This is a genomic window from Streptomyces sp. NBC_00637 (genome assembly GCF_045161545.1).
In the GTDB taxonomy this organism is placed as follows: domain Bacteria; phylum Actinomycetota; class Actinomycetes; order Streptomycetales; family Streptomycetaceae; genus Streptomyces.
In genome coordinates this window covers 1,029,302-1,085,752 of record NZ_CP109046.1, presented here as the reverse complement: position 1 = coordinate 1,085,752, position 56,451 = coordinate 1,029,302, and the positions used below count along the sequence as shown (strand labels likewise).

Annotated in this window: 54 protein-coding genes and 1 pseudogene (2 of these 55 only partly in view); 32 read left to right on the top strand and 23 right to left on the bottom strand. The window is 72.5% G+C overall.

The window, feature by feature from the left end:
- The 5 genes from OG440_RS04700 to OG440_RS04680 all read left to right on the top strand — a co-directional run.
- Positions 1–40: the 3' portion of a (2Fe-2S)-binding protein gene (locus OG440_RS04700; protein ID WP_406005553.1), read on the top strand. It extends 743 nt beyond the left edge of the window; 40 of the gene's 783 nt are visible here — the last part of the coding sequence; the start codon falls outside the window, past its left edge; its stop codon occupies positions 38–40.
- A 39-nt stretch (positions 41–79) separates the two neighbouring features.
- Positions 80–1,231: a glycogen synthase gene (gene glgA / locus OG440_RS04695; protein WP_406005552.1), complete on the top strand. Its 1,152-nt coding sequence runs from the start codon at positions 80–82 to the stop codon at positions 1,229–1,231.
- A 50-nt stretch (positions 1,232–1,281) separates the two neighbouring features.
- Positions 1,282–2,502 (top strand): glucose-1-phosphate adenylyltransferase, encoded by a 1,221-nt coding sequence (gene glgC, locus OG440_RS04690; RefSeq protein WP_406005551.1) that lies wholly within the window; start codon positions 1,282–1,284, stop codon positions 2,500–2,502.
- A gap of 104 nt (positions 2,503–2,606) precedes the next feature.
- Positions 2,607–3,968 carry a wax ester/triacylglycerol synthase family O-acyltransferase gene (locus OG440_RS04685; protein WP_406005550.1) on the top strand — a complete coding sequence of 454 codons (1,362 nt, stop codon included), beginning with the start codon at positions 2,607–2,609 and terminating at the stop codon, positions 3,966–3,968.
- Positions 3,969–4,071: 103 nt separating this feature from the next.
- Positions 4,072–5,580, top strand: a complete 1,509-nt coding sequence (locus OG440_RS04680) for an SDR family NAD(P)-dependent oxidoreductase (RefSeq protein WP_406005549.1) — start codon at positions 4,072–4,074, stop codon at positions 5,578–5,580.
- Here the strand turns inward: OG440_RS04680 and OG440_RS04675 are convergent.
- The gene (locus tag OG440_RS04675) at positions 5,559–6,404 is read right to left on the bottom strand and encodes an SDR family oxidoreductase (RefSeq protein WP_406005548.1); all 846 of its coding nucleotides are present in this window, start codon (positions 6,402–6,404) and stop codon (positions 5,559–5,561) included. The two genes, OG440_RS04680 and OG440_RS04675, sit on opposite strands and share 22 nt — an antisense overlap.
- A gap of 25 nt (positions 6,405–6,429) precedes the next feature.
- Positions 6,430–6,879, bottom strand: a complete 450-nt coding sequence (locus OG440_RS04670; RefSeq protein ID WP_406005547.1) for an inositol oxygenase family protein — start codon at positions 6,877–6,879, stop codon at positions 6,430–6,432.
- Between the two features lie 484 nt (positions 6,880–7,363).
- On the opposite strand from OG440_RS04670, the gene OG440_RS04665 reads away from it, so the two are divergent.
- Positions 7,364–7,537, top strand: coding sequence for a hypothetical protein (locus tag OG440_RS04665; protein WP_107472678.1), 174 nt, complete (start codon positions 7,364–7,366; stop codon positions 7,535–7,537).
- 63 nt (positions 7,538–7,600) lie between these two features.
- Here OG440_RS04665 and OG440_RS04660 read toward each other — a convergent pair.
- A pseudogene (locus OG440_RS04660) lies at positions 7,601–8,943 on the bottom strand (amidase).
- Between the two features lie 112 nt (positions 8,944–9,055).
- On the bottom strand, positions 9,056–9,772 hold the full coding sequence (locus OG440_RS04655; protein WP_406005546.1) for a FadR/GntR family transcriptional regulator: 717 nt from the start codon (positions 9,770–9,772) through the stop codon (positions 9,056–9,058).
- A gap of 184 nt (positions 9,773–9,956) precedes the next feature.
- Between OG440_RS04655 and OG440_RS04650 the strand changes: the two genes are divergently transcribed.
- The 4 genes from OG440_RS04650 to OG440_RS04635 are packed head-to-tail and all read left to right on the top strand — an operon-like array spanning position 9,957 to position 12,809.
- Positions 9,957–10,712: an SDR family NAD(P)-dependent oxidoreductase gene (locus OG440_RS04650; protein ID WP_406005545.1), complete on the top strand. Its 756-nt coding sequence runs from the start codon at positions 9,957–9,959 to the stop codon at positions 10,710–10,712.
- Positions 10,709–11,677, top strand: coding sequence for an aldo/keto reductase (locus OG440_RS04645; protein ID WP_406005544.1), 969 nt, complete (start codon positions 10,709–10,711; stop codon positions 11,675–11,677). The genes OG440_RS04650 and OG440_RS04645 overlap by 4 nt, the downstream gene beginning before the upstream one ends.
- Positions 11,674–11,988 (top strand): L-rhamnose mutarotase, encoded by a 315-nt coding sequence (locus OG440_RS04640; protein WP_406005543.1) that lies wholly within the window; start codon positions 11,674–11,676, stop codon positions 11,986–11,988. Before OG440_RS04645 ends, OG440_RS04640 begins: the two co-directional genes overlap by 4 nt.
- On the top strand, positions 11,985–12,809 hold the full coding sequence (locus tag OG440_RS04635; protein ID WP_406005542.1) for an amidohydrolase family protein: 825 nt from the start codon (positions 11,985–11,987) through the stop codon (positions 12,807–12,809). Before OG440_RS04640 ends, OG440_RS04635 begins: the two co-directional genes overlap by 4 nt.
- Here OG440_RS04635 and OG440_RS04630 read toward each other — a convergent pair.
- Complete coding sequence (locus OG440_RS04630; protein WP_406005541.1) at positions 12,797–14,218, bottom strand: lipase maturation factor family protein; 1,422 nt, start codon at positions 14,216–14,218, stop codon at positions 12,797–12,799. The genes OG440_RS04635 and OG440_RS04630 overlap by 13 nt on opposite strands.
- Positions 14,219–14,373: 155 nt before the next feature.
- On the opposite strand from OG440_RS04630, the gene OG440_RS04625 reads away from it, so the two are divergent.
- From OG440_RS04625 to OG440_RS04615, 3 genes are all read left to right on the top strand, one after another.
- Positions 14,374–14,805, top strand: a complete 432-nt coding sequence (locus OG440_RS04625; protein WP_406005540.1) for a hypothetical protein — start codon at positions 14,374–14,376, stop codon at positions 14,803–14,805.
- Between the two features lie 62 nt (positions 14,806–14,867).
- Positions 14,868–16,964 (top strand): SpoIIE family protein phosphatase, encoded by a 2,097-nt coding sequence (locus tag OG440_RS04620; RefSeq protein WP_406005539.1) that lies wholly within the window; start codon positions 14,868–14,870, stop codon positions 16,962–16,964.
- Between the two features lie 40 nt (positions 16,965–17,004).
- Positions 17,005–17,868, top strand: a complete 864-nt coding sequence (locus OG440_RS04615; protein ID WP_406005538.1) for an Fpg/Nei family DNA glycosylase — start codon at positions 17,005–17,007, stop codon at positions 17,866–17,868.
- Positions 17,869–17,925: 57 nt separating this feature from the next.
- Here OG440_RS04615 and OG440_RS04610 read toward each other — a convergent pair whose 3' ends face one another.
- The 3 genes from OG440_RS04610 to OG440_RS04600 all read right to left on the bottom strand — a co-directional run bounded on the left by OG440_RS04610 (position 17,926) and on the right by OG440_RS04600 (position 19,947).
- Positions 17,926–18,585, bottom strand: a complete 660-nt coding sequence (locus tag OG440_RS04610; protein ID WP_406005537.1) for a zf-HC2 domain-containing protein — start codon at positions 18,583–18,585, stop codon at positions 17,926–17,928.
- Positions 18,586–18,726: 141 nt separating this feature from the next.
- Complete coding sequence (locus OG440_RS04605; protein WP_406005536.1) at positions 18,727–19,242, bottom strand: hypothetical protein; 516 nt, start codon at positions 19,240–19,242, stop codon at positions 18,727–18,729.
- 156 nt (positions 19,243–19,398) lie between these two features.
- Complete coding sequence (locus tag OG440_RS04600) at positions 19,399–19,947, bottom strand: sigma-70 family RNA polymerase sigma factor (protein WP_406005535.1); 549 nt, start codon at positions 19,945–19,947, stop codon at positions 19,399–19,401.
- 222 nt (positions 19,948–20,169) lie between these two features.
- On the opposite strand from OG440_RS04600, the gene OG440_RS04595 reads away from it, so the two are divergent.
- On the top strand, positions 20,170–21,321 hold the full coding sequence (locus OG440_RS04595; RefSeq protein WP_406011251.1) for a CapA family protein: 1,152 nt from the start codon (positions 20,170–20,172) through the stop codon (positions 21,319–21,321).
- 32 nt (positions 21,322–21,353) lie between these two features.
- Here the strand turns inward: OG440_RS04595 and OG440_RS04590 are convergent, their stop codons facing one another.
- Positions 21,354–21,827 (bottom strand): universal stress protein, encoded by a 474-nt coding sequence (locus OG440_RS04590; RefSeq protein ID WP_406005534.1) that lies wholly within the window; start codon positions 21,825–21,827, stop codon positions 21,354–21,356.
- An 88-nt stretch (positions 21,828–21,915) separates the two neighbouring features.
- On the opposite strand from OG440_RS04590, the gene lysX reads away from it, so the two are divergent.
- Positions 21,916–25,188 (top strand): bifunctional lysylphosphatidylglycerol synthetase/lysine--tRNA ligase LysX, encoded by a 3,273-nt coding sequence (lysX, locus tag OG440_RS04585; RefSeq protein ID WP_406005533.1) that lies wholly within the window; start codon positions 21,916–21,918, stop codon positions 25,186–25,188.
- Positions 25,189–25,303: 115 nt separating this feature from the next.
- Complete coding sequence (locus OG440_RS04580; RefSeq protein WP_406005532.1) at positions 25,304–26,140, top strand: polysaccharide deacetylase family protein; 837 nt, start codon at positions 25,304–25,306, stop codon at positions 26,138–26,140.
- A 32-nt stretch (positions 26,141–26,172) separates the two neighbouring features.
- On the opposite strand, the gene OG440_RS04575 is transcribed toward OG440_RS04580, so the two are convergent.
- The gene (locus OG440_RS04575; protein ID WP_406005531.1) at positions 26,173–26,841 is read right to left on the bottom strand and encodes a class F sortase; all 669 of its coding nucleotides are present in this window, start codon (positions 26,839–26,841) and stop codon (positions 26,173–26,175) included.
- Positions 26,842–27,174: 333 nt separating this feature from the next.
- Between OG440_RS04575 and OG440_RS04570 the strand changes: the two genes are divergently transcribed.
- Positions 27,175–27,681 carry a hypothetical protein gene (locus OG440_RS04570; RefSeq protein WP_406005530.1) on the top strand — a complete coding sequence of 169 codons (507 nt, stop codon included), beginning with the start codon at positions 27,175–27,177 and terminating at the stop codon, positions 27,679–27,681.
- Positions 27,682–27,792: 111 nt separating this feature from the next.
- Here OG440_RS04570 and OG440_RS04565 read toward each other — a convergent pair whose 3' ends face one another.
- From OG440_RS04565 to OG440_RS04555, 3 genes are all read right to left on the bottom strand, one after another.
- A complete protein-coding gene (locus OG440_RS04565) occupies positions 27,793–28,329 on the bottom strand; it encodes a hypothetical protein (protein ID WP_406005529.1) in 537 nt (178 codons plus the stop codon).
- Positions 28,330–28,553: 224 nt separating this feature from the next.
- Positions 28,554–29,318: a hypothetical protein gene (locus tag OG440_RS04560; RefSeq protein WP_406005528.1), complete on the bottom strand. Its 765-nt coding sequence runs from the start codon at positions 29,316–29,318 to the stop codon at positions 28,554–28,556.
- 21 nt (positions 29,319–29,339) lie between these two features.
- Positions 29,340–29,972 (bottom strand): hypothetical protein, encoded by a 633-nt coding sequence (locus OG440_RS04555; protein ID WP_406005527.1) that lies wholly within the window; start codon positions 29,970–29,972, stop codon positions 29,340–29,342.
- A gap of 285 nt (positions 29,973–30,257) precedes the next feature.
- On the opposite strand from OG440_RS04555, the gene OG440_RS04550 reads away from it, so the two are divergent.
- From OG440_RS04550 to OG440_RS04535, 4 genes are all read left to right on the top strand, one after another.
- Entirely contained in the window at positions 30,258–31,232 is a 975-nt protein-coding gene (locus OG440_RS04550) for an SCO0930 family lipoprotein (protein ID WP_406005526.1), read from the top strand.
- Positions 31,233–31,593: 361 nt separating this feature from the next.
- Positions 31,594–32,406, top strand: coding sequence for an SAM-dependent methyltransferase (locus OG440_RS04545; RefSeq protein ID WP_406005525.1), 813 nt, complete (start codon positions 31,594–31,596; stop codon positions 32,404–32,406).
- The gene (locus tag OG440_RS04540; RefSeq protein ID WP_406005524.1) at positions 32,403–34,538 is read left to right on the top strand and encodes a putative bifunctional diguanylate cyclase/phosphodiesterase; all 2,136 of its coding nucleotides are present in this window, start codon (positions 32,403–32,405) and stop codon (positions 34,536–34,538) included. Before OG440_RS04545 ends, OG440_RS04540 begins: the two co-directional genes overlap by 4 nt.
- A 200-nt stretch (positions 34,539–34,738) precedes the next feature.
- Complete coding sequence (locus OG440_RS04535; protein ID WP_406011250.1) at positions 34,739–35,071, top strand: DUF4440 domain-containing protein; 333 nt, start codon at positions 34,739–34,741, stop codon at positions 35,069–35,071.
- On the opposite strand, the gene OG440_RS04530 is transcribed toward OG440_RS04535, so the two are convergent.
- Complete coding sequence (locus tag OG440_RS04530) at positions 35,068–35,913, bottom strand: LysR family transcriptional regulator (protein WP_406005523.1); 846 nt, start codon at positions 35,911–35,913, stop codon at positions 35,068–35,070. The two genes, OG440_RS04535 and OG440_RS04530, sit on opposite strands and share 4 nt — an antisense overlap.
- Before the next feature lie 123 nt (positions 35,914–36,036).
- Here OG440_RS04530 and OG440_RS04525 point away from each other — a divergent pair, with 123 nt between their 5' ends.
- The gene (locus OG440_RS04525; RefSeq protein WP_406005522.1) at positions 36,037–36,927 is read left to right on the top strand and encodes an NAD(P)H-binding protein; all 891 of its coding nucleotides are present in this window, start codon (positions 36,037–36,039) and stop codon (positions 36,925–36,927) included.
- 176 nt (positions 36,928–37,103) lie between these two features.
- Here the strand turns inward: OG440_RS04525 and OG440_RS04520 are convergent, their stop codons facing one another.
- Entirely contained in the window at positions 37,104–37,979 is an 876-nt protein-coding gene (locus OG440_RS04520) for an alpha/beta fold hydrolase (RefSeq protein WP_406005521.1), read from the bottom strand.
- 358 nt (positions 37,980–38,337) lie between these two features.
- Here OG440_RS04520 and OG440_RS04515 point away from each other — a divergent pair, with 358 nt between their 5' ends.
- Together OG440_RS04515 and OG440_RS04510 are read left to right on the top strand one after the other, a co-directional pair.
- Positions 38,338–39,837, top strand: coding sequence for an MFS transporter (locus OG440_RS04515; RefSeq protein ID WP_406005520.1), 1,500 nt, complete (start codon positions 38,338–38,340; stop codon positions 39,835–39,837).
- A gap of 169 nt (positions 39,838–40,006) precedes the next feature.
- On the top strand, positions 40,007–40,576 hold the full coding sequence (locus OG440_RS04510) for a TetR/AcrR family transcriptional regulator (RefSeq protein WP_406005519.1): 570 nt from the start codon (positions 40,007–40,009) through the stop codon (positions 40,574–40,576).
- 194 nt (positions 40,577–40,770) lie between these two features.
- Here OG440_RS04510 and OG440_RS04505 read toward each other — a convergent pair whose 3' ends face one another.
- The gene (locus OG440_RS04505) at positions 40,771–41,655 is read right to left on the bottom strand and encodes a LysR family transcriptional regulator (protein ID WP_406005518.1); all 885 of its coding nucleotides are present in this window, start codon (positions 41,653–41,655) and stop codon (positions 40,771–40,773) included.
- A gap of 130 nt (positions 41,656–41,785) precedes the next feature.
- On the opposite strand from OG440_RS04505, the gene OG440_RS04500 reads away from it, so the two are divergent.
- From OG440_RS04500 to OG440_RS04475, 6 genes are all read left to right on the top strand, one after another.
- On the top strand, positions 41,786–42,457 hold the full coding sequence (locus OG440_RS04500; protein WP_406011249.1) for a succinate dehydrogenase: 672 nt from the start codon (positions 41,786–41,788) through the stop codon (positions 42,455–42,457).
- 2 nt (positions 42,458–42,459) lie between these two features.
- Positions 42,460–44,418: a fumarate reductase/succinate dehydrogenase flavoprotein subunit gene (locus OG440_RS04495; protein WP_406005517.1), complete on the top strand. Its 1,959-nt coding sequence runs from the start codon at positions 42,460–42,462 to the stop codon at positions 44,416–44,418.
- Complete coding sequence (locus OG440_RS04490; RefSeq protein ID WP_406005516.1) at positions 44,415–45,164, top strand: succinate dehydrogenase/fumarate reductase iron-sulfur subunit; 750 nt, start codon at positions 44,415–44,417, stop codon at positions 45,162–45,164. The genes OG440_RS04495 and OG440_RS04490 overlap by 4 nt, the downstream gene beginning before the upstream one ends.
- A gap of 328 nt (positions 45,165–45,492) precedes the next feature.
- Complete coding sequence (locus OG440_RS04485; protein ID WP_406005515.1) at positions 45,493–46,284, top strand: GNAT family N-acetyltransferase; 792 nt, start codon at positions 45,493–45,495, stop codon at positions 46,282–46,284.
- Entirely contained in the window at positions 46,284–47,255 is a 972-nt protein-coding gene (locus OG440_RS04480) for a lysophospholipid acyltransferase family protein (protein ID WP_406005514.1), read from the top strand. Before OG440_RS04485 ends, OG440_RS04480 begins: the two co-directional genes overlap by 1 nt.
- 41 nt (positions 47,256–47,296) lie before the next feature.
- Positions 47,297–48,352, top strand: a complete 1,056-nt coding sequence (locus OG440_RS04475) for an NAD-dependent epimerase/dehydratase family protein (protein ID WP_406005513.1) — start codon at positions 47,297–47,299, stop codon at positions 48,350–48,352.
- Here the strand turns inward: OG440_RS04475 and OG440_RS04470 are convergent.
- From OG440_RS04470 to rpmF, 3 genes are all read right to left on the bottom strand, one after another.
- The gene (locus tag OG440_RS04470; RefSeq protein WP_406005512.1) at positions 48,349–50,718 is read right to left on the bottom strand and encodes an ATP-binding cassette domain-containing protein; all 2,370 of its coding nucleotides are present in this window, start codon (positions 50,716–50,718) and stop codon (positions 48,349–48,351) included. The genes OG440_RS04475 and OG440_RS04470 overlap by 4 nt on opposite strands.
- Before the next feature lie 112 nt (positions 50,719–50,830).
- The gene (locus OG440_RS04465; RefSeq protein ID WP_406005511.1) at positions 50,831–51,844 is read right to left on the bottom strand and encodes an LLM class flavin-dependent oxidoreductase; all 1,014 of its coding nucleotides are present in this window, start codon (positions 51,842–51,844) and stop codon (positions 50,831–50,833) included.
- Positions 51,845–51,931: 87 nt separating this feature from the next.
- Positions 51,932–52,108, bottom strand: coding sequence for a 50S ribosomal protein L32 (gene rpmF, locus OG440_RS04460; RefSeq protein WP_406005510.1), 177 nt, complete (start codon positions 52,106–52,108; stop codon positions 51,932–51,934).
- Between the two features lie 92 nt (positions 52,109–52,200).
- Between rpmF and OG440_RS04455 the strand changes: the two genes are divergently transcribed.
- A complete protein-coding gene (locus OG440_RS04455; protein WP_406005509.1) occupies positions 52,201–52,692 on the top strand; it encodes a hypothetical protein in 492 nt (163 codons plus the stop codon).
- A 139-nt stretch (positions 52,693–52,831) separates the two neighbouring features.
- Here the strand turns inward: OG440_RS04455 and OG440_RS04450 are convergent, their stop codons facing one another.
- Positions 52,832–53,047, bottom strand: coding sequence for a dodecin (locus OG440_RS04450; RefSeq protein WP_406005508.1), 216 nt, complete (start codon positions 53,045–53,047; stop codon positions 52,832–52,834).
- Between the two features lie 230 nt (positions 53,048–53,277).
- Here OG440_RS04450 and OG440_RS04445 point away from each other — a divergent pair, with 230 nt between their 5' ends.
- Positions 53,278–54,537, top strand: a complete 1,260-nt coding sequence (locus OG440_RS04445) for an extracellular solute-binding protein (protein WP_406005507.1) — start codon at positions 53,278–53,280, stop codon at positions 54,535–54,537.
- A gap of 40 nt (positions 54,538–54,577) precedes the next feature.
- Here OG440_RS04445 and egtD read toward each other — a convergent pair whose 3' ends face one another.
- The 3 genes in view from egtD to egtB are tightly spaced (each overlapping or abutting the next) and all read right to left on the bottom strand, a layout consistent with a single transcriptional unit that may run on beyond the window.
- Positions 54,578–55,540 (bottom strand): L-histidine N(alpha)-methyltransferase, encoded by a 963-nt coding sequence (gene egtD, locus OG440_RS04440; protein WP_406005506.1) that lies wholly within the window; start codon positions 55,538–55,540, stop codon positions 54,578–54,580.
- Complete coding sequence (egtC, locus tag OG440_RS04435) at positions 55,537–56,328, bottom strand: ergothioneine biosynthesis protein EgtC (RefSeq protein WP_406005505.1); 792 nt, start codon at positions 56,326–56,328, stop codon at positions 55,537–55,539. The genes egtD and egtC overlap by 4 nt, the downstream gene beginning before the upstream one ends.
- Positions 56,328–56,451: the 3' portion of an ergothioneine biosynthesis protein EgtB gene (gene egtB, locus OG440_RS04430; protein WP_406005504.1), read on the bottom strand. Its footprint extends 1,247 nt past the window's final position; only the last 124 of its 1,371 coding nucleotides appear in the window; the start codon falls outside the window, past its right edge — the gene reads right to left on this strand; the stop codon is at positions 56,328–56,330. The genes egtC and egtB overlap by 1 nt, the downstream gene beginning before the upstream one ends.

Below are 56,451 nucleotides of genomic sequence, written 5' to 3'. Positions count from 1 at the left end.
ACGACCCCCGCGCTCTTCCCCACGCGCCCCGTCTGGGTGACCATGAAGGGAGCCGGTCGCTGAGAGTGGGGGTTTCCGGGTGCGAGTGGGACTGCTGACCCGGGAGTATCCCCCGGACGTGTACGGCGGTGCGGGCGTCCATGTCGAGTTCCTGGCCCGCGAGTTGCGGCGGCTGGTCGACCTCGACGTGCACTGCTGGGGCGAGGGCCGCACCGAGGGGGTCCAGCGGCATCGCCCCTGGTCCGCGCTGGACGGCGCCAACGACGCGCTGCGCACCTTCTCCGTGGACCTCGCCATGGCGGCCGCCCTCGAAGGCCGCGAGCTCGTCCACTCCCACACCTGGTACGCCAACCTCGCGGGCCATCTCGCGAAGGAGCTGTACGGCGTCCCGCACGTGGTGACCGCGCACTCGCTGGAGCCCCTGCGGCCCTGGAAGGCCGAGCAACTCGGCGGCGGCTACGCCCTGTCGAGCTGGGCCGAGCGGACCGCGGTGGAGGCGGCCGACGCGGTGATCGCCGTCTCGGGCGCGATGCGCGAGGACATCCTCGCCTGCTATCCGACGCTCGCCCCGGAGCGGGTCCACGTCGTCCACAACGGCATCGACACCGACCTCTACCGTCCCGACCCCGGCACCGACGCCCTCACCCGGATCGGCCTGGACCCGGACCGCCCGTTCGTGCTGTTCGTCGGGCGCATCACGCGGCAGAAGGGCGTGCCCCATCTGCTGCGCGCCGTGCGGGACATCGACCCCGCGGCGCAGGTCGTGCTGTGCGCGGGGGCGCCCGACACCCCCGAGATCGACCGGGAGTTCCGCGACCTCTTCACCGGGCTGAGCCGGGCCCGGGACGGCGTGCACTGGATCCCGAAGATGCTGCCGCGCCCCGAGGTGATCCAACTCCTGACGCACGCGGCGGTGTTCGTCTGTCCCTCGGTGTACGAACCGCTCGGCATCGTCAACCTGGAGGCGATGGCCTGCGGCACTCCCGTCGTGGCCTCCCGGGTCGGTGGCATCCCGGAGGTCGTCGAGGACGGGGTGAGCGGGACGCTCGTCCCGGTGGACGAGGACTTCGAGGCGGGCCTCGCGCGGGCGCTGGACGCGGTCCTCGGCGATCCGGCGGCCGGCCGCCGGATGGGCGAGGCGGGACGGGCGCGTGCGGTGGGGGAGTTCGGCTGGGACGCGGTGGCCCGGCGGACGGTCCGGCTGTACGAGGAGATCGTCAAACAGGCTTAGTTCCCCCGGCCGGGGGCAGGCATGGTTCAACCAGGGTGAGGGGAGCGGCCATGCGTCGTGGTGGGCCTTCGGTGCTCGGAATCGTGCTGGCGGGCGGTGAGGGCAAACGCCTGATGCCTCTGACGGCCGACCGCGCCAAACCAGCGGTCACGTTCGGCGGCACGTACCGGCTCGTGGATTTCGTGCTGTCCAACCTCGTCAACGCCGACATCCTGCGCATCTGTGTGCTGACGCAGTACAAGTCGCACTCCCTGGACCGGCACATCACCACGACCTGGCGGATGTCGAGCCTGCTCGGCAACTACGTCACCCCGGTCCCGGCCCAGCAGCGGCTCGGCCCCCGCTGGTTTCTCGGCAGCGCCGACGCCATCCTCCAGTCGCTGAACCTCATCTACGACGAACGGCCCGAGTACGTGGCCGTGTTCGGCGCCGACCACGTCTACCGCATGGACCCGCGCCAGATGCTCACCCAGCACATCGACAGCGGCGCGGGCGTGACCGTGGCCGGGATCCGGGTCCCGCGCGGCGAGTCCTCCTCCTTCGGAGTGATCACGCCGGGCTCGGACGGGCTGACGGTCGAGCGCTTCCTGGAGAAGCCGGCCGACCCGCCGGGGCTCGCCGGCGACCCGGAGTGCGTGTTCGCGTCGATGGGCAACTACATCTTCACCACCAAGGCACTCGTGGAGGCGCTCCAGCGGGACGCCGAGGACGAGTCCTCCGTCCACGACATGGGGGGCTCGATCCTGCCCCAGCTCACCCAGCGGGGTGAGGCCCGGCTCTACGACTTCCACGAGAACCACGTGCCCGGCGAGACCAGCCGGGACCAGGGGTACTGGCGGGACGTCGGCACACTCGACGCGTACTACGACGCCCACATGGACCTGATCGCCGAGCGTCCGGCCTTCAACCTGTACAACCGCAGCTGGCCCATCTACACCCACTCGGGTCAGCTCTCGCCGGCGCGTTTCAACGCGGGCGGCATCGCCGGCGAGTCGATCATCAGTTCGGGGTGCCTGATCCGCGGACAGGTGACCCGCTCGGTGCTGTCACCGGGTGTGGTGGTCGACCCGGGTGCGGTCGTGCAGGGTTCGATCCTGCACGACAACGTGCACATCGGACGGGGTGCGGTGGTGCGCGGGGCGGTCCTGGACAAGAACGTGGAGGTCCCTCCGGGTGCGACCATCGGCGTGAACCCGGAGCGCGACGCGGAGCTGTACACCGTGTCCAAGGGCGGCGTGATAGCCCTGGGAAAGGGCCAGCAGGTGCCCTGAACTTAATGCGGTGTTAACTGTGTGTAACCTGATCGTACTTGACCGTAATCGCCCGGGCGCGCTTGACTGACTGCCTCCACTCTTAGCCGACGCGAGGCAAGCCCTTGACTGCTGATGATCTGCTGGCCCCTCTCGACCTGGCGTTCTGGAACCTCGAGTCGGCCGAGCACCCGATGCACCTCGGAGCGCTCGGCGTCTTCACGGCGCAGTCGCCCACCGCGGGCGCCCACGCCGCCGACCTGCTCGCGGCCCGTGCCGCCGCCGTCCCCGGACTGCGCATGCGCATCCGGGACGTGTGGCGGCCGTTCGACCGCTCGGAACCGTTCGACCTGCGCCGCTCGCTCGCCTTCGGCGGTGCGACCCGGGAGGCGGACCCCGACTTCGACCCCCTTCACCACGTCACGCTGCACGCGCCCGCCGCCGACTTCCAGGCCGAGGCCGGGCGGCTCATGGAACGCCCCCTGGAGCGCGGCCGCCCGCCCTGGGAGGCCCACGTCCTGCCCGACGAGGACGGCGCCGGTTTCGCGGTGCTCTTCAAGTTCCACCACGCCCTCGCCGACGGACTGCGCGCCCTCACGCTGGCCGCGGCCGTCCTCGACCCCATGGATCTGCCCGCCCCCCGGCCCCGCCCCGCCGAGCCGCCGCCCCGCGGGCGCCTCGGCGATGTGCGCAGACTGCCCGACCTGCTGCGCGGAGCCGTCTCCGACGTGGGCCGCGCCCTCGACATCGGCGCCTCCGTCGCCGTGCACACCCTCGGCATGCGCCCCACCCCCGCCCTCACCGCCGCGCCCACCGGCACCCGCCGCACCGCCGGTGTCGTCATCGACCTCGACGACGTGCACCGGATCCGCAAGGTCGCCGGCGGCACCGTCAACGACGTGCTGATCGCGGTGGTCGCCGGGGCCCTGCGCAGCTGGCTCGACGAGCGCGGCGACGGCAGCGAGGGCGTCGTGCCGCGCGCGCTCATCCCCGTCTCCAAGCGTCGCCCGCGCACCGCCCACCCGCAGGGCAACCGGCTCTCCGGCTACCTGATGCGGCTGCCCGTCGACGACCCGGACCCGCTGCGCCGCCTCGACACGGTCCGCGCCGCCATGGACCGCAACAAGGACGCGGGTCCCGGCCGGGGCGCCGGCGCCGTCGCCCTGCTCGCCGACCACGTGCCCGCCCTCGGTCACCGCCTCGGCGGCCCGCTGGTCGGCCAGGCGGCCCGGCTCTGGTTCGACATCCTCGTCACCAGCGTGCCCCTGCCCAGCTTCGGCCTGAAGCTCGGCGGGAACCCGGTGACCGAGGTCTTCCCGTACGCCCCGCTCGCCCGCGGCCAGGCCCTCGCGGTCGCCGTCTCCACCTATCGCGGCAAGATCCACTACGGGCTCGTCGCCGACGCCGAGGCCGTTCCCGACCTCGACCGGTTCGCGCGCGCCCTGACCGCCGAGGTGGAGACGCTCATCACTGCCTGCGGCTCTTGACGGCAACGGGTTTGGAGGAGCGGCCCGGCGCTCCGTAAAATTCGTCCTTCGAGGGCGGACTCGGTCGGAGCGCCGCACGGGTGATCAGGGAAGCGGCAGCGCGATGACGGTGACAGAGGACGGCTCGACGGCGGTCACGGAGGAGGTAGTGGACGAGGTCGTGTACGGGCCCGGCATCGACCCGGAGCGGCTCGCCGTCTGCCTCGCCGTGCTGGACGAGCTCGACGGGCTGGACGTCGACCACCCCGACGCGATCGCCGTGCGCCGGGCCACCGCAGGCGTGTACCGCACCGTGAAGCAGCGGCGCCGCCAGGACCGCAGGGCCGCCAAGACCGCCCACGACAAGGCGGTCACCGAGGCCACCGCGACCGGTTCCGCCCAGCGCATCGACGACGAGACCGAGGGCCTCCTGCCGTCGTCGGTCACCGAGGAGGGCCGGATCGCCGGGATACTCCAGCGCCCGCGCTCCTGCTACACCTGCAAGACCCGGTACGTGGAAGTCGACTACTTCTACCACCAGCTCTGTCCCGCGTGCGCCCGCCTGAACCGCGACAAGCGCGACGTGCGCGCCGACCTCACCGGCAAGCGGGCCCTGCTGACCGGCGGCCGCGCCAAGATCGGCATGTACATCGCGCTGCGGCTGCTGCGGGACGGCGCCCACACCACGATCACGACGCGTTTCCCGAAGGACGCCATCCGCCGCTTCAAGGCCATGGACGACTCCGGCGACTGGATGCACCGCCTGGAGGTCGTCGGCATCGACCTGCGCGACCCGGCTCAGGTCGTGGCCCTCGCCGACCGGGTCGCCGAGGCGGGCCCGCTCGACATCCTCGTCAACAACGCGACGCAGACCGTACGCCGTCTGCCCTCCGCCTACGCCGCCCTGGTGGGCGGTGAGAGCGCCCCGCTGCCCGCCGGTGAGCTACCCGCCCACCATGTGATCGGTGCCTTCAACTCCGGCGCGGTCGACGGGCTCGCCACGCTGCCCCTCGGTACCGGCGGCCCGGACGCGCAGAAGGTCGCCGATCTCGCCCTGGTCGCCGGCAACGCCAGCATCGCCCGGCACCTCGACGGCACCGCCATCGACGCGGGCGGCCTGGTCCCCGACGTCGTCGACACCAACACCTGGGTGCAGACCATCGAGCAGATCTCCCCGGTGGAGCTCCTCGAGACCCAGCTGTGCAACTACACGGCGCCGTTCATCCTGATCAGCAAGCTCCGCCCGGCCATGGCCGACGCCGCCCGCAAGGCGACGAGCGGACGCGCCCACATCGTCAACGTCTCGGCGATGGAAGGCGTCTTCGGCCGTGGCTACAAGGGCGCGGGACACCCCAACACCAACGCCGCCAAGGCCGCGATGAACATGGTGACGCGCACCAGCGGCCAGGAGATGTTCCAGACCGACGGCATCCTCATGACCTCGGTCGACACCGGCTGGATCACCGACGAGCGCCCGCACTACGACAAGCTGCGCCTCGCCGAGGAGGGCTTCCACGCCCCGCTCGACCTGGTCGACGGCGCGGCCCGCGTCTACGACCCGATCGTGCGCGGCGAGCAGGGCGAGGACCTGTACGGGGTGTTCCTGAAGGACTACGCCCCCGGCAAGTGGTAGGGCCACTCCCCGTCGGCGGTCGGGCGCGGGTCGTGGGGGGCCGGTCGTGCGGCTCCCCGCGCCTCCCGCGCGGCGACGCGCGCCCGGCCGACCCGCGTGCCGCCGTCCACCAGTAGGTCCGCGCCCGTGATCCACCTCGCGTCGTCGGAGCAGAGCCAGAGCACCGCCCCCGCCACGTCCACCGGTTCCCCGATCCGGCCCAGCGGCAGGGCCGCCGCCGTCTCCCGCTCTCCCGGCTCCCATACGAACCGAGCCATCTCGGTCCGTACCAGGCCGGGGGAGACGGAGTTCACCCGCACTCCGGGGCCCAGTTCGCCCGCGAGCTGCCGGGTGAGGTGGAGGAGGGCCGCCTTGCTGGTGCCGTAGGCGCCGACGCCGGGACCGACGTGTCCCGCGCCCTCCGTGCAGATGTTGACGACCACGCCGCCGTGGTCCCGCATCCAGCCCCGCCACGCGCACTGCACCAGCCGCAGCGGCGCCTCGACGTTCACCGTGGACGCCTCCCGCCAGGCGACGGGATCGGCGTCCATCAGCGGCCCGTAGGGCTGGTTGGTCGCCGCGTTGTTGACCAGGACGTCCAGCCGGCCGAACGCGTCCAGGCACAGCTCCGTCAGCTTCCGGGGGTGCTCGGGGTCCCCGACGTCGCCGGCCAGTCCGACGCCGTCCAGCTCCGCGGCCGCCCGGCGTACCGCGTCCGGGTCCCGCGCGCCGACGCACACCCGTACCCCGGCGTCGGCGAGCGCCCGCGCCACCGCCCAGCCGATCCCGCGCGTACCCCCCGTCACGACGGCGGCCCTGCCCCGTAACCCGTACGACGACGTCATCGGCGTACCGTCTCATGACGGACCGTCAGTCGACAGCCCCGAGACGTGAGTTACGGGCCGCCACCAGTTCCAGTACCGTGCGCCAGTCCTCCAGCACGCCCGCGTCGAAGCCGGCCACCCGGCCGTCCTCGTCGGCCTGGCGCAGGCTGAGCAGCTCGTCGTCGGCGGCGGGCTCTCGCCAGGGGTGCAGCCGGACGAGGCGGGAGACGCGGACGCCGAGCAGGGGCCGTACGGCGTCGGCGGCCCGGTCCGGCCGGCCGGTGGCGTCGCTGGGGCACAGCAGGTGGCCGATGGGGTGGACGAGACCGGCGAGCTGGAGTTCCTTGTCGGCGGGGTGGCCGCGGCGCAGCAGTGCCGCCGTCTGGAGCGCGTGATCGTGCAGGTCGACCCCGGGCGCCCCGCGGTCCGGGGTGTCCCGTACACCCCGGCAGGCGTACAGCAGGTCCATCAGCTCCTCGACGCCGCGCAGCTCCATGCGTCAGTCCTTCCGCGAGACCGCCGTTGCCGGACGCCAGCAGACCATGGCCTGCTTGCGGAGGGGCGAACGCCACTTGAACTACGCATCGAACTCGTGGACGAACGAGCGGCCGCCGTCGTCCGCCACGCGCGGCAATATCCCCCGGACGGGTGAATTGGAAAGGTGCATCAGGGTGGAAAAAGGTTCAATTCACCTGCGACGACATACGGGTGACGCGCCATGGTTACCCCAAATTTCCAGCCCTATCGAGCGGCCACCCGCTCATTTGGTTAATGTGTAGCGGACGGACAGCAGTACGGAGTGCCACCCACACCCACGGTCCGTCATGGGACAGGCCGCTTCACAACGGCTCGCCCTCCAAGAAGTTGCCGGCGCCACCGCGTCCTCGACCGACTTGAGCCAGCCCCGAGGGAGCGTCAGGCGCCGGACCGCAGACTGGCCGGCACGCCCCGAGGGTGACCCGACACATAAGGAGTGCGCGGTGACACCGGAGAAGACGAATCGCGAGCAACGCCCCAAGGAACGCCCGGAGCGGGCCGGCCGTCGGCCCGGCGAGATCGGGAGCCTCGACGTGTGGGCCCGCTCCGCCCCCATCCGCCTGGCGGGCTACGAGGATGACCTCGCCGAGCCCCACATCCTGCCCAGCGTGGACTGACCCGCTCGCGGTCACCCGGCCTGGGCGCGCGCAGGCACCCTCAGGCCGGGCCCCCTTCTCCGTTCAGTCGAGCGGCGCCGTCCGCCGCCACGGGCGCAGGCTCTCCAACTGCTCGGCCAGCCGCAGCAGTTCGTCCTCCCGGCCCGGTCGGCTCACCAGCTGCACCGCGGTGGGAGCGCCGGACGGCAGCGTGCCGAACGGGACCGCCATGGCCGGCCAGCCGGTCAGGTTCCACGGCGGCGTCAACGGCGAGTAGTTCGTGTTCACCAGGACGTTGCGCAGCCAGCCCCGCTCGTGCCAAGGCACCGACTTCGGCGACCGTCGCGCCAGCGCCGGAGTGAGCAGCACGTCGTACTCCGCGAAGAACGGTCGAGGCGCAGGCGCAGGGCGTCCCGCGCCGAGCCTCCCCGCACCCCGGACAGGAAACGCCGGCCGACGGCCGCGTGCACCCGGGTGCGCCGGGTCAGCAGCCGCGGGTCGAGGCTCGCGGCATCGACCGCCGTGCCCGCCGTCCAGTGCGCGAGCGACGTGACGCCCAGCGACAGCGGATACGGCGGTTCGGCCCGTTCCACATGGTGCCCCGCCCGGACGAGCACCCCGGCCGCGTCCCGCGCGGCGCCCGTGTACGGCCTGCTCACCGTGACCCCGGCCAGCGGACTGCGCACGGAGACGGCGATCTTCAGCGCGCCGGGTTCCCCGGCCGCCGTGACGGGCGCGTCCGCGAGGACCGACAGCATCAGCCGCGCGTCCTCGACCGTCGTCGCCAGCGGACCGTTCTCCGACATCCCGAACCAGTCACCCTCGCCGATCCCGGCGGGTACCACCCCGTGACCGGGCTTGATGGTCACCAGGCCGCAGTTGGCCGCCGGGATGCGCAGCGAGCCCATGCCGTCGTTGCCGAGGGCGATCGGCACCAGGCCCGCGGCGACCGCGGCCGCGCTGCCGCCGGACGAGCCGCCCGCCGTGCGCGAGGTGTCCCAGGGGTTGCGGGCCGTGCCGTGCACGCCCTCGGTGGTGCCGAAGACGCACAGCTCGGGCACGTTGGTCAGCCCCACCACCACCGCGCCGGCCGCCCGCAGCCGGGCCACCGTGACATGGTCGGCGTCGGCCGGGGTGTCCGGGGTCGCGGCCGACCCGACCCGGGTGGACTCGCCCCGCACGCCGAGGTTGTCCTTGACCGCCACCGGCACGCCCGCCAGTGGCAGCCCGTCCAGATCGCCCCGGGCGGCCAGCGCGTCGGCCTCGGCCAGGGCCGCTGTGGCCCGCACCGTACGGAACGCGCCGATCCCGCCGTCCAGCCGCTCGATGCGCGCGAGATGCTCGGCCACCACCTCACGTGGCGTGACGTCCTTGGCGCGTACGGCGGCGGCTATCTCGACGGCGGTCCGGCCGACCCAGCTGGTCACAGGCAGCTCCCTCGGTGTACGTGCGGGGTATCCGCGGCGGGCGCGTACTACCGGCGAGTACGCAGGAGCACTCTGCCCCTCCGGGGGTCCCACGTCGAGAGGCGGCCGTGACTCAGAGCCCCACCTGCCCCCTGAGCCACTCCTCCACCTCGCCGACGTGCGCGGCGGCCGCCGCCCGGGCGGCGTCCGGGTCACGGGCGGCCAGCGCGCGGTGGATCGCGGCGTGTTCGCGGCGGGTCCGGTCGAAGGCCCCCTCCTCCTGGTAGCCGCGCCAGACGCGGGCCCGGAACGTGCGGGAGGAGAGACCGTCCAGGATCGCCGCCATGGTCTCGTTGCCGGCGGCCGCCGCGATCGCCCGGTGGAACTCCAGGTCGTGCGCGAGGATCTCCTCCGGATCCTCCGTCGCGTTCATCGCCGCCAGATGACCCTCCACCACGGCCAGCCGCTCCGGGGTGATCCGGGCCGCGGCCAGCGCGGTGGCCGTCGACTCCAGGATCCGGCGCACCTGGAGCAGCTCGACCAGCCGCGGCCCCCGCGACAGATCGGCCACCACCCCGAACGTCTCCAGCAGGTCACCCGCGTCCAGCGCGGTGACGTAGATCCCGGAACCGTGCCGGGCCTCCAGCACCCCCAGCACCGTGAGCGCCCGGATCGCCTCGCGCATGGAACTGCGGGAGATCCCCAGCTCGACCGCGAGATCACGCTCGGTCGGCAGCCGCTGGCCGGGTTCCAGCGACCCGTCGGTGATCATCGCCTTGATCCGGTCGATGGCGCGCTGTGTCACCGTGCCCTTCGGGGCGGCGGGCCCGCCGCCCGGGGTGTCTTCCACGTGCCCTCTCCTGTCGCCGTGCGCTCCGCTCCCCACCGAGGTGGTCGGACCACTCGGACAGGGAACGCCCGGAAAAGCTACCCGGGGGGTGGTGTGGAGCGGAAGTGGTCTGATAAATATTCGGCACGTATCCCGCCGGCGACTTCCGGGCCGCCGACCTCGCGATCCGGAAGGAGAAGGCGGCGTGAGCGACTTCGAAGGGCTGACGGCCCTGGTGACGGGGGGCGGCTCCGGTATCGGCCGGGCGGCCGCCAAGCTGCTGGCCGAGCGCGGCGCCCGGGTCGCCGTCCTCGACCTGGACCCGTCGGGCGTGCGGAAACCCCTGCTCGGATATGTCGCCGACGTCGGCGACGACGCCTCCGTGCGGGCGGCGGTCGCGGCCGCCGTCGCCGACCTCGGCGGGCTGGACATCCTGGTCAACAACGCGGGTGTCGGCGCCCAGGGCACCGTCGAGGACAACGACGACGCGACCTGGCACCGGGTCCTCGACGTCAATGTCGTGGGCATGGTCCGCACGGCCCGCGCCGCCCTGCCCCACCTGCGGCGCTCCTCGCACGCGGCGATCGTCAACACCTGCTCCATCGCCGCCACCGCGGGTCTGCCGCAGCGCGCCCTGTACAGCGCGACCAAGGGCGCGGTGTACTCGCTGACCCTCGCCATGGCCGCCGACCACGTACGCGAGGGCATCCGCGTCAACTGCGTCAACCCCGGCACCGCCGACACCCCGTGGGTCGGCCGGCTGCTCGACGCGGCCGACGACCCGGCCGCCGAGCGGGCCGCCCTGGAGGCCCGCCAGCCCACCGGCCGGCTGGTCGGCGCCGACGAGGTCGCGGGCGCCATCGCCTACCTGGCGAGCCCGCTGTCCGGCGCCACCACCGGCACCTCGCTCGCCGTCGACGGCGGGATGCAGGGCCTGCGGCTGCGGCCGGCGGGCCGGTGAAGACGCTCGGACGCAGCGGCGTCCCGGTCAGCCCGCTGGCCTTCGGCGCAGCCGCCATCGGCAACCTCTTCAGCGAGGTCGGCGAGGAAGAGGCGCACGAGGCGGTGGCCGCCGCCTGGCAGCAGGGCATCCGCTACTTCGACACGGCGCCGCACTACGGTCTCGGCCTGTCCGAACGCCGCCTCGGCGCGGCCCTGCGCGAACACCCCCGCTCGCGGTACACGGTCTCGACCAAGGTGGGCCGCCGCCTGGAGCGGACGGACCGGGGCGGCGACGACCTGGCCGACGGCTTCGCCGTCCCCGCCACGCACCGCCGCGTATGGGACTTCAGCGCCGACGGCGTACGGCGCACCCTGGAGGCCAGCCTGGCCAGGCTCGGCCTCGACCGCGTGGACGTCGTCTATCTCCACGACCCCGACGACCACGCCGAACAGGCCTTCCGCGAGGGCTATCCGGCGCTGGAGAAACTGCGCTCGGAGGGCGTCGTCGGCGCGATCGGCGCCGGTATGAACCAGGCGGAGATGCTCACGCGCTTCGTCCGTGACACGGACGTCGACGTGGTGCTGTGCGCGGGCCGGTACACGCTGCTCGACCAGCGGGCCGCGGCCGAGCTGCTGCCCGCCGCCGTCGAGCGAGGGGTGTCGGTGGTCGTCGGGGGTGCCTTCAACTCCGGTCTGCTGGCCGACCCTCGGCCCGGCGCCACCTTCGACTACGCGCGCGCGCCCGCCGGCCTGCTGGACCGTGCCCTGCGCATGAAGGAGACCGCCGACCGGCACGGCATCACCCTGCGCGCCGCCGCCCTCGCGTTCTGCGCCGCCCACCCGGCGGTGGCCGGCGTCCTGGTCGGCGCCCGCTCGGCGGCCGAGGTGCGGGACTGCGCCGAACAGTTCGCCACCCCCGTTCCCGCCGCGTTCTGGCAGGAGCTGCGGGAGACGGGACTGCTTCCCCCCGAGGAGCCGTCATGAAGATCGCCCTGCACACCAGGGTCCGCGCCGACCGTGTCACCGCGTACGAGGCCGCGCACCGGGAGGTGCCCGGGGAACTCACGGACGCCATCCGCGCCGCCGGCGCCACCTCCTGGACGATCTGGCGCAGCGGCACCGATCTGTTCCATGTCCTGGAGTGCGAGGACTACGCCCGCCTCCTCGCCGAGCTGGAGAAGCTCCCGGTCAACGTGGCGTGGCAGGCGCGGATGGCCGAGCTGCTCGACGTGGTGCACGACTACTCCGACGAGGGCGCCGGCGCCGGTCTGCCCGTCGTGTGGGAGCTGCCGTGACCGTGGACGCGCACCACCACCTCTGGGACCTGTCGGTGCGGGACCAGGACTGGATCGCCGAAGGCAGCCCGCTGCGGAGGGACTTCAGCGTCGACGACCTGCTGGCCGAGGCCCGAGCGGCCGGGGTCGACCGTACGGTCGTCGTCCAGACGGTCACGGTGGCCGAGGAGACCCCCGAGCTCCTCGCCCTCGCGGCCGCGCACGACCTGATCGCGGGTGTCGTCGGCTGGACCGACCTCACCCGCCCGGACGTCGCCGACGAGCTGGCCCGGCTGCGGGAGCTCCCCGGCGGCCGCCATCTCAAGGGCATCCGTCACCAGGTCCAGGGCGAGCCGGACCCGCGGTGGCTGGTGCGGGAGGACGTCCACCGCGGGCTCACCGCCGTCGCCGCCGCCGGCCTGGTCCACGACGTGGTGGTGCTGCCCCACCAGCTCCCGGCCTGTGTCGAGGCGGCCGCCTCCCTGCCCGGACTCACCTTCGTCCTCGACCACCTGGGCAAGCCGCCGATCGCCTCCGCCGCGCTGGAACCCTGGGCGTCGCGGGTGCGCGCCCTCGCGGCGCTGCCCAACACGGTCTGCAAGCTCTCCGGCATGGTCACCGAGGCGGGCCCCGCGTCCTGGACCGTCGACGACCTGCGCCCGTACGCGGACACCGTGCTCGACGCCTTCGGGCCCGCCCGGCTGATGTTCGGCTCGGACTGGCCGGTGTGCACGCCCGCCGCGTCCTACGGTGAAGTCCTGGACATCGCACGGCGGTTGACCGACCCGGGCGCGCACACCGAGATCTTCGAGACCACCGCCGTCCGCGTCTACGACCTCTGAGCCGACCCTGCCAGCCGCGTCGGCGGCAGATACTCCCGCACGTACGTCCGGTGCCAGTACGCGCCCGTCTCCCGCAACTCCCGCCGCGTCGTGTACCGGTAGCGGAAGAGGCGGGCGCGGAGGTGGCGCGGGGGCTCGTCGTGCGGGAACGGGGAGCCGCGCAGCAGCTTCAGCGTGTCGCGGTCGTTCTCCAGCAGCCGTTCCACCAGGGCGGCGAACCACTCCCCGGCATAGGCGGGGGAGAGCGCCGCGAACCACATCATCCAGTCCAGGCGCAGATGGTAGGGGGCGAACTGGCGCGGCCGGCGCCGGGGATCGCCCGGCTTGCCCCTGAACTCGTACTCCCGCCAGTCGGAGTCCTCGCGCGGCACGTCGTCGAAGGTGCCCTCGATCACCACCTCGTAGCGGATTCGGCTCACGCTGCCGAACGCGCCGTAGGTGTTGACCAGGTGCAGCGGATCGAAGGAGCGGTTCATCACCTGGCGGCGGGAGAGCATGTTGAGCACCGGGCGGTGGCTGAGGAACAGCAGCAGCGCGGCCGCGGCGAGGACCACGATCTCGTACCAGAGCGGGGCGGCGGGGGCCGACCGGTGGCCGGCGGGCAGTTCGAGCGCCGGTACGGCCAGGACGACGGTGATCCAGTTCAGCCAGGCGAAGTTGCCCGACAGGATCAGCCACAGCTGGGTCAGGATCATCAGGCACGCGGCGGCCGTCGCGATCGGCTGCGGGGCGAACAGCAGGAACGGCACGACGAGTTGGGTGAGGTGGTTGGCCGCCGCCTCCACGCGGTGCAGCGGTTTGGGCAGGTGGTGGAAGAGCCGGCTCAGCGGGCCGGGCATGGGCTGGGTCTCGTGGTGGTGGTAGAGGCACGTCAGCTTCCGCCAGCAGGCGTCGCCCCGCATCTTGATCAGGCCGGCGCCGAACTCGACCCGGAACAGGATCCAGCGCATGAGGAAGAGCACGAGGATCGGCGGGGCCACCTCGTCGTTGCCGAGGAACACGGCCAGGAAACCCGTTTCCAGCAGCAGGGACTCCCAGCCGAACCCGTACCAGGTCTGGCCCACGTTGACGATCGACAGGTACAGCGCCCACGGCACCACCCACAGCAGCATCGCCGCCCCGAGCGGCAGCAGGCCGTCCAGACCGGCGAGCAGCGCCGCCGACACCGCGCAGCCCGTCCAGGCGCAGCCCGCGAAGAGCCGGTCGGAGTAGCGCAGGTGGAACAGGCTCGGCGCCCGCCGGAAGGGCACCCGCTCGACGAAGCGGGGCACCGGCAGCATCCCCCGTTCGCCGAGCAGCGCCCGGAACTGGAGGGCGGCCGTCAGGAACGCGACCAGGTAGACACCGGCCAGGGCCCGCTGGAATACCAGACGGCTCAGCCCGTACTCGGGTGCGGTGAACCAGTCCACGGTCGTGCGCCCCTCTCTCCGGTCGGGTCTCTCCGGTCGGTGGTGTCGCTGTGCGTGTTCGCACGCTCCGGTTGCGTGACCCTGGCGGGTGAAGCAGACAATAGTGGTCGAATCACCTTCGGGTGAGAGAGACCGAGACGATGCGGGAGAACGTGGTGCGACTACCCACTGCCACCCTCCTCACCGCCTGCGCGCTCTCGGCGGCGCTCCTCGTCGCCGGACGCGGCGGTGCGGGAGAGGACATCACGATGCCGGGCGCGGAGACCCTCGTCCCGGCGGCCGGGGAACACGTCGTCTCCGGCGACCTCGTCGACGACTCCCCGGCCGCCGACGGTGACTCCGGCTCCGACGAGGGCCCCGGCTCCGACGAGGGCCCCGGCTCGGACCTGGGCCCCGGCTCGGACGAGGGGGGCGGCTCCGACCTCGACCGTGGTGTGGACCCCGGCGAGATCGGCCCCGAGACCGTCCCGGAAGTCCCCGACCTGCCCGACGGCGGCGGGCTGATCCCCGACGGGCCCGACGAGTCCGACACGCTCGACCGGTCCGACAGCATCTTCGGCAGCCCCCTCGACGTCGTCATGGGCTGATCGTGGTTCCGGGTCCCGGATCCCGGGTCGAAGAATCGGGCGAACCCTGGCAAGGTGGCCACATGGTTGATCGGGGAGCGAGCTCTCCGTCCCTCCCGGACGACTGGCCCGCCCACCCGGATCCGATCCTGGCGCTCAACCGCATGGGCAGCTTCGACTGGGACCTGGACTCGGGGCAGTTCCACATGGACGCCCGGGCCCACGACATCTTCGACCTGCGGCCCGACGAGTACGACGGCAACCCCGCGTCCCTCGCAGTCCGGGTCCCGCCGGCCGAGGGAATCCGCCTGGACGAGCTCGTGTCCCAGGCCATCAAGGACGGCAGCGAGAACTACGGCGCCTACTTCCGGATGCGGCTGCGCGACGGCACCCTGCGCTGGACCCACACCCAGGGCTACATCCGCCGCGACGAGACGGGCCGGCCGCGTCGGATCGTCGGCATCGTGCGGGACGCGACCGAAGAACTCAGCGATCTCGCCGCCCGCAGCGACACGTCCGCCCTCGACGACGCGCGCCGCGAGCAGACCAACGTCGTCCAGCTCACCACGGCGGCCCTGGCACACGCCCGCACCGTGCACGACGTCATCGACGTCCTCAAGGACACCCACGGCCTCACCCACCTCGGCGCGACCAGCCTCGTCATGGGGCTGGTCGAGGCCGGCCGCATCCGGCTGATCGCCGAGGGGCCGGAGGGCAGCTTCGTGCCCGGCACGCTGGTCACCCGCCTCGACGAGCCCTACCCGATGAGCGAGGTCGTGCGCACCCTCACCCCGCGCTTCATCGAGTCACCGGAGGAGTTCGCCGGCGGCTACCCGGTGCTGTGGCCCCACCTCAGCGACCTGAGGATCACCTCGGCGGCCTATCTGCCGCTCATCGTGCAGGCCCGTCCGATCGGCGCGATGGGCCTGCTCTACAGCGACCGGCGGGGCTTCACGCAGGAGGACCGCAACATACTCGTCGCCCTCGGCAGCAGCATCGCGCAGAGCCTCCAGCGCGCGATGTTCTACGAGCAGGAGAAGGACATCGCGCAGGGCCTCCAGCAGGCCATGCTGCCGCGCACCATCCCCAGCGTGCACGGCGCCGACGTCGCCGTCCGCTACCGAGCCGCCACCATCGGCGGCTCCCAGGGCCGCGACATCGGCGGCGACTGGTACGACCTGATCCCGCTGCCCGGGGGTACGCCCTCCGGGGGAGGCCGGGTCGGCGCGGTCATCGGCGACGTCCAGGGCCACGACACACACGCCGCCGCCGTCATGGGCCAGCTGCGCATCGTCCTGAAGGCCTACGCGGCCGAGGGGCACACGCCGGCGACCGTGATGGCCCGCGCCTCGGTCTTCCTGCACGAGCTCGACACCGACCGCTTCGCCACCTGTCTGTACGCGGAGGTCGACCTCACCACGGGGGTCGTCCAGGTGGTCCGCGCCGGGCACATCGACCCCCTGTTGCGCGGCCTCGACGGGACTTGCCGGCGCGTCCCGGTGCCGGGCGGGCTGCCGCTCGGTCTGTCCGCCGAGTTCGGCAGCCTCGACTACCCGGTCGGCACCGTGGAGCTCGACCCCGGCCACACCCTGCTGCTGTGCACCGACGGGCTGGTCGAACAGCCCGGCACGGACCTCGACGACGGCATGCGGGCCCTCACCGCCCTCATCGCCGCGGGCCCCGACGACGTCCGGAAACTGGCCGACCGGCTCATCGAGGTCGCCGAGGAACGCGGCGGGGACGACGACGTCGCCCTGCTCCTGCTGCGCCGGCGCGGCCCCGACAGCCCCCAGGCCGGGAACCGGCTCCAGCAGCATGTGGCCCCCGGCGACCCGGAGGCCCTCCGAGAGGCCCGGCACATGATCCGCACGGCCGTCCGCACCTGGGGCGCCGAGGACCGCTCCGACGAGATCGAACTGGTCGCCGACGAGCTGATCACCAACGCGCTCATGCACACCGAGGGCGCGGCGATCGTCACCCTGCGGGTCCTCACCGGCACCGACCACCGGTTGCGCGTCGAGGTGGAGGACTCCTCCAGCGCCCTTCCGCGTCGCCGGGAGGCGGGCGAGTCGGGGGTCTCCGGGCGGGGCCTGCTGCTGGTGGAGCTGCTCACCGACGCCTGGGGGGTGGAGGCGCGGGGCGGCGGCAAGTGCGTGTGGTGCGAGTTCGTGGTGCCGTGACGGAGCTGAGCACTTTCGCCGCGGATGGCACTCTGGACGTATGCCGGAACTGCCCGAGGTCGAAGCACTGAAGGACTTCCTGACCGACCATCTCGTCGGCCACGAGATCGTCCGTGTGCTGCCCGTCGCGATCAGTGTGCTGAAGACGTATGACCCGCCCGTCACCGCCCTCGAGGGCCGGGAGGTCACCGCCGTGCGCCGGCACGGCAAGTTCCTCGACCTGGCGACCGGTGACGGCCCGCACCTCGTCACGCACCTCGCCCGCGCGGGCTGGCTGCACTGGAAGGACAGGCTTCCGGACGGCCTGCCCCGCCCCGGCAAGGGACCCCTGGCCCTGCGGGTCGCCCTGGAGACGGGGGCGGGCTTCGACCTGACGGAGGCCGGTACCCAGAAGCGGCTCGCGGTCCATGTAGTCCAGGACCCGGAGCAGGTTCCCGGAGTCGCCCGGCTCGGCCCCGACCCGCTCGCCGCCGACTTCGACGAGGCCCGCCTCGCCGCGCTCCTCGCGGGTGAGCGGCGCCGGCTCAAGGGCGCCCTGCGCGACCAGAGCCTGATCGCGGGCGTCGGCAACGCCTACAGCGACGAGATCCTGCACGTGGCGCGGATGTCCCCGTTCAAACTGGCGGCGACCCTCACCCCGGAGGAGACCCACACCCTCTACGAGGCCCTGCGCACCACGCTCACGGAGGCCGTCGAGCGCTCGCGGGGCGTGGCGGCGGGACGACTGAAGGCTGAGAAGAAGAGCGGTCTGCGCGTCCACGGCCGCACCGGTGAATCCTGCCCGGTCTGCGGCGACACCATCAAGGAGGTGTCCTTCAGCGACTCCTCGCTCCAGTACTGCCCCACCTGTCAGACGGGCGGCAGACCACTGGCGGACCGGAGGATGTCCCGGCTGCTGAAGTAGCCGGCCCCCGAGCCCGTCAGCCGGTGTGAAGTGACCTGAACTCACTCCGTGCCGGCGTCAGTGGGAGTCGAGCGTCACCAGGTGCTCCCCGGCGGACGTGCGCAGCTCGTAGCGGGCGATCTCGTCGGGGTGCCAGGCCGCGGCGCCCTGCATGGTGTTGGGGCGGGCGTCGTGCTTGGGGACGTTCCAGCTGGTGACCGTCTGCTCGGAGCCGTCGAGGCCGATGGCGATCAGCCGGCAGGAGCGGGGGCCCGCCCCGTCCTTGACCTCGAGCTCCACATGGCTGCCCCACGCCTCGTTCTCGGTGGTGACCTGTGCCCACACCCCGGACTTCTCGTCCGTCGCGGTGACCCGTACGGCGCTCTCGCCGCCGTCGCCGCCGCCCGCCGTCATCGCGATCACGGGACCGGCCAGGGCGATCACCACCGAGGCGGCCACGGCGTACAGCACCCGCCGGCGTACGGCCCGGTGCCGGACCGCGACCTCGGCGAGCAGCCGGTCCAGCAGCTGCGGGCCGGGCCCGGCGAAGGGGTGCACGGCGCGCGGGGTGGCGCGCCGGTAGAGCATCATCTGCCGTGCGGTGGGGCCGAATTCGGTGACCTGCGCCGCACACTGAGGACACTCCATGAGGTGGTCCTCGAAGCGGAAGGCTTCCGCTTCGTCCAGCACGCCGAGCGCGTACGCGCCGACGTCGCGATGCCTTTCCAGGGACCTCATGCCGAAACCTCGTGCCGTTGAGTGCCAGTGGGGTTACTCCTTGCTCCCACCGGTACGCACTCGGCCGACGAATCACTCAAGCCACGTACCGAATCGTGACCCAGATGTTCGGAGCCGACGGGCCCCCGGATTGGTGCGAATCTAAAAAAGATGGATCGCCAGGTGGCCGAGGGGCAGTCCGAGCTGCCAGGCGGGTGTCCAGACCTCGGGTCCCTCGTCCTCGCCGACCACCGGCGCACCGCCGGGAACCGCGTTGAGATCGGGAGCGAGCAGCTCCGTCTCCTCCAGCCAGCGCCAGGCCGCGGCCGCCAGGTCGAGATCGGGAGCCGGTCCGTCCGACTCGGCCGCCTCGGCCCTCAGTTGAGACATACGTTCGTCGACCCAGTCCTGCCAGGGCTGGTCGTACGCCGTGAGCGAAAGCCAGGTCTCCAGTTGGGTGACCACCCGGATGCCGGGCAGTTCGCCGTCGGTGTCGGACAGGAAGATGGTGAGCGCCAGGGCGTCGCGCCCGGCGCGGAACTCGAAGGACGTCGGCGGCATCAGATCGCCGGTCCGCAGCAGTTCGTCGGCGATGTACTCGGCGTACAACCAGGCCATGGGGACGGTGAGTTCACCGCCGCCGGTGCCGTCCGTGCTCTGGTGACCTCTGTGCAGCATCCCTTCCTGCCTTCCTCCGGTGCTTGCGCTCGCCCGTTGCCGGGACGCTGGGGACCCGGTCACCGGGCCCCATCCGGAACACGGATAAGGACACCCGATTACTCAAAGGGGGTCCTCGGCAAGGCGCTTTACGGAGGCTTGACCCAGTCGTGGGTTTCAGTGCAGGTCGGCCGCGTATCCCGGAAGCACCCGGCGCAGGGCGCGCAGCGCGTAGTACGCGCGGGACTTCACGGTACCGGGCGGAATTCCGAGGGCCGCGGCGGCCTCCGCCACACTGGCCCCCTGGAAATACACGAGCACCAGTACTTCACGGTGCTCCGGAGTGAGTGTCTTCACAGCCTCGCGTACGTCGAGGGTGGCGGCGGCCCGCTCGGCGTGGTCGGCGCAGACGGGCGCGTTCTCCAGCACCGCGTCCCCGACCTCGGCGGGTCGCGCCTGCCGGGCCCGCCGTGCGTCGATCGCGAGCCGTCGGCCGACGGTGAGCAGCCAGGGCCGTACGGAGTCGAAGGCGTCGGCGCGCAGGGCCTCGGGGTGCTGCCAGGCGCGTACCAGGGTCTCCTGGACGAGGTCTTCGGCGCGTTGGCGGTCGCCGTCGCACAGCCTCAGCAGCAGCGCGAAGAGCGGCCGGCCGTGCTCGCGCTGGAGTGCGGCGAGCTCGTGCTCGGCGGTCGTCGTCCGGGCGTTGAGGAGGGTTGCGGCGGTCATGGGCGTATGGCACCGCAGTGGGCCGGTTCGGGACAGGGCACGCACACGGATCTGCGGCGGACGGTCGATCGCGTCGACGAACGGTTCGACGAACGGTCCGGGCTACGCCGATCGCGGGCATCGGCCCTGGACGAAGGGAGTGCCGGGGCGGACGACGGCCCCCGATGGATTAGTACTGATACATGCGTAAATATGACAAAGCATGGGAAGTGGGGTGAACCGGTGATCGCCCGCAGACACCAGGTGGCCCTGGCCCTGACGGCCCTTCTCACCTCGGCCGCCGCCTGCCAGGCCCGGGACCACGGGCCGACCGAGCGGCCCGGCCGCCCGGCGCCGGCCGCCGCCCGCGGCTTCACGCTCGTCGCCTCCGGCGACATCCTCCCGCACACCACCGTCATCGACCGCGCCCGCTTCGACGCCGGGGGCGCCGGCTACGACTTCCGTCCGATGCTCGCCGGCATCAAACCCGTCGTCTCCGGCGCCGATCTGGCGCTGTGTCACATGGAGACCGTGTACGGCGCGAACGGCGTCTACACCGGCTACCCGGACTTCAGGTCCCCGCCGGAGATCGCCCAGGCGGTCGCCGCCACCGGCTACGACGGCTGCTCCACCGCCTCCAACCACAGCCTCGACGATGGCGCCCCCGGCGTGCGGCGCACCCTCGACGCGCTCGACGCCGCCGGCGTACGGCACGCGGGCACCGCCCGCACCGAGGCCGAGGGCAACTCGGTCACGCTCCTGCGCGCGGGCCCGGCGAAGGTGGCCCACCTCGCCTACACCTACGACACCAACGGGCACCCCGTCCCGCAGGGTCAGCCCTGGACCGTCAACCTCCTCGACGAGAACCGGATCCTCGCCGACGCCAAGGCCGCCCGGAAGGCGGGCGCCGACGTGGTCGTCGTCTCCGTGCACTGGGGCACCGAATGGCAGGACGCCCCGGACGACCGCCAGCTCACCCTCGCCCGTACCCTCACCGCCTCCCGCACGGCCGGCCGCCCCGACATCGACCTGATCCTCGGGACGCACGCCCACGTCCCCCAGGCCTACGAGAAGGTCAACGGCACCTGGGTCGTCTACGGGCTCGGCGACCAGATCGCGGGCGAGATGTTCAACCACCAGGGCGTCCAGGACGCGCGCGGCAACCAGTCCACCGTCGCCCGTTTCACCTTCGCCCCGCCCGCCCGGCCCGGCGCCCGCTGGGAGGTGCGCAAGGCCGAGTTCGTGCCGCAGCTGTTCGACATCGACGCCGGCCGGGTCGTCGACCTCGACAAGGCCCTCGCCCAGGGGGCGGACGTCGAGGGGGTACGCGACCGGATCAGACAGGTCGTGCTCGGCCGGGGCGCGGCCAAGGACGGACTGGTGACGGGGGAGTGAGCCGCGGGTAGGCGCTCACCGGGTGGCCGGGGTCACGGCACCACCGTCACCGGCCACCGTCCTGCCTTCACCAGCCGCACCGCGACGGACCCCACGATCCGATGGCCGGCCTGTTCGGAGGCGCCCACCACCACCGCGTCCGCCTTGAGCTGGTCCGCCGCCTTCACCAGGCCGCCGTAGGGGTCGCCGAGGAAGGTGTGGAACTCCCAGCGCACGTCGAATATCCCCCGGGTGCGCTCGGTGGCCTCCCGGATCTGTGCGACCAGGTCCCGGGCGATCTCGTCGGTCGTCTCCGCGACCGGCACCCCGAGCGCCGCACCCGCCGCCAGCACCGGCTGCACGTACACCACCGCGAGCAGCGCGTGCTGCCGGCGGGCCAGGCCGCCGGCGTAGGCCGCGGCCCGGAGCGAGGGTTCGGAGCCGTCCACCCCGACGAGGATGACCTTGGGTCCGTCCGTGCCCCGCTCGAACCGGTGCGCGGGCTGCTGCGAGTGCTGTTCCGTCACGGGCCAGAGGCTATCGGAAGCCCCAGGTCCGGCCGGTGCGCGGGCCGCTCGACGGGCGGTCCGGCCCGGGTGTTCCTACAGTCGGAACATGAGTGCCACCGTGCGGACCGCCACGGCCGAGGACACCCCGGGCCGGGCACGGCGGCCCGCCGGCCGCTTCCTCGGCCGGGTGCCCGAAGGCTTCGCCGCCTTCTTCGGCGCCCTCGGCCTGCTCTGCGTCCTGCTGGCCCTGATCCCGCCGCTGCGCCCCCTGCTGCGCCCGGTCGTCCGCTTCCTGGACCTGCTGATCGTCCCGGTCAGCGCCAACCTGGCCTACGCGGTCTTCCTCTTCCTGCTGGCCGCCGCCACCGCCGCCCGCAAGAAGGTCGCCTGGTGGCTGGTCGTCGTCTACCTCGGCCTGCTCGTCCTCACCGATCTCCTCGGCGTGGCCGTGGGCCTGTACGGGCAGTCCGTCCCCTCCCTGGTGGTGTGCGCGCTCGCGCTTGTCCTCTTGGTCGTCGCCCGCGGCGAGTTCTACGCCGCCTCCCGCCGCGCGGCGGTCCGGCGGGCGCTCGCCGTGCTGCTCGTCGGGCTGGTCCTGGCGATCCTCGTGGGCTGGGGCCTGGTGGAACTGTTCCCGGGCACCCTGCCGGAGAGCCAGCGCTTCGGCTGGGCCGCCAACCGCGTCCTCGGCGGCCTGGTCTCCACCCGCTCCTTCGACGGCCGCCCGCCCCGCCCCCTCTTCTTCCTCCTCGGCCTCTTCGGGGCCCTCGCCCTCCTGAACGCCGCCGCCACCCTGTTCCGCTCGCAGCGGCTGGAAGCGGCCCTGCACGGCGACGACGAATCCCGCGTCCGGGCCCTGCTCAAGGCCTACGGCGAGCAGGACTCCCTTGGCTACTTCGCCACCCGGCGCGACAAGGCCGTCGTCTTCTCACCCAGCGGCAAGGCCGCCGTCACCTACCGCGTCGAGGCCGGGGTCTGCCTCGCCAGCGGTGACCCGGTCGGCGACCGGGAGGCCTGGCCGCACGCCATCGCCGCCTGGCTGGACGCCGCCCGCCTGCACGCCTGGGCGCCCGCGGTCATGGGCGCCTCCGAGGACGGCGCCAAGGCCTTCGCCCGCGCCGGCCTCGGCGCCCTCCAGCTCGGCGACGAGGCGATCCTGCCGGTCGCCTCCTTCGAACTCGGCGGCCGCGAGATGCGGGTCACCCGGCAGGCCGTGAACCGGGTGCGGCGCACCGGCGCCGGCTGCCGGGTCCGCCGCCACCGCGCCCTCACCGACCAGGAGATGGAGGAGATCCTGCGCCGCGCCGACGCCTGGCGCGACACCGAGACCGAACGCGGCTTCTCCATGGCCCTGGACCGCCTCGGCGACCCCGCCGACGGCGACTGCCTCCTCGTGGAGGCACTGGACGCCGACGGCCGGCTCCTCGCCCTGCTCTCCTTCGTCCCCTGGGGCCGGGACGGCATCTCCCTGGACCTCATGCGCCGCGACCGCTCCGCACCCAACGGCGTCATGGAGTTCATGGTCGCCGAGCTGTGCGCCGCCGCTCCGAAGCTCGGCGTGCGCCGGATCTCCCTCAACTTCGCCGTCTTCCGCTCGGCCTTCGAGGAGGGCGCCCGCATCGGCGCCGGACCGGTCCTGCGGCTGTGGCGCCGGCTGCTGCTGTTCTTCTCCAAGTGGTGGCAGCTGGAGGCCCTCTACCGCTCCAACGCCAAGTACCGCCCCGAGTGGTACCCCCGCTTCCTCTGCTACGCCGACGCCGGCTCCCTCGCCCGGGTGGGCCTCGCCTCCGGGATCGCCGAGGGCTTCGTCTCCGTACCGTCGCTGCGCAAGCTCTGGGGCAACCGGAATGCGAAGGGCGCGCCGCGCCCCGTCACCACCGAGGGCCTGCCGCCGACGGCGGTACCCGGCCCCGGCCCCGACTTGGAGGCCGAGGCAGAGGACACCGGTCCGGACGCCGGGCTGCCCGAACAGGTCCGTGTCCGGCACCGCACGCTCGACCGGCTGCGCGCCGAGGGGATCGACCCCTATCCGGTCGGCGTCCCGCCGCGCACCCACACCCTCGCCGACATCCGCCCGGGGGAGACGGTCACCGTCGCCGGCCGGATCATGCGCGTACGCGACTTCGGCGGCATCGTCTTCGTGACGCTGCGCGACTGGTCGGGCGACCACCAACTCGCCCTCACCGAGGAAGCGCTCGGCTCCTTCAGGCCCGATACCGACCTCGGCGACCACATCGTCCTCACGGGCACCGCCGGAACGAGCGACAAGGGCGAGCCCACCGTGTTCGTCGCCTCCTGGCAGCTCACCGCCAAGTGCCTGCGCCCCCTGCCCGACAAGCGACGCGGACTCACCGACCCCGAGGCCAAGGTCCGCATGCGCTACCTCGACCTGGTCGCGAGCCCCGCCGCCCGCGATGTCGTCCGTGCCCGGTCCCACGCCGTACAGGCCCTGCGCCAAGGGCTGTTGGAGCGCGGCTACCTCGAGGTCGAGACCCCGATGCTCCAGCGGATCCACGGCGGCGCCAACGCCCGCCCCTTCACCACCCACATCAACGCCTACGACCTCGACCTCTATCTGCGCATCGCCCCCGAGCTGTACCTCAAGCGGCTCTGCGTCGGCGGCCTGGAGAAGGTCTTCGAGATGGGCCGTACCTTCCGCAACGAGGGCGTCTCCTACAAGCACAACCCCGAGTTCACGATGCTGGAGGCCTACCAGGCGTACGCCGACTACGACGTGATGCTCGACCTGGTGCGCGAGCTGATCCAGGGCGCGGCCACGGCCGCCTTCGGCTCGCCGGTCGCCCGCAAGGACGGACGGGAGTACGACATCTCGGGGGAGTGGCCGGTGCGCACGGTCCACGGTGCGATCTCCGAGGCGCTCGGCGAGCAGATCGACGCCGACACCCCTCTGGCGGTCCTGAAGCGGCACTGCGACCGCGCCGGAGTGCCGTACACCCCGGACGACGGCACGGGCGACGTCGTCCTGGAGATGTACGAACGCCTGGTCGAGGAGAAGACGCGACTCCCGACCTTCTACAAGGACTTCCCCACCGACGTCTCCCCGCTCACCCGGCAGCACCGCGTCGACCCGCGGCTCGCCGAGCGCTGGGACCTCGTCGCCTTCGGCACCGAACTGGGCACCGCTTACTCCGAGTTGACCGACCCGGTCGAACAACGCCGGCGCCTCGCCGAGCAGTCCCTGCTCGCCGCGGGCGGAGACCCCGAGGCGATGGAGCTCGACGAGGACTTCCTCGACGCCCTCGAGTACGCGATGCCGCCGAGCGGCGGTCTCGGCATCGGCGTCGACCGCCTGGTCATGTTCCTCACCGGCCTCACGATCCGCGAGACCCTGCCGTTCCCGCTGGTACGACACCGCTGATCCGGGTCACTTCAACTGTTCGGACCGATCGGGACTGCGCCGGCCGGGTGGAATCATGCCGCCGGTCCGGTGTCGTCGTGGTGCGTCGGGTGCCGCCCGGGCGACTGATGACTGCATGAAGAAGGATCAGTTGTTCACGCGCCGCCGGGCGTTGCTCGCCGGCGCCGCCGCCGTCGGAGCGGCCGGCACGGCCGGAGTGTTCCTGTGGGGCGAGGACGGGCCGCCGCGGGCCGCCACCCCCGCCGCGGGCGCCCCGGCACAGAGCCTGCCACTGAAGCCCTCCGCCTACCGACTCCAGCCGCTGACCGGCTACGGACCCCCGCGCACCGCCCCCGGCCGCACCCCGGTGCGCCACGAACCGCTGCTGAGGATGACCGGCCGCGGCCGCACCATGGTGCTGACCTTCGACGACGGACCCGACCCCCGCTACACGCCCGGCATCCTCGACACGCTGGCCCACTACGACGTGCGCGCGATGTTCTTCGTGTGCGGGGAGATGGCCTCCTACAACCAGGATCTGCTGGGACGGATGGCCGACGAGGGCCACATCGTCGGCAACCACACCTGGTCCCACCCCCTGCTGACCGGCCTCACCCGCCGTCAGATCCACTCCGAGATGTCCCGCACCAGCGACGTCATCGAGGAGGGCTACGGTGAGCGGCCCCGCTGGTTCCGCGCCCCCTACGGAGCCTGGAACCGGGCCGCCTTCCAGTTCGGCGCCGAACTGGGCATGGAGCCGCTCGCCTGGACGGTCGACACCCTCGACTGGACCGCCCCCGGCACCGGGACCATCGTCGAGCGGGTGGAGAAGGGTGCCGCCCCCGGCGTGGTGGTGCTCTCACACGACGCCGGGGGCGACCGCTCGCAGAGCGTGCGGGCGCTGCGCACCTATCTGCCGCAGCTGCTGGACTCCGGCTACCACATCACCGTCCCGCACCGGCAGTACACCTGACACCGGCCCCCGCCCGCCCGGCCGGGAACCGCTCAGCGGACCTCGGCCAGGCGGGCGAAGGCGACGACGTTCCCGTCGTATCCGTTCGCCTTGGAAAAGCCGCCGCCACAGGTGATGACCCGCAATTCGGGGGATCCCTTGGAGGCGTAGACACGGTCGCCGGGGAAATTGTTCTTCTCGAAGACCTCGATGCCGTAGATCTCGAAGACCGCCGTCTTGCCGTCCGCCCGCGACACCTCGACGCGATTTCCCTTCTTCAGGGCACCGAGACCGTAGAAGACGGCGGGTCCCAGCTTGTTGTCGACATGACCGACGACGACCGCGGTCCCCTTCTCGCCGGGCGAGACGCCACCGGTGAACCAGCCGGCCAGATTCGGGTCCTCCGGCGGCGGCGCGCCGACCCAGCCGTCCGCGTCCAGGCCGACCGAGGTGACCGGCGCGTCCACCCGGATGGCGGGGATCCGGACCCGGTCCGGCACGGCGTACGGCAGCGGGGCGGGGGTCCGGCCGAAGGCACCGGCGACACGGCCGTCGGCGGCCGCCGCCGAGGCGGGCTGCGGCGGGCCGATGTCGAACTCCCCCGACCCGTTCCGGATGAGCGCGAGACCGGTCAGCAGAACAAGCGCTATCACGCCCCATGGCGCGCGCTTTCGCCGCCGCTCCTCTTCTTCCGCCACCTCGGACAGCTCGTACGCAGACATTCGCCATCCCCTTTCGACGCGGCCGTCACCGCGTCCCTTCGCGCATACGAGAACGCTAAGTCCCCGGACGGGAACCGGCGACGGGGCGGCGGCGAACGGGTGGCCCCCACGTCTTTCCGTGCGCCATCCGAGTTGCCGACGCCAGGAATTTTCTGACGGTCCGTGACCTGCGGCAATATCCGATTGTGTGCATTTCACTCGGCGTGTCCTCTCACCAGGACGGACCATTCCCGAAATGCGGGCGCGTGCACGGCATCTGAGGGTCATTTCGGGAGGTGCTTTCTCGCCGACATGCCGGGGACGGGCCCCGGGGCGCCTTCCGCGGAGGATCACATGCGCATCACTCGTGTTCTGGCGGCCTCGGTGGTCTCGGCCGCCGCGGTCGCCTCTCTCGGCGTCACCGCCCCGGCCGCCGTCGCGCGCGACGGCATGGGCGCCAACCCCAGCAACATCGTGGCCCTGCCCGCCGTCATCGCCCGGGGCGGCCAGATGACGGTCACCGTCGACGGCTGCCCCAGCGGCGGCACCATGACCTCGGCGGCGTTCCCGCAGGCCAACCTGACGCCGATCAACGGCGCCAACCAGACGGCCAAGGGCACGGCGACCATCAACGAGAACGCGCGGCCCGGCACCTACGACATCACCGTCAACTGCTCCGGGCGGACCCTGACCCGCCCGGCCGCCTTCACCGTCATCGGCGGTGTCCGCGGCGGTCTCGGCGGCAGCACCACCACGGGCGCCACCCCGACCGACATGGCCATCGGCGGCGGTCTCGTGGCGGCGGCCCTGGTCGGGGGCGGCCTGTTCTGGATGCGCCGCCGCGCCGAGCGCCGCGTCTGAGGTCCGCCCCGCAGGGGACCGCACGTCGCACGTGACGCAGGCCTTCGCCCCGGATCCGCTGGGATCCGGGGCGAAGGCCTGTGCGTGGCGCGGGTCGTCGGCGGTGAGCCGTCAGCCGGCGTCCTCGCCGGCGCGGCGCCGTGCGAACCAGTACGCGGCGCCGACCGAGCCCACGATGAGCGCGGCGCCCAGCCCGATCTCCTGGAGGTCGAACCCGGCGACGGTGCCGCCCTCACCGGCGTGCACGCCGCGCGGCACCGGATAGGGCGCCGGGGTGGGATCGAAGCGGCCGCCCGCGATCGTCAACTCCTTGACGGCGCTGATGCCGCCGCAGGCGAACGTCACCCGGTACGTTGCGCCGGCCCTGGCGTCCCGGTCGACCGCGACCACCGCGGACGAGGATCCCCTGGGGATGACGACGGCGTCGAACACGCCGGAGGAGACCGTCACGGAGCTTCGGCAGCCACTGGCGTTGCGGTCCACCTGAAGGGCGACCTGTCCGCCCGCGGCGATCGTCGAGGGCAGCACGCTGTAGCCGTTGGACATGACGTAGTGGTTGTCGTCGTCGCTCGCGACGGCCACCGGTGCGGAGAGGGTGAGGGCGGTGACGCCCAGCAGTGCGGCCGAAGCGACGCGTATCGCGCGCATGGTGGATCCTCCGGTCCCCGAGGAGCAGCCGCGGACCTTTGTCCGCTCGCGTGTCGAATGCACCTCGATGACCGAAACGCTAGGAACATGTGTGCGCCCCCGCGCGCGCAGTAGCGCGAATGGGGCAGGCGTGTGGGCCGCTCAGGGGACACCGTTCCCGCAATCGGGGGACGGCGGCGGCGTGGCGGCCGTCCCCCGTCGCGGGAGCGCCGGGTGAGCGGACGTCAGCCCGCGACGGCGGGGAACAGATGGAGGAACGGCTCCGCCGACGCCGTCACGCCCCGGCTGTAGGGCGCGTCGAAGTCCCAGATGAGGAAGAGCAGGAAGGCGATGAGCGCGGAGAACAGCCCGGCCAGTACCAGTTCGCGGAGCGTACGCCGGATCTGCAGCGCGAAGACCATGCCGATGGTGATGGCCGCCCCGGCCAGCAGCCCGAACCAGACCACGCCCGGCATGGTCGCCCCGGTCGACTCGGCGCGGGCGTTGCGTGCCTGGTCCGCGGCGGCCATCTGGTCGAGCAGCGGCTGGTAGGCCTGCGCCTGGAAGTCGGACGCCGGCTCGTAGTCGGTGACGTCCGTCCGGACCTGCCGGAGGAGTTCGTCGCCGCGCTTCGTCACCTCGCCGTCATCGGCCATCGACTTCCACTCGACGGTGACGACGTGTCCGACATAGGCGTTGACATCCTCCCGAATACGGTCACGGGCGTCGGCCGGGTAGACGCGTACCCGCTCCGAGATCTCGTGGAGCGCCTGCGCCTCCGCCTGGACGTGGTCCTGGGCGACACTGCGCGCCTCCCAGACGCCCGCGATGGCCAGGCCCAGGACGATGGCGTACACCACGCCGATCCACATCGTCATGTACTCGATGACGTCCGGGGTCTCGGAGGGGTCCTCGTCCTCGGGCGCCCTGCGGTGCCGTAGGAGGGTGATGGCGACCACCACCGCGCAGGCGGCGAGCATCGCGAGGGTGAGAACAAGCCATTCCGGCAAGAGATGCCTCCAGGGTCGGCGCTAGCGCGGCCGCAGCGCGGCGACGGCGATCACCGCGGGCACGGTGATGAGCAGGACGTAGGTGACCGGCGACTGACCCCCGCGGACCACCCGCTGCCGCGGCGAGGCGTGGTACGCCGGGTAGCTCACCGGGCTCGCGGACGGGCGTGGCGTGGGCGTGGGTTCGGGCTTCGGAACCGGTGCCGGCTCGGGGGCGGGAGCCGGCGGGGCGGGCCGGGGTGGCGGTGCCGCGGGCCGGGGCGGCGAGGGCCGGGGAGGTGCGGGGCGCGGCTCGGGCGCCGGCGGCCTGGGCGCGGGAGGCGGTGGCGGTGGGGGTGGGGGTTTCGGGGTCGGGGTCGGCTTCGGGGTGGGGCTCGGCTTCGGCTCGGGTGGTGGCTTCGGCTTCGGCGGGGTGGGGGTCGGGGTGGGCGTCGGTGTCGGCGTCGGTTCCGGGCACACCGGCGGAGTGGGCCAGGAGTGGGAGTGACTCCCCGCGACCGCCACCGCCTCGGTGCCGTCCGGGCCGGTCGAGGCGTACGCGCACGCGTCGGCCGCGGCCACCCCGGCCGGGGCGGCCGCGAGGATCCAGGCCGCGGTCACCAGGGCCAGGGTCCTGGTGACGAGGGCGGATCGGGTCGGTTCGGGTCCATGCACGACCGAGATCATGCGGCGTCTCGCAGCGGCACACGCCCACGCCGGGTGGGGATTGCCCCGAACGGGGGAAGTCCGCGCCAACAGGTTTGCCGGGCGGTGCGTTCGCGCATGCGGCAGGCCGTGCGCGTGTGCGATCCGGGCGGCCGGTCACGGCCGCTGTCACAGGTCGCGGAAAGAATTTTGTGCCGTGTTTGAACACAACGACCGTCACCATGCGTACTCAGTACCGTGCGGTGGCGCAGCAGGGCGCCGCAACACCTTGTGACGATCGGGGAGTTGTTGACGATGAAGACCACCTGGCGGAGCGCCTCACTTGCGGCGAGTGCTGTGGCCGTGCTGGCGCTGACGACGGCGTGCGGTTCTGAGAGCGGCACGTCGTCGAGCCAGAACGTCGGGGCCACGGCTCCGGCCGGTGGCATCGCGGGTGTCGGTGTGGGCACCGGCGTCGGCAGCGGCGTCGGCTCCACCGCGAGCGCCGGCGCGGCCGGAGGGACGGACGCGCAGGGCGCCGGCGAGCTGGCCATCGCCGCGAACGGCAACCTCGGCAAGATCCTCACCGACGGTACCGGCAAGACTCTCTACCGCTTCGACGCGGACACCGCCGAACCCCCGAAGTCGAACTGTGACGGCGACTGCGCGACCGCCTGGCCGCCGGTCTCCGCCGATGACATCTCCGCAGGCGACGGCATCGACAAGTCGCTGCTCGGCGAGGTCACCCGGACCGACGGCACCAAGCAGCTGACGGTCGCCGGCTGGCCCGCCTACTACTACGCCAAGGACGCCAAGGCCGGCGACACCACCGGTCAGGGCGTGGGCAACAAGTGGTTCGCGCTCACCCCCGAGGGCAAGAAGGCCAAGGCCTCCGGATCCTCCTCCGAGTCCGGCACCGAGCTGGCCGGGCTGTCCGTCCGCAAGGACGCCAACCTCGGCGAGATCGTCGTCGACAAGAACGGCATGACGGTCTACCGCTTCCTGAAGGACAAGGCCTGGCCCGAGCCGGTGTCGAACTGCAACGGCGCCTGCCTCGAGAAGTGGCCGGCCGTCGCCCCCGTCGCGTTCAACGAGACCGAGGGCATCCAGGAGAAGGGCTACATGAACTTCACCCGGTCCGACGGCACCAAGCAGCAGACGATCAACTGCTCGCCGATCTACACCTTCTCCGGTGACAAGTCGCCCGGCGACATCAACGGCCAGGGCGTGGGCGGCACTTGGTACGCCGTCGCGCCGAACGGAAAGCTGGTCGGAGCGCCGGCGCAGTAAGGATCACCTCCCCAGGGCTGATCCCGCAGCTGCCCCATCGCGCACGACCGTTGGTCCGCCCCCTCCGCGCCGCACGGAGGGGGCGGACCGTTGTGCTTGTCCGTTCCGCCCGTCCGCGCTCTTGTCCGCCCGCCGCTTCCTGTGCGTAGACTTTCGCCGCCCTGCGAGGAGTTCCGGAACCTTCCGGAACTCTCCGGAACGACCCGGGCACCTCAAGCAGCCCCGCGGGGGGCGTCGATTCGGCACGTGCCGCAGGCAGTGACCGGGAACGGACGGTCAATTTCCGTTTCCACTCGCCCCTTTGGCGGGCGATCAGTAGCCTCAGCTCGAACACCGGATCGCCTACGCCTTGGAGAGATAGATGGAGCGACCCGCCTGGGCCCCTCGGAGCATCGACATCTCGGTGCCCAGCGTCTCGCGGATCTACGACCACTACCTGGGCGGCTCGCACAACTTCGAGGTCGACCGGCAGGCGGCCCGCAAGGCCATGGAGTTCATGCCGGGACTTCCGAAGATCAGCCAGGCGAACCGGGCGTTCATGCGCCGCGCCGTGCGGTACGCGGCCGACGAGGGTGTCACCCAGTTCCTCGACATCGGCTCCGGCATCCCCACCTTCGGCAACGTGCACGAGGTCGCCCAGGCGGTGAGCCCCGGGGCGCGCGTGGTCTACGTCGACCACGACCCGGTGGCCGTCGCGCACAGCCAGGCGGTGCTCGCCGGCAACACCGACGCCGATGTCGTGGCCGCCGATCTGCGCAAGCCGCGGGAGATCCTGGGCAGCCCGCAGGTGGAGCGACTGATCGACCTGGAGCGGCCGGTGGCGCTGCTGCTCGTCGCCGTGCTGCATTTCGTGGAGGACGCGGACGACCCGTTCGCGGCCGTGGCCGAACTCACCGCCGCGCTCGCCCCCGGCAGTCTGCTCCTGCTCACCCACGCCTCGTACGAGGGAATCCCACTGCCGCCGGAACGGGCCGGTGGCGCGTTGGACGTGTACAAGGACATCCGCAATCCGCTGATCATGCGCTCGCGTGACGAGATCGCGCGGTTCTTCGAGGGGTACGACATGGTGGAACCCGGACTGGTGCCGATGCCGCACTGGCGGCCGGACACGGCGCCGGAGGACGAGGACCCCTGGGCCCTCTCCGGTTTCGCCGGCGTGGGGCGTAGGGCGTGACCGCCGAGCCGGACGGGCCGGAGGACAGACTGCGGCGGTTCGCGACGATCTGGAGCCGGGCCGTGTTCCCGGTGACCTCGACGTCGCTGACCCGCACCGAACTGGAAGAACAATTCCTGCCGCTGGCCCGCCGGTTGCGCGAGGCACTGCTGGAGCGGGCCTTCGACGCCGGCACGGGCAAGGCGGTCGGCGCCGCCCTCGTCGACGCGCACTGCACCGACCCCGAGGCACTCAGCCGCTCCCTCGACTGTGTCGACGCCTATCTGGTGCTCTACTGCGGCGAGAACGGCCCCCAGGAGGATCTGCGCGCCCGCGCCTCCAGGCTCCAGCACGCCATGGCGGCCGGTTACGCGCAGGCCCTGCGCGAGCGCACGCTCGCCGAACAGGAGGCCATCGCGCAGGCCGCGTTGCGGGCCCAGGGTGTGGTCGCGCAGGCGCTGCACGCGAGCGAGGCCCGCTTCCGCGCGGTGTTCGAGGGCGCCGCGATAGGAATCGGCATCGCCGACCTGGAAGGCAACGTCCTCCAGGTCAACGGAGCGCTGCTGCGCATGTTCGGCGGCTCGGAGCAGACCCTGCGCAACCGCAGGGTCCAGGATCTGACCCACCCCGAGGACGCGCCCCAGACCTGGAAGCTGTACGACGAACTGGTCCGCGGCGAACGGGAGCACTACCACACGGAGAAGGCGTTCAGCCGCCCCGACGGAACCGCCCTGTGGACCAACCTGACGGTCTCCCTGCTGCGTGACGCGGACGGCGAACCGCAGTACTCGCTGGCCCTGATGGAGGACACCACCGAGCGTCGGCTGCTCAACCTCCGGCTGCGCTACGAGGCCACCCACGACGCGCTCACCGGTCTGCCCAACCGCACCCTGTTCTTCGAACGCCTGGAGAAGGCGCTCGGCGCCGGCGAGGGACAGCGCTTCGGGCTGTGCTACCTCGACCTGGACGGCTTCAAGACCATCAACGACAGTCTGGGACACGCGGCCGGCGACCGGCTGCTCGTCGAGGTCGCCGACCGGCTCCAGTCCTGCGCCACCGCGCCCGGTGAGATGGTCGCGCGCCTCGGCGGCGACGAGTTCGTGGCGCTGACCACCGGCCCCGACACCCGCGGCGAGGTCGACGAGTTGGCCGCGCGCATCATGAACGCCCTGATCGCGCCGGTGCGCATCGACGGCCGGGAGCTGACCGTGCGCGGCAGCATCGGCATCGTCGAGGGCCCCGCGGGGGAGCGCAGCGCGGCGGAGGTGCTGCGCAGCGCCGACATCACGATGTACCGGGCCAAGTCGGCGGGCGGCAACCGCTTCGAGCTCGCCGACCCGGAGGCCGACGCCCGCGCCATCACCCGCCACGGGCTGACCACCGCGCTCCCGGCGGCCCTCGACCGCGGCGAGTTCTTCATCGAGTACCAGCCGCTGGTCCACCTCGGCGACGGCAGTGTGCGCGGTGCGGAGGCGCTGGTGCGCTGGCTGCATCCGCAGCACGGGGTACTCGGCCCCGACCGGTTCATCCCGCTCGCCGAGCACACCGGGCTGATCGTGCCGCTGGGCCGCTGGGTCCTGGAGGAGTCGGTCCGCCAGGCCGGGGAGTGGCGGGACCGCAACGGCGACACGAATCCCCTCCGGATCAACGTCAACCTCTCCCCGTGCCAGCTCACCCATCCCGGTCTGGTGCAGGACACCGTCGACATCCTGGAACGCGCGGGTGTCGCGCCGGAGGCGCTGTGCCTGGAGGTGACGGAGTCCGCTCTGATCGGCGCCGACGACGACCTGCTCAAGCCGTTGCGCCGGCTCGCCGAGATGGGCGTCGACATCGCCCTCGACGACTTCGGCACCGGCTACTCCAACCTCGCCAACCTGCGGCGCCTCCCGGTGAGCGTGCTCAAGCTGGACCGTTCCTTCACCCAGGGCATGCAGCAGTTCCCGGCGGACCCCGTCGACCTCAAGATCGTCGAGGGGATCGTCTCGCTCGCCCACAGCCTGGATCTCGCGGTCACGGTGGAGGGCGTCGAGACCGGCGCGCAGGCCGAGCAGCTGCGGATACTGGGCTGCGACACGGCCCAGGGCTGGTACTACGCCCGCCCGGGCCCGCCGGACCGGCTGCACGATCTGGCCCTGGTGGACGCGACGGGCTGATCGGACAACTCGGTTGCGGGGGCACGTGGGTCACCCGCGAGGATGGCCGGGTGACCCACGAGAACGACGACGTGAACCACCACGCGACCGACGGCGTGAACCGGGACGCGACCGACGGCGTGGACGGCGGCGCGAACGACGGCCCCGGCGACTGCGCGGACGACGGCGTGGCCGAGGCGATCGCCGGGGAGCTGGCCCTCATGGACCCCGCCGTGCGCGCCTCCCGGGATCTCTTCGAGCGGCTGCTCGACCCCGAGTTCGTCGAGGTGGGCTCCTCGGGCCGCCGCTACACGTACGCGGACATGCTCGCCTGGCTGCCCGACCACCCGGGCAGCGCACAGGGCGGCCCCCGTTACGAGCCGTCGGCCATCACGGGCGTCGTCCTGGCGCCCGGCCTGGTGCACCTCACGTTCGAGACGCACTTCGACGGCCGACGCACCCGCCGCAGCTCGCTCTGGCGCAGGCGGAGCGGGGGGACGGGCTGGCGGATGTACTACCACCAGGCGACACCGGTACCGCGCGGGACGGTCTAGCCCGCCTCCCGTTCCCGGGCGTCCTCGGCCGCCGACACGACCGCTCGGACCAGCGCCGCCGTCGCCGTCGAGCGGGAGTGCTGGGGCCACGCCACGGCCAGGACGGCGGGGGGCGCGTCCAGGATCGGCCGGTAGACGACGCCCGGCCGGGGGTAGCGGTCGGCGACGGACGCGGGGAGCAGGGCGACGACGTCGCCCAGGCCCACCAGGGTGAGGAGTTGGGCGAGGTCCTGGCCCCTGCCGCGGGTCTCGTCGATGTAGCGCTGCACTCCGTCCGGGCGCAGCCCCAGGTCCGCGAGGTTCAACGCGGCCCGGGCGGCCAGCGGATGACTCACGGCGAGGGCGGCGACGCGCGGTTCGGCGGCCAGGTCCTCCGTGTCGAGGCCGGTGCGGTCGTACGGCTCGTAGACCAGGGCCACATCGGCCTCGCCCCGGGACAGCAGCCGGGTCTGTTCGTGCCACGCGCACAGCCGGATGGCGACCGGCAGCGCCGCGGGGTCGGTCGCGTACCGGGCGAGGGTCGCCTCCAGCAGCCCGCCGTCCCCGTCGGCCTTCACCGCCAGTGCCAGCTTCGGTTCGGGGGCCGCGGCCCGCCGGGCCCGTCGCCCCGCGGCCTCCAGCGCGGCGAGCGCGAACCGGGCCTCCGCCAGCAGGACCTCGCCCGCCGCCGTCAGCGCCACGCTGTGGGTGGTCCGTTCGAACAGGACGGCCCCGAGCTCCGTCTCCAGCCGGCGGATCGCCCGGGACAGTGGAGGCGGCGAGATGCCCAGCCGCTCGGCGGCGCGGGCGAAGTTGAGCTCCTCGGCGACGGCGACGAAGTAGCGCAGCGGGCGGGACTCCATGGGCGGCCCTCCGATCGGTATTGCCCTGAGGGTAACAACCGCGAGCCGATCGGTCCTTCAGTTCGCAGGCGCGAGGAAGCAGGCTCGACGCCGTACCGACCACCGCCATTTCTGGAGCAACTCATGATCGTCGTCACCACTCCGACCGGCCAGATCGGCCGCGAGGTCCTGGCCCGTCTGCTCGACGCCGGCAGCGCCGCGACTGCGGTCCGGGTGATTGTCCGCGACCCGTCCCGGCTCTCCCCGCAGACCCGTGGCCGTGTCGAGGTCGTCCAGGGTTCCCACGCGGACCCGGCCGTCCTGAAGGAGGCCTGCGCGGGCGCCGACCGCGTCTTCTGGCTGGTGCCCCCGACGCCCGGGGCCGACAGTGTCGAGGGCCACTTCCGCGCCTTCACCGAGCCGCTGTGCGAGGTGATCGAGGGTCAGGGCGTCGAGCGGGTCGTGGCCGTCTCGACCCTGGGCCGGGGCATCGCCGAGAACGCCGGGCTGATCTCGGCGAGCCTGGCCATGGACGAGGCGATCGCCGCCACCGGCGTGCACTACCGGGCGCTGTGCCCGCCGGCCCTGATGGAGAACCTGCTCCGCCAGGCGGTCTCGATCCGCGAGGACGGTGTGTGGTCCGAGGCGCTCGGGATCGACCGCGTGCTGCGCACCTGCGCCACCCGCGACGTCGCCGCCGAGGCGGCCCGGCTGCTGCTCGACGACTCCTGGACCGGATACGCCGACGTTCCGCTGGTGGGACCCGACGAGCTGACCCCCGAGGGCATGGCCCGCGTCGTCTCGGAGGTGCTGGACCGGCCCGTGCGGGTGCGGCAGATCACCGCCGCCGAACAGAAGGCGAGGCTGACGGGGTTCGGCGCAACGCAGGCCTGGGCGCAGGGTGTCGCCGACATGACGAACGCCCAGAACGCCCAGGGCTTCTACGGCGCCGGTCAACCCAGCACCCCCGACACCGCCCCCACGAGTTTCCGCCGGTGGTGCGAGGAGGTGCTGAAGCCGGCCGTTCGAGGCTAGAGGGTGGTTCCGCCAGGTGGGGAGTCAGGGCCCTCGACCCGGAGGTAGCCGACGGCGGGTTGGGGTTCCGCCGGGATGTCGCGTCGCCCGAGGAGGCGCACCCCTGAGGCGACCGCACGACCGTGACGCCCGGGGGAGTCGGTCGTCAGGTCGTCAGGTCACCCGTGGTCGGGTCGTCACGCCGCCGAGGCGAGCAGGCCGGCCAGTACGTCGGGCCGTTCCAGGGCGATGAAGTGGCCTGCTCCCCTCACCTGAGTGAATTCGGCGGCGGGCAGCAACTCCCTGTCGGCTCTCCGGTCCGCGGGCCGGGACCAGTCCTTCTCCCCGTAGACGAGGTGGACGGGGGCCTCGACCTCGGGGTAGCGCGAGCGGGCCGCGATGAGGCTGGGGAGGCTCTGGTACACCGCTCGGGCGACGGTCGGGTAGCCGGGTCGGCCGCCCACCCGAAGGAGCTCGTCCACGTAGTCCTCCCGCAGGGCGCTCTTGTCGCCCAGTCCGCCCTGAAGGATCTTGGTGAGGGCGGACTTGGGTTCCACCCGGGCGATCACGGGCCCCACGCCCGGAGCGAGAACACCGCCGACCACCAGCCGGGCGAGGAGGCCGGAGCGCGCGATGCCGCCGCGGAAGTCGTACGTGTTCACCGCGACGACACGCCGTACGCGCTCCGGCAGATCGGCCGCGGTGGTCAGGGCGAGCACCGCGCCCATGGACTCCCCGACCAACGTCACGTCACGGAGGTCGAGTTCGGTGAGGAGCCGTTCGACGCCCGCGCGCATCGCCGGCTCGTCGTACGAGGCGCCGGGCACGATCTCGGAGTAGCCCATCCCCGGCAGGTCGAGGGCGTACACGGTGTACCGGTCGGATACCGACGGGATGAGGGAGCGAAAGTGCTCGGCCTGCGTGCGCACGGTGTGCAGCAGGACGAGCGGAGCGCCGGTGCCCGCTCTGAGGTAGCGCAGTGCCCCCTCGTGGCGACGTCCCGCGCGCGGCGCGATCGTGTGGCTGGTGGTCCCGGGAATGCGGATCGTGGGGCGGGTCTCGTGGTGGGGCATCTCGCCGACTCCTTGTAGAGGTCCCCGGCCCGGACACAGCACGGAGTGCGGGGTGAGTACGTGGCCGCCGCCCTTGCGGTCGATCACCGGGCAGGACGAAAACCGATCGGTTTCCAGCAACAGTAAACCGATCGGTTTCCATGCGCAAGGCCGAGGCGTACGACCCCCCTTCGGCTATCGGCCACTTTCGAGAGCCTCCGTCGGCAGAGGGGCGCCCTGCGACGGCCGCCGGGTCGGGTGTCCGGCGCCTGCCGCCCTGGCCAGGTTCGCTTGCGCGGAGGAAACCGATCTGTTTTCCTGTGGGAAACAGATCGGTTTCCGGCCGGTGTTCGGCCTTGGCCAGCGACAAAGGGGAACAGTGAGTACCTCCATCGACCGTGGGGCGCCTGCCTCGGGGAAAACAGACTCGGGCCGCCGCGGCTCCCATGCCGTGCGCTGGTGGGTGCTCGTGGTGCTGGGCACGGCGCAGCTCATGGTCACGCTCGACGCGACCGTCGTGAACATCGCGCTGCCCGCGGCGCAGCATGACCTCGGCTTCAGTGACGGCAGCCGCCAGTGGGTCATCACGGGCTACGCCCTGGCGTTCGGCAGTCTGCTGCTGCTCGGCGGCCGACTCGGTGACCTGTTCGGCCGGCGTACCACCTTCGTGACCGGCCTGATCGGTTTCGCGGGCGCGTCCGTCCTCGGCGGCGCGGCCACCGACTTCGACATCCTCGTCACGGCACGTGTGGCCCAGGGCCTCTTCGCCGCGCTGCTCGCGCCGGCGGCACTCTCACTGCTCAGCGTGACGTTCACCCACCCGTCCGAACGCGCGAAGGCCTTCGGCATCTTCAGTGCGCTGGCCGGTGCGGGCGGCGCGATCGGGCTGCTGCTCGGCGGCATGCTCACCGAGTGGGCGTCGTGGCGCTGGGTGATGTACGTGAACGTCATCTTCGCGGCGTTCGCGCTGGTCGGCGCGGTGCTGCTGCTGGCCCGGCCCGCGGTCACCGAGCGGCCCAAGCTCGACATCCCGGGCACGATCGTGGTGAGCGCCGCCCTGTTCGCCCTCGTCTACGGGTTCGCCCACGTCGAATCCACCAGTTGGACCGACCCGGTCACCCTCGGCTCCATGGTCGCGGGCGCGGTGCTGCTCGCGGTCTTCGTGTGGCTGGAGGCCAGGGTGGCGCATCCGCTGCTGCCGCTGCGACTCGTGCTGGACCGGACCCGCGGCGGTTCGTTCCTGGCGGTGTTCGTCATCGGTATGGGGATGTTCTCGATCTTCCTGTTCCTGACCTACTACCTGGAGGCCGGCATCGGCTACTCGCCGATCAAGACCGGTCTGGCGTTCCTGCCGATGGTCGCGGGCATCGTCGCCGCGTCGACCACGGCGCCTTCGCTGCTGCTGCCCAAGGTCGGTCCGAAGATCGTGATCAGCGCCGGCTTCCTGGTCGCCGCGTCCGGCATGGCCCTGCTGACCCGGCTCGAACTGGACAGTACCTACGTCGCCGACATCATGCCCGGCCTGATCCTGCTGGGTCTCGGCCTCGGTGGGGTCATGACCACCGCGTTCCAGGGGGCGACCGCCGGCATACACCACGAGGATTCGGGCGTCGCCTCGGCGCTGATCAACACCGGCCAGCAGGTGGGTGGCTCGATCAGCACGGCGCTGCTGACCACCGTCGCCTCCTCGGCCGCGACCGACTACCTGTCCTCGCACAAGCCCGGCGCACTGGTCGCGGCGCGGGCCGGGGTCGAGGGCTACACGGCCACCCTGGCGTGGGGCGCCGGATTCTTCGTGGTCGGTGCGGTGCTCTCGGCGTTCCTGATACCGAACGCGGCGCTGGCGCCCTCGGAGGGCGAGCCCGTGATCGCCCACTGAGGGGACGACGGTCCGTACCCGTCGAGGCGTTGTCCGAGGAGCCCGCCGCCACCCGGTGGCGGCGGGCTCCTCGCGTGCCGGCACAGTTGCGGGCGCGTCGTAGCGCGCCCGGCAGAGCATCGTAAACCGATCGGTTTCCATTTCGCCGGAACCGCGTTAACCTCGCCCTATGACCACCGAGGCGAAGCCAAGTTCCCGAGAGCGGCTGCTGGAGGCGGCGGCCAGGCTCACCTACCGAGACGGCGTCGGCATCGGCGTCGACGCGCTGTGCAAGGCGGCGGGGGTGTCGAAGCGTTCCATGTACCAGCTGTTCGAGACCAAGGACGCGCTGCTGGCGGCGAGTCTGGAGGAACGCGCCGCCGCCTTCGTGGCGGGGCTCCTGCCCGCGGCGGACGACGGCCGTTCACCGCGCGAGCGGATCCTGCACGTCTTCGAGCAGGTGGAACTCCAGGCGGGCGCGCCCGAGTTCCGGGGCTGCCGGTACCTGGCCGTACAGATCGAGCTGAAGGACCAAAGCCACCCCGCGAGCCAGGTGGCCCGCCGGATCAAGGGGAACCTGACGGGCTTCTTCCGCGCCGAGGCCGAAAAGGGCGGGGCGGCCGATCCCGATCTGCTGGCCCGGCAGCTGAGCCTCGTCTTCGACGGCGCCAGCGCCCGCGCGGGGATCGGCGCCGACCACCTGACCGGGCTCATCGCGCCCACCGTGGCCACCCTGCTCGACGCGGCGGAGATACGTTGACACCTCACCCTTTCGTGCAAGCTCTCTCAGGTGAGTGACGTCGTTCCTGCGGGCCGAGCGGGGGCGCGGGCCTCGCGCTCCCCGGCTACGGCTTCCGTTCCAGCGCGCCTTCGCCGCCTGCGGGAAGAGATTCCCACCCGTCAGGGCCCGCTCGTCCCGTCCTGTCCCAAACTGCCGCGCCGACAGGGCGGCGCTCAGCGTTCCAGCAGCATCCGCTGGAGTTCGCGGGCCGCCCGGGGCGGGGCCACATCGCTGCGGTGGGCGAGGGCGATCGCCCGGTGCAGGCCGGGCCGGGCGAGCGGGGTGACGCGCAGGCCCCGGCCCGACCGGGCGGCCACCATCCGGGGGACGACGGCCACCCCCAGCCCGGCCCGCACGAAGCCGAGCACCGCGTCCATCTCCCCGCCCTCCACCGCGAAGTCCGGCTCGAACCCCTCCGCCCGGCATGCGGCCACGGTCAGTTCCCGCAGGTCGTAGCCGTGCCGGAACATCACCAGGCGCTCACCCTCCAGATCGGCGATCCGCACGGTCCGCCGCCCTTCGCCCGGCTTGGACGCCTCGGGGGAGGAGACCACCACCAGGTCCTCGCGCAGCAGCTCCACCGTGGTCAGCGCGGGAGAGGGGGTCGGCAGCGGCAGGACCACCAGGGCGAGGTCCAGGGCCCCGCGCGCGAGCTGCCGTACGAGGTCGTGCGAGCCACCCTCCTCGATCAGCAGCCGGATGCCCGGATAGCGGTCGTGGAAGGCGCGCAGCACGTCCGGCAGCACACCCGTGCACAGGCTCGGCGTCGCGCCGAGCCGTACCCGTCCGCTGCGCAGCTGCACCAGCTCCTGCACCTCGTACCGCGCGGTCTCGGTGTCCGCGAGGATCCGCCGGGCCAGCGGCAGCAGCGCCTCGCCCGCGTCGGTGAGCGTGATGTTGCCGCGCGCCCGCAGGAACAGGTCCGCCCCCAACTCCCGTTCCAGGGACTTGATCTGCTGCGACAGCGAAGGCTGCGCGACATGCACGAGTTCGGCGGCGCGGGTGAAGTGCCGGGTCTCGGCGACCGCCACGAAGTACTGGAGCTGTTGGAACTGCATGACCCCAGCCTACGTCGGCGATAGCCGCAGGCTATGGAATCGAGCCGGACCATGTCTTGGACCGATGGGGTGGTCCGGCCCTAGCGTCGTGGCCATGGCTCTGGCAACGCGGACGGACCGACGGCCGTCCCTGGCGCGCACCGTATGGGACTCCTCCGTCGGCAAGAAGACGGTGATGGCCGTCAGCGGCATGATCATGCTGCTGTACCTGGTCGCCCACGTCATCGGCAATCTGAAGATCTTCTTCGGTGCGGAGGAGTTCAACCACTACGCCCACTGGCTGCGCACGGTCGGTGAACCGTTCATGCACTACGAGTGGACGCTCTGGCTCGTGCGCGTCGTGCTGGTCGTCGCGGTGGTGGCGCACGCCGTCTCCGCGTACCAGCTCAGCCGCCGCGACATCAGGGCCCGGCCCAGCAAGTACGTGCACCGGAAGCCGCGGGCCAGCTACGCCACCCGCACCATGCGCTGGGGCGGCATCATCCTGGCCCTGTTCATCGTGTGGCACATCCTGGACCTGACGACCGGCACCGTGCACAGCGGCGGCTTCCAGGAGGGCCACCCGTACCAGAACGTCGTGGACACCTTCTCCACCTGGTACGGCAACGTCGTCTACATCGTGGCGATGCTCGCCGTCGGGCTGCACGTCCGGCACGGCTTCTGGAGCGCCGCCCAGACCCTCGGCGTCGGCAGCCGCACCCGCAACCGCGCCCTCAAGACCGTCGCCGATGTCCTCGCGCTGCTGCTCACGGCCGGCTTCCTCGCCGTACCCGTGGGCGTCATGACCGGAGTGGTGAGCTGAACATGACCGCCTTCGCCGCCTACGCGGACTACGAGACCGGTGAGCCGGTCGTCGACACCAAGGCCCCTTCCGGCCCCGTCGCCGAGCGCTGGGACAAGCGCCGTTTCGAGGCCAAACTCGTCAACCCGGCCAACCGGCGCAAGCACACGGTCATCGTCGTGGGCACCGGTCTCGCCGGCGGCTCGGCCGGCGCCACCCTCGCCGAACAGGGCTACCACGTCGTCCAGTTCTGCTACCAGGACTCCCCGCGCCGCGCCCACTCCATCGCCGCGCAGGGCGGCATCAACGCGGCGAAGAACTACCGCAACGACGGCGACTCCGTCCACCGCCTCTTCTACGACACCGTCAAGGGCGGCGACTTCCGGGCCCGGGAGTCCAACGTGCACCGCCTGGCACAGATCTCGGTCGAGATCATCGACCAGTGCGTCGCCCAGGGGGTGCCCTTCGCGCGGGAGTACGGCGGCCTCCTCGACACGCGCTCGTTCGGCGGCGTCCAGGTCTCGCGGACCTTCTACGCCCGCGGCCAGACGGGCCAGCAGCTCCTGCTGGGCGCCTATCAGGCCCTCAGCAGGCAGATCGCCGTCGGCAACGTCGAGATGCACCCGCGCACCGAGATGCTCGACCTGATCGTCGTGGACGGCCGGGCGCGAGGGATCGTGGCGCGCGACCTGATCACCGGCCGGATCGACACGTACTTCGCGGACGCCGTCGTCCTGGCGAGCGGCGGTTACGGAAACGTCTTCTACCTGTCCACCAACGCCATGAACTCCAACGCCACCGCGATCTGGCGGGCGCACCGGCGCGGCGCGTACTTCGCCAACCCCTGTTTCACGCAGATCCACCCGACGTGCATCCCGCGCACCGGCGACCACCAGTCGAAGCTGACGCTGATGAGCGAATCGCTGCGCAACGACGGCCGTATCTGGGTGCCGAAGGCCAAGGGCGACGACCGTCCGCCGAACCGGATCCCCGAGGAGGAGCGCGACTACTACCTGGAGCGCATCTACCCCTCCTTCGGCAACCTGGTCCCGCGCGACATCGCCTCCCGCGCGGCCAAGAACGTCTGCGACGAAGGCAGGGGGGTCGGCCCCGGCGGCCAAGGCGTGTACCTCGACTTCGCCGACGCCATCGCGCGCATGGGGCGGGAGGCCGTCGAGGCCAGATACGGGAACCTCTTCGACATGTACCAGCGGATCACCGACGAGGATCCGTACACCGTCCCGATGCGCATCTACCCGGCCGTGCACTACACGATGGGCGGCCTCTGGGTCGACTACGACCTCCAGACCACCGTCCCCGGCCTGTTCGCGATCGGCGAGGCCAACTTCTCCGACCACGGGGCCAACCGCCTCGGCGCCTCCGCGCTGATGCAGGGACTGGCCGACGGCTACTTCGTGCTGCCGGCCACCATCAACGACTACCTCGCCCGCAACCCGCACCAGGGCGAGGTGAGCGGCGAACACCCGGTCGTGCGGGAGGTGTTGGCCGAGACGCAGGACCGGCTCGACCGGCTGCTGTCCGTCGACGGGGACCGCACCCCCGACTCCTTCCACCGCGAGGTCGGCGAACTCATGTGGGAGTTCTGCGGCATGGCCCGCAGCGAGGCCGGCCTGCGCAAGGCCCTGAGCCGCATCCCGCAGATCCGTGCCGAGTTCTGGCGGCGCGTCAAGGTGCCCGGCACCGGCGAGGAGTTCAACCAGTCGCTGGAGAAGGCCAATCGCGTCGTCGACTACCTGGAGCTCGCCGAGCTGATGTGCCTCGACGCGCTGCACCGCGCCGAGTCCTGCGGCGGTCACTTCCGCGAGGAGTCGCAGACCCCGGACGGCGAGGCGGCCCGGCGCGACGACGCCTTCGCCTACGCGGCCGCCTGGGAGTTCACCGGGACGGGCGAGGCCCCGGCCCTGCACCGGGAAGACCTGGCCTTCGAGTACGTACACCCCACCCAGCGGAGCTACGCATGAGGCTCAACCTGCGCGTCTGGCGGCAGAAGAACGCGGACGCCGACGGCGCCATGTCCACGTACGAGGTGGACGGCATCTCGCCCGACATGTCCTTCCTGGAGATGCTCGACACCCTCAACGAAGAGCTCATCCTGCGCGGTGACGACCCGGTCGCCTTCGACCACGACTGCCGCGAGGGCATCTGCGGCGCCTGCTCGCTCGTCATCAACGGCGACGCGCACGGGCCGGAGCGGACCACCACCTGCCAGCTGCACATGCGCTCCTTCCGGGACGGCGACACGATCGACGTCGAGCCGTGGCGGGCCGCCGCGTTCCCGGTCGTCAAGGACCTGGTGGTCGACCGGAGCGCCTTCGACCGGATCATCCAGGCCGGCGGGTACGTCACCGCCCCGACCGGCGCCGCCCCCGAGGCCCACGCGACGCCCGTGCCCAAGCCCGACGCCGACTTCGCCTTCGAGCACGCCGAGTGCATCGGCTGCGGGGCGTGCGTGGCCGCCTGCCCGAACGGGGCGGCGATGCTGTTCACGTCCGCGAAGGTCAACCACCTGAACGTGCTGCCGCAGGGCGCTCCCGAGCGGGAGACCCGGGTGCTGGACATGGTGGCGCAGATGGACGAGGAGGGCTTCGGCGGGTGCACGCTGGCGGGCGAGTGCGCGAGCGCGTGCCCCAAGGGCATCCCGCTGGTGTCCATCACCGGTATGAACAAGGAGTGGCTGCGGGCCACCCGGAAGGTCACGAAGCGGTAGCGCCGCGGGGCGCGGCGGCCTGTCCGGGCCGCGGGCCCGTTCGGACCCGGGCCGCGGTGCCCCGCGGCCCGGGCGATCGCCCCGACGCCCGCTTCGAGAAGAGACGTTCGCCGACAGGATGCGGACGGGCGGGGCCGGGAGTGGTGCTCATCCCCGGCCCCGCCAGGCATCCAGGGCGCGGGGCGTGCGGCGACTCCCGGCATTCAGCAGCCGCACATCCACGGGCCCCGCTGCGGTCACGCCGAGGCCAGCCGGGCGCGGAAGAAAGCAGGTGCAGTTTCCCCGTGCACCGTCCCCAAGCTTCTTCCGCCCGGCGCAGGAGACCTCCATGACCGCCATGCCCCTCTCACCGCCCGCTCTCGCCGGCCCGCCGCCCGGCGGCTCCGGCTATCTCGTGTCGCTCGCCCGCGACCAGGACGACGTCCGGGCCGCGCAGCGGCTGCGCCACCAGGTGTTCGCCGGGGAGCTGGGCGCCCGGCTCGACGGCCCGGAACCGGGCCTGGACACCGACGCCTTCGACGCGTACTGCGATCACCTCCTCATCCGGGACAACGCCACCGGAGACGTGGTCGGCACCTACCGGCTGCTGCCGCCCGAGCGGGCCGCGGTCGCCGGACGGCTCTACTCCGAGGGCGAGTTCGATCTCGGCCCGCTCGACGCGATCCGGCCCGCACTGGTCGAGGTCGGCCGCTCGTGCGTGCACCCCGACCACCGAGACGGCGCCGTCATCGGGCTCATCTGGGCCGGGATAGCCCGCTACATGACGGATCGCGGCCACGAGTGGCTGGCCGGCTGCTGCTCCCTCCCGCTCGCCGACGGCGGCACCCTGGCGAGCGCGACCTGGGACCGGGTGCGCGACAAGCACCTCGCCCCGCCGGAGTACCGGGTACGGCCGCTGCGGCCCTGGACCCCGAACGGCACCGTCCCCAACGGCACCGTCCCGGCCGGCCGCACCGAGCTCCCGGCCCTGCTGCGCGGCTATCTCCGCCTGGGCGCCTGGGTGTGCGGGGAGCCCGCGCACGACCCCGACTTCGGCGTCGCCGACCTGTACGTGCTGCTGCCGATGCGCCGGGTCGACCCGCGCTACCTGCGGCACTTCCTCTCCCTCGTCCCGGCCTGATGAGCGTCTGGCTGCCCGGCGCGCCCTGCACCCCGCGGGCGTGCGTGCGGACGACGGTGTCCCTCACGGCCGTCCCGCGGGCCGTGCTGCGGCTCACGGCGGTCGCCGTGCTGGTTCTGGTCGGCGTGGTGCTGGCGCCGGTCGGCGGGCGGTTCCCGTCCGGGGTGGTGCGGTGCTGGAGCCGGACCGTGGTGCGGGCGGCGGGGATACGGGTCCGGGTGACCGGCGCGCGTGCGCCCACCGGCACCGGACTGCTGCTGGTCGCGAACCACGTCTCCTGGCTGGACATCCCGCTGCTGGCGGGCGTGCGGCCGGCCCGGATGCTCGCCAAGGCCGAGATCCGCAGGTGGCCGGTGGCGGGTGGGCTGGTCGCGCGCGGCGGTGTCCTGTTCATCGACCGTGACCGGCTGCGGGCGCTGCCCGCGACGGTCGCCACCATCGCCGACGCGCTGCGGGCCGGGCAGGCGGTGGCCGTGTTCCCGGAGGGGAGCACCTGGTGCGGCCGAGCCCAGGGGCACTTCCGGCGGGCGGTGTTCCAGGCCGCACTGGACGCCCGCGTCCCGGTGCAGCCGGTACGCATCCGCTACCGCGACCGGGCGGGAGCGGCCAGCACCGTGACCGCGTTCGTCGGCGACGACCCGCTGCTCGCCTCGCTGTGGCGGGTGGTGTCGGCGCGGGGACTGGTGGCGGAGGTGGAGGTCCTGCCCGCACTCGCGCCGGGCAGCCACCCCGACCGCAGGGCGCTGGCCGCTGCGGCGGGCGCGCAGGTGCGGGGCGAGGCGCGGGAGCGGGAGCGGCGGGCCCTCGCCCCCTGCGGCCGGCCCGACGGTCCGCCCGGGCCGGCGGGCCACCGCCCCGGCGGTCGTCGCGGGGTGGTCAGGGAAGCGGGGGAGGGAGCAGGGGACGGCACCGGTGCGCCGACGGCGGCCGGACGAATTCCGGGGAAGCGAGGGGCTGTCGGGGCGACTTGATGGGATCATGACGCATCCCGACCTCCGAGGGGAGCGTGCGCGTGAGCGGAAGCCCGGCCGGCCGGACGGCACTCGTGACGGGAGGCAGCGGCTTCGTGGCCGCCCACCTCGTGCGGCAGCTCCTGGAGCGCGGGTACCACGTGCACGCCACCGTGCGGGGTACGGCGAACGCCGCCAAACGCCGGCCGCTGCTCGCCCTGGGGGAGGCCCATCCCGGCCGCCTCGACCTCTTCGAGGCGGACCTGCTGACGGAGGGCTCCTTCGACGAGGCCATGAAGGGCTGCGCGGTGGTCTTCCACGTGGCCTCGCCCTTCCTGATGCCGGAGAAGATCAAGGACGGCCGGCGGGACGTGGTGGAACCGGCCCTGACGGGCACGCGCAACGTGGTGGCGGCGATCGAGCGCACCGAGACCGTCGAACGCCTCGTCCTCACGTCCACCGTGGGCGCGATCTTCGGCGACTACAGCGACGTACGGGAGATGGACGACCAGACCTTGTCGGAGAAGTACTTCAACACCACCAGCACCGTGGAGAACAACCCCTACCACTACGCCAAGACGGTGGCCGAGAAGGAAGCCTGGGAGGCGGAGGCCGTACAGAGCCGCTGGCGCCTGGTCTGCGTCAACCCCGGTCTGATCCTGGGTCCCTCGCTCACCCCCGGCTCGGACTCGGGCAGCCTGTTCCTCCTGGACGAGCTGTTCAAGGGCTACTTCTTCTACGGCGCCCCGGACTTCAGTTTCACCACGGCCGACGTGCGCGATGTCGCGGCGGCCCACATAGCGGCGGCGGAACGCCCCGAGGCGCACGGCCGCTACATCGTCGCGGCGCGGGAGATGACCTCCTTCCACCAGATGTCGAAAATCCTGCTGAAGCACCACCCGCGCGACCGGCGCCTGCCCCGGACGGCCCTGCCGCACTGGCCGGTGCGGATCCTCGGCCCCGCCTTCGGCCTCTCCCAGGCGTACATCCGAAACCACCTCGGCATCCGCTTCCGTGTCGACAACCGCAGAAGCACCGAGGAACTGGGCCTCGTCTACCGTCCGATCGAGGAGACCCTGGTCGACCACCACCGCGCCTGGCGGGAGCAGCGGCGTTAGCCGCGGGAACCCAGCTCCCGGCGCAGATACGGTGCCGTGGCGCTGCCCTCGGCCCCCGCCACCTCCTGCGGCGTGCCCGTCGCCACGATCCGGCCGCCCGCGTCGCCGCCGCCGGGCCCGAGGTCGATCACCCGGTCGGCGCCCGCCACCACCGACATGTCGTGCTCGACGACGATCACCGTGTGCCCGGCGTCGACCAGCCCGTGCAGCTGCCGCATGAGGACCTCGACGTCGGCCGGGTGCAGGCCGGCCGTGGGTTCGTCGAGGAGGTAGAGCGTGTGGCCGCGACGGCCGCGCTGCAACTCGGCGGCCAGCTTGATGCGTTGGGCCTCACCGCCGGACAGTTCCGTCGCCGGCTGACCGAGCCGCAGATAGCCGAGGCCGACGTCGAGGAGCGTGGACAGACTGCGCGAGACGGCCGGGACGTCGTCGAAGAAGTCCGCCGCCGACTCCACCGTCAGGTCCAGCACCTGCGCGATGTTCCGTCCCCGGTAGGCCACTTCGAGAGTCCCGGGGTTGTAGCGGGCCCCGCCGCAGTCCGGACAGGGCGCGTACGTGCTGGGCAGGAAGAGGAGTTCGACGCTCACGAAGCCCTCGCCCTGGCAGGTCTCACAGCGGCCGCCGGCCACGTTGAAGGAGAACCGGCCGACGCCGTACTTCCTGACCCGTGCCGCGTCGGTCGCCGCGAACACCTTGCGGACCACGTCGAACAGGCCCGTGTACGTCGCCAGGTTGGAGCGCGGGGTACGGCCGATCGGCTTCTGGTCGACGGCCACCAGCCGGCCCACCCCGGGCAGGTCCTCCGTGATCTCCCCGACGAGCGTCGACTTCCCCGAGCCCGAGACGCCGGTCACCGCAGTGAACACGCCCAGCCCGAACTCCGCGCTCACCCCGCGCAGGTTGTGCCGGGTCACCGGGCCGACCGTCAACCGGCCACGGGCGGGCCGGACTTCGCGGACGGCCCTCGGAGTGCGGTCGAACAGGAAGCGTGCCGTCGCCGACTCCGCGACCGACGCCAGCTCCGCCACCGGGCCGCTGTGCAGCACCCGCCCGCCGTGCTCGCCCGCCAGGGGGCCCACGTCCACGAGCCAGTCGGCGGCACGCATCACGTCCAGCCGGTGTTCCACCACGAACACCGAGTTGCCCGCCGCCTTCAGCCGCTCCAGCACCGTGAGCAGCGCCTCCGTGTCCGCCGGGTGCAGCCCCGCCGACGGTTCGTCGAGCACGTACACCACCCCGAACAGCCCGGAGCGCAGCTGGGTCGCGATCCGCAGCCGCTGGAGCTCGCCCGCCGACAGGGTGGGGGTGGCGCGGTCCAGGCCGAGATAGCCGAGTCCGAGTTCGAGGACGGGCGCGATGCGGGTCCTGAGGTCGTCGGTGAGGACGCGCGCCGTCTCGGACGTCCCCTCCAGGAGCTGGGCCAGCTCCGCCAGCGGCAGCGCGGCCAGTTCCGCGATCGTCCGGCCCGCGAAGGTCACGGCGAGGGACTCCGGCCGCAGCCGGCCGCCCCCGCACGCCGGGCAGGGGGCGGCCGTCAGGAAGCGTTCCGCCCTGGCGCGCAGGGCCGGGCTCCTGGAGTCCGCGAAGGTCTTCATCACATAGTGGTGGGCGCTCATATAGGTGCCCTGGTAGGGGCGTTGGATGCGGTCCGCGTCCCGCACCGGGTGGACCGTCACCACCGGCCGCTCGTCCGTGAACAGGATCCATTCGCGTTCCTCGGCGGGCAGGTCGCGCCACGGGACGTCGATGTCGTGGCCGAGCGTGTCGAGGATGTCCCGCAGGTTCTTGCCCTGCCAGGCGCCCGGCCAGGCGGCGATCGCGCCCTCGCGGACGGACAGCGACGGGTCCGGGACCAGCGACTCCTCGGTGGCGCGGTGGATCCGGCCCAGGCCGTGGCACTCCGGGCAGGCCCCGACCACCGTGTTGGACGAGAAGGCGTCCGAGTCGAGGCGCTCGGCGCCCGGCGGGTAGTCGCCCGCGCGGGAGAAGAGCATCCGCAGCGAGTTCGACAGGTTCGTGACCGTGCCCACCGACGAACGGGAGGTGGGCGCCGAGCGGCGCTGCTGGAGCGAGACCGCCGGGGGCAGCCCGGTGATCTCCCCGACCCTCGGCGCACCGACCTGGTGGATCAGCCGGCGCGCGTACGGGGCGACCGACTCGAAGTAGCGACGCTGGGCCTCCGCGTAGATCGTCCCGAACGCCAGCGACGACTTCCCGGAGCCGGACACCCCCGTGAACACGGCCACCACGTCACGAGGGACGTCGACGTCCACGCCCCGGAGATTGTGCTCGCGGGCTCCCCGGACCCGGATGTACCCGTCCTTGGCGGAGGGTTCGCCGCCGTGCGGCTCGGGTGGGCTCGGCATGGGGGAACTCCGTACGGGTCTTCGGCCGCGCGGCTGCTGCCGGACGGGACAAACCCCGCAATCCTATGCGCGGGGGGCGTGCGACGCCCGGTGACCGGCGCGGGGTCCCGTGTCAGCCGCCGCCCCGCTCGGCCCGCACGATCCCCGCGAGCCGGCGGTAGGAGTCCAGCAGTGCGGCACGGTCGTAGGTGCTGGTGGTCACCAGGATTTCCTGCGCGCCCGTCTCCTTCAACACCGTCTCCAGCTCCTCGGCGACCTGCTCCTCGGTGCCCGCGAGATGGCCGGTGAGCCCGGACTCGTAGAAGCCGCGCTCCTTCGCGGTCATCGTGCGGGCTTCGGCCTCTTCGGCGGGCGGCAGCGGCGGGAAGGTGCCGTGGGTGCGCGAGTACGCCATCGACCAGGCCTCCGGGACCAGGATCCGCCGTGCCTCCTCGGGCGTCTCCGCGACGGCGACCGTCCCGGAGACGACCACGTACGGCTCCGACGCCCAGGGGGAGGGCCGGAAGCGGGCCCGGTAGCGGTCGACGCCGCGCCGCATCCTCTCGCGGTCGCGGAGGTCGCCGATGACCATCGGGAGTCCCGCGCCGGCGGCGATGTCCGCGCCCTCGCCCATGGCCAGCACGAACGGCGGCACGGTCAGCCCTTCCGAGGGCCGTGCGTGCACGCCCGTGGGCGAGTCGCCGAGAAACCAGTCGAGCAGTTCCCGCAGCTGCCCGGCGAAGTCGTCCGCGTCGTCCTTGCCCCGTCCCAGCGCCCTGCGCACCCCGTCGGTGAAGCCCACCGAGCGTCCCAGGCCCATGTCGACGCGACCCGGGAAGAGGGACTCCAGGACGCCGAACTGCTCGGCCACGACCAGGGGCCGGTGGTTGGGCAGCATCACCCCGCCGGTGCCGACCCGGATGCGGTCCGTCGCGCCGGCCACGGCGGCGGCCAGCACGGTGGGCGCCGATCCGGCGACGCCGGGCACGCCGTGGTGCTCCGAGACCCAGAACCGGTGGTAGCCCAGTGCCTCCATCTCCCGCGCCAGCCGCACGGTGTCGCGGAGCGCCTCGGCGCCGGCGTGGCCCTCGCGTGTGCGGGAGCGGTCGAGGACGGAGAAGCGGGCCGAGGCGATCACGGAGCTCATACAGGGTTCAACACCGCGGGGCCCGCCGGATTCCGCACCGGGCGACGCCGTGCGCCGGATCACCCCCCGCGTCACTCGGTGCGCGGGTCAGCCTGAGCCCCCGGGGAGCAGCAGGCCACGCTCGTACGCCTTCACCAGGTGCCGGGGTACGAGGTGACGGACGCCGTCGACCGTGACCGGTACGAGCCGGGGCACGCTCGCCTTCCACCGGGCGCGGCGGTGGCGGGTGTTGCTGCGGGACATCTTCCGTTTGGGGACGGCCATGGAATCCTCCTCGGTGGGCTCGGGACGAGCTGCGAGGAAGCTATATGAAAATGGATCCCATGTGCAGTTAGCGAGTGTCTAGGGTGGAGGGCGTGACCGACAGCAGCAAGCGGCCCCTGGCCGTCTTCGATCTGGACAACACCCTCGCCGACACGGCCCACCGGCAGCGGTTCCTGGAGCGCAGCCCGCGCGACTGGGACGCGTTCTTCGCGGCCGCGCCGCACGACCCGCCGATCCCGGAGGGTGTCGCGATGGCGCTGGCCCGCGCCGAGGAGTGCGAGGTCGTCTACCTCACCGGCCGGCCCGAGCGATGCCGGCGCGACACGCTGGCGTGGCTCGCCGCGCACGGGCTGCCGGAGGGCCGCGTCCACATGCGGCGCAACGACGACCGCAGGCCGGCCCGGCGCACCAAGCTCGAGACCCTCCGCAAACTGGCCCGCGACCGCGAGGTGCGCGTCCTGGTCGACGACGACGAGCTGGTGTGCGACGACGCCCGACGGACCGGCTTCACCGTCGTCCTGGCACGCTGGACGGCTCCCTCGGGCGCCCTGAAGCAGGCGCAGGAACGCGAGGGGCGCACCTGAGGGCCGACGGCCGCACCTGAGGGCCGACCCCGTCCGAGGGCCGACCCCGTCCGAGGGGGCGGCCTCACGGGGAGGCGCGGCCCCACAGGAGGGCGCGGCCCCAAGGTGAGGCGTGGCCCGTGAGGCGGGTGTCCGGCCGTCAGCTCGACTCGTCCAGGCGGAAACCGACCTTCAGGCCCACCTGCCAGTGCGCGATGTCGCCGTTCTCGAGCTGGCCCCGCACCTGCGTCACCTCGAACCAGTCCAGGTTGCGCAGGGTCTGCGAGGCGCGGGTGATGCCGTTGCGGATGGCGTCGTCGACGCCCTCCGGCGAGGTTCCGACGATCTCCGTGACCCGGTAGGTGTGCTTCGACATCAGGGTGCTCCTCTCGACCGCGACGCCCTCGTCGCGTGTGTCACGCGTCACTCCACCGTGCCCCAAGCTGGGGCGGAGCGCGAGGCGTCGGACCGGACGGGCCCCTTCCGCCCGGGCCCCCTTGACCCCCCGCATTGGTCCATACCAAAATCCGGGACACCCGTACGAGCGCCGCGCTCGTCCCCCATGTCGGGCCCCTCGCCCTGTCCGCCGGGCAGAACAGGACCCCCGTGAGACGTCGCTTTCTCGCCCTCCTCTGTGCGTCCGCCTGCCTCCTGACCGCCTGTGGTGTGGTGCCGGGGACAGGGGGACCCGACCGCCGGACGGTCACGGTGTGGCTGATGAAGGACAGCGCCTCGCCGGAGTTCCTGGAGAGGTTCACCGAGGACTTCGAGCACGACCACCCGGACCTCGCCCTCGACATCCGCATCCAGCAGTGGACCGGGATCGGCGACAAGGTGGAGGCCGCGCTGGAGGCCGACGACGGGAACGGGCCGGACGTCATCGAGGTCGGCAACACCCAGGTCCCGCAGTACGTCGACGGCCGCGGACTGCTCGATCTGACCCTGGAGGCCGCCGCGAAATGGGGCCGGGACGACTGGCTGCCCGGTCTCACCGAACCGGGGCAGCAGCGCTTCCACCAGTACGGCATCCCGTGGTACGCCGCGAACCGGGTCGTGATCTACCGCAAGGATCTCTTCGAGCAGGCCGGGATCACCGCCCCGCCCGCCACCCGCGCCGAGTGGCTGACCGCCACCGAGAAGCTCGACTCGGGCGGGAACCAGGGCATCTACCTGGCCGGGCAGGACTGGTACACGCTCGCCGGGTTCATCTGGGACGAGGGCGGCGACCTCGCCACCGAGGACGGCGGCCGCTGGCAGGGCGCGCTCGACACCCGGGCCGCCCTGCGCGGCATGGACTTCTACCGACGGCTCCAGGCCCTCGGCGGCGGCCCCGTGGCGGCGGACGAGGAACACCCGCCCCAGGCAGGGGTGTTCGCTACGGGCAAGGTGGCCCAGATCGTGGCCGTGCCCGGACTGGCCCGGGCGGTGGTGCAGCAGAATCCCGACCTGGAGGGCGAGTTGGGCTTCTTCCCCGTACCCGGCAAGAGCGCGGGCAGGCCCGGCGCGGTGTTCACCGGCGGCTCCGACCTCGTCGTCCCGCGCAACACCGACGACAGGGCGGGGGCCGTCGCGGTGGTCGGGGCGCTGACCGGCGCGGAGTGGGACACCGAACTGGCCCGCACCATGAACTACGTGCCGAACAAGGCGAAGCTGGCGAAGTCCGTCGCCGGCGAGGAGGGGGTCGCGGCCATGGCGGCGGGGGCCGCGCAGGGCCGCGCGACCCCCAACACACCCGAGTGGGCCGCCGTCGAGGCGGACAACCCGATCAAGGACTACATGACGAAGGTGCTCTCCGGATCCGACCCGGCGACCGAGGCCCGGCGCGCCGCCCGCCGGATCACGGAGGCGCTGACGGTGACCTTCTGACGGCCTCGGCCGCGCCGCGCCCGGCCCCGGCGGACGGTGATCAGTGGGCGGTGCTCAGCGACAGTGCGAAGCGGCCCGCGCCGTCCGTCCACCAGTGGCTCAACTCCAGTCCGACGGCGGCCAGTTCCCCGCGCACTCCCTCCTCCCGGAACTTCGCCGACACCTCGGTGCGCAGCTCCTCGCCGGCCGCGAAGTCGACGGCGAGATCGAGCGCGGGAACCTTCACGGTCTGCGCCGTACGCGAGCGCAGCCGCATCTCGATCCACTCGTTGCCGGCGTCCCAGAGAGCGACGTGCTCGAAGGCGCCGGGGTCGAAGTCGGCCCCCAGTTCACGGTTGACCACGGCCAGCACGTTCTTGTTGAAGGCGGCCGTGACCCCGGCCGCGTCGTCGTACGCCCGCACCAGTACCCCCTCGTCCTTGACGAGGTCGGTGCCCAGCAGCAGCGCGTCGCCCGGCGCGAGCAGCGCGCGCACCGAGGCGAGGAACAGCGCGCGTTCGGCCGGCAGCAGATTGCCGATCGTGCCGCCGAGGAACGCCACGAGACGCGGCCCCGGGGTGTCGGGCAGCGTGAGCGCCGCCGTGAAGTCGGCGATCAGGGCGTGCACGCCCAGTCCCGGCCGCTCGGCGATCAGGGCCCGTCCGGCCTGGGTGAGGGCGCTCTCGCTGACGTCGACGGGCACATAGGTGTCCAGGCCGGTCAGCGCGTCGAGCAGATGACGGGTCTTCTCCGAGGAGCCCGAGCCGAGTTCGACGAGTGTGCGGGCGCGGGCCGCCGCGGCGATCTCGCCGGCCCGGTCGACGAGGATCTCGCGTTCGGCGCGCGTCGGGTAGTACTCGGGCAGTTCGGTGATGCGCTCGAACAGTTCACTGCCGTGCGCGTCGTAGAACCACTTCGGCGGCAGCGTCTTCGGGGTGGCGCTGAGGCCGCGCTGGACGTCGGCACGCAGGGCGGCGTCCGTGGCGTCCTCGGGGAGGGTGCGGGTGATGTGGAACGGGCTCACGTGCCGGTCTCCTCGGTTGGTGCGGATGCCGTGTCGGTGCTCGGTTCCTTGAGTGGGGTGAGCAGGACGTCGGCGCGGCTCGCCGCGAGCAGGGTGCGGTCGGGGACCTCCTGCCAGCGCGGATCGTCGTCGTAGGGTTCGGAGGCCACGACCGTGCCCCGGCCGGGCTCGGCCAGGTACCAGAGGGTGTCGCCCCAGGCGGTGGCGGTGATGGACTCCCCGTCGGTGAGGAGCAGGTTGAGGCGGGAGCCGGGAGCGGCCGCGGCGACCTCGAGCACCGTGTCCGCCAGGGCCTGGCTCCCCGTGTCGCCGGCGCGCAGCCGGGCGAGGACCAGCGCCCACACGAACGCGGAGTCGTTGCGCGCCTCCATCGACAGCAGGTCCGCGGCGGGCAGCGAACCGGTCAGCGGCTCCAGCGAGCTCGGCCAGCCCGCGACCGCCCCGTTGTGGCTGAACAGCCAGGTCCCGGCCGCGTACGGCGCCGCCGCGGCCTCCGCGTCGGCGCCCGCGAGCGTCGCGTCCCGGACGGCGGCCAGCAGGGCCCGGCTGCCTACGACCCGGGCCAGGTCGGCGAACGACAGGTCCGCCCAGATGGGCCCGGCCCGTCGGTAGCGGGCCGGCACCGGGTCCCCCTCGGCATACCAACCCACCCCGAAACCGTCGGCGTTGACCGTGCCGTGCCGCTGCCGCCGGGGCGCCCACGACTGCCGGTACAGACTGTGCGGGGGCTCCGTGAGGAGCCGGCCCAGCGGCTCCCCGGAGCCCACGTAGGCGAGATGACGGCACATCAGACGTCCCCCGAGCGGGCCGTGCGGAACCCGGAGAAGATCTGCCGCCGGATCGGGTAGTCCCAGTTGCGGAACGTGCCCCGGCAGGCCACCGGGTCCACCGCGAAAGAACCGCCGCGCAGC

Bases quoted from the DNA above. Each gene is read 5' to 3' on its own strand.
- glgC (WP_406005551.1), top strand. From the start codon at position 1,282: ATGCGTCGTGGTGGGCCTTCGGTGCTCGGAATCGTGCTGGCGGGCGGT.
- OG440_RS04680 (WP_406005549.1), top strand. From the start codon at position 4,072: ATGACGGTGACAGAGGACGGCTCGACGGCGGTCACGGAGGAGGTAGTG.
- OG440_RS04675 (WP_406005548.1), bottom strand. From the start codon at position 6,404: ATGACGTCGTCGTACGGGTTACGGGGCAGGGCCGCCGTCGTGACGGGG.
- OG440_RS04670 (WP_406005547.1), bottom strand. From the start codon at position 6,879: ATGGAGCTGCGCGGCGTCGAGGAGCTGATGGACCTGCTGTACGCCTGC.
- OG440_RS04640 (WP_406005543.1), top strand. From the start codon at position 11,674: ATGAAGATCGCCCTGCACACCAGGGTCCGCGCCGACCGTGTCACCGCG.
- OG440_RS04620 (WP_406005539.1), top strand. From the start codon at position 14,868: ATGGTTGATCGGGGAGCGAGCTCTCCGTCCCTCCCGGACGACTGGCCC.
- OG440_RS04615 (WP_406005538.1), top strand. From the start codon at position 17,005: ATGCCGGAACTGCCCGAGGTCGAAGCACTGAAGGACTTCCTGACCGAC.
- OG440_RS04610 (WP_406005537.1), bottom strand. From the start codon at position 18,585: ATGAGGTCCCTGGAAAGGCATCGCGACGTCGGCGCGTACGCGCTCGGC.
- OG440_RS04605 (WP_406005536.1), bottom strand. From the start codon at position 19,242: ATGCTGCACAGAGGTCACCAGAGCACGGACGGCACCGGCGGCGGTGAA.
- OG440_RS04600 (WP_406005535.1), bottom strand. From the start codon at position 19,947: ATGACCGCCGCAACCCTCCTCAACGCCCGGACGACGACCGCCGAGCAC.
- lysX (WP_406005533.1), top strand. From the start codon at position 21,916: ATGAGTGCCACCGTGCGGACCGCCACGGCCGAGGACACCCCGGGCCGG.
- OG440_RS04580 (WP_406005532.1), top strand. From the start codon at position 25,304: ATGAAGAAGGATCAGTTGTTCACGCGCCGCCGGGCGTTGCTCGCCGGC.
- OG440_RS04575 (WP_406005531.1), bottom strand. From the start codon at position 26,841: ATGTCTGCGTACGAGCTGTCCGAGGTGGCGGAAGAAGAGGAGCGGCGG.
- OG440_RS04570 (WP_406005530.1), top strand. From the start codon at position 27,175: ATGCGCATCACTCGTGTTCTGGCGGCCTCGGTGGTCTCGGCCGCCGCG.
- OG440_RS04565 (WP_406005529.1), bottom strand. From the start codon at position 28,329: ATGCGCGCGATACGCGTCGCTTCGGCCGCACTGCTGGGCGTCACCGCC.
- OG440_RS04550 (WP_406005526.1), top strand. From the start codon at position 30,258: ATGAAGACCACCTGGCGGAGCGCCTCACTTGCGGCGAGTGCTGTGGCC.
- OG440_RS04545 (WP_406005525.1), top strand. From the start codon at position 31,594: ATGGAGCGACCCGCCTGGGCCCCTCGGAGCATCGACATCTCGGTGCCC.
- OG440_RS04535 (WP_406011250.1), top strand. From the start codon at position 34,739: ATGGACCCCGCCGTGCGCGCCTCCCGGGATCTCTTCGAGCGGCTGCTC.
- OG440_RS04530 (WP_406005523.1), bottom strand. From the start codon at position 35,913: ATGGAGTCCCGCCCGCTGCGCTACTTCGTCGCCGTCGCCGAGGAGCTC.
- OG440_RS04525 (WP_406005522.1), top strand. From the start codon at position 36,037: ATGATCGTCGTCACCACTCCGACCGGCCAGATCGGCCGCGAGGTCCTG.
- OG440_RS04520 (WP_406005521.1), bottom strand. From the start codon at position 37,979: ATGCCCCACCACGAGACCCGCCCCACGATCCGCATTCCCGGGACCACC.
- OG440_RS04510 (WP_406005519.1), top strand. From the start codon at position 40,007: ATGACCACCGAGGCGAAGCCAAGTTCCCGAGAGCGGCTGCTGGAGGCG.
- OG440_RS04505 (WP_406005518.1), bottom strand. From the start codon at position 41,655: ATGCAGTTCCAACAGCTCCAGTACTTCGTGGCGGTCGCCGAGACCCGG.
- OG440_RS04495 (WP_406005517.1), top strand. From the start codon at position 42,460: ATGACCGCCTTCGCCGCCTACGCGGACTACGAGACCGGTGAGCCGGTC.
- OG440_RS04490 (WP_406005516.1), top strand. From the start codon at position 44,415: ATGAGGCTCAACCTGCGCGTCTGGCGGCAGAAGAACGCGGACGCCGAC.
- OG440_RS04485 (WP_406005515.1), top strand. From the start codon at position 45,493: ATGACCGCCATGCCCCTCTCACCGCCCGCTCTCGCCGGCCCGCCGCCC.
- OG440_RS04480 (WP_406005514.1), top strand. From the start codon at position 46,284: ATGAGCGTCTGGCTGCCCGGCGCGCCCTGCACCCCGCGGGCGTGCGTG.
- OG440_RS04470 (WP_406005512.1), bottom strand. From the start codon at position 50,718: ATGCCGAGCCCACCCGAGCCGCACGGCGGCGAACCCTCCGCCAAGGAC.
- OG440_RS04465 (WP_406005511.1), bottom strand. From the start codon at position 51,844: ATGAGCTCCGTGATCGCCTCGGCCCGCTTCTCCGTCCTCGACCGCTCC.
- rpmF (WP_406005510.1), bottom strand. From the start codon at position 52,108: ATGGCCGTCCCCAAACGGAAGATGTCCCGCAGCAACACCCGCCACCGC.
- OG440_RS04450 (WP_406005508.1), bottom strand. From the start codon at position 53,047: ATGTCGAAGCACACCTACCGGGTCACGGAGATCGTCGGAACCTCGCCG.
- egtC (WP_406005505.1), bottom strand. From the start codon at position 56,328: ATGTGCCGTCATCTCGCCTACGTGGGCTCCGGGGAGCCGCTGGGCCGG.